Origin of the sequence: Limisphaera sp. 4302-co, from assembly GCF_049537155.1 — a bacterium.
Lineage (GTDB): Bacteria > Verrucomicrobiota > Verrucomicrobiia > Limisphaerales > Limisphaeraceae > Limisphaera.
Genome location: NZ_JBMVQZ010000004.1, coordinates 57,672 through 115,342, shown reverse-complemented (window position 1 = coordinate 115,342; position 57,671 = coordinate 57,672). Strand labels below are relative to the sequence as shown.

Below are 57,671 nucleotides of genomic sequence, written 5' to 3'. Positions count from 1 at the left end.
ACCAGCACGGCGTCGGCGGCGACGAAGGCGTTCATGGTGAGGAGGCCCAGGGAGGGCGGACAATCCACGAGGATGACGCCGTAACGATCCGAACGGCGGAGGGGCTCGAGCGCCGTACGCAACCGCCCCAGGTGCTGATCAGTCCGGGCCAGTTCGACCTCCGCACCGCAGAGGTCGAGTTCACTGGGGATAACCTCCAGCCCCGTGAAAGCCGTGGACTGGATGCGGTCCTCGAGCGGTGCGCCGGTCAGCAGGGCGTCGTAGACACTGCGGCCGGGAGCCTTTTCCAGGCCCAAGCCACTCGTGGCGTTGCCCTGCGGGTCCAGGTCCACCAGCAGCACGCGGGATCCCAACCGGCCCAGACAAGCCGAGAGGTTGATCGCAGTGGTGGTCTTGCCCACGCCGCCCTTCTGATTGGCCACCGCTATGACCGTGGTTGACACGGTCCCGGTGTATCGGATGCACGGCGCCCTTTCAAGCGGGAGCTGCCGCGGCGCACGCGGGCGGGCGCCGGCGTGGATGACGGCAGGCGCGTGGTGGGGACGCGGAGCCGGTTCACACGCGGCGATCCGGGGACCCACGCGGCTGTCCGGGGTGGGCTGCGGCAACGGAGGGCGCCACGGGTGCGGAGCGGCTCATGGACCGCCGCCGGGGCGTCGAACCGGAAAAGTCACTCCAGCTCGGGGATGCGGGTCCATTCCTCCCCGGTGCCGTTGGCGGTGTCCGGAGGGCGCGACGTGGCCGCGGAGACGGTGTTGGTCGTTGTCTGATCCGGTTCCGGCGCGGCCGGCTGGGACAACATTTCGGCGCGGGGCTTGAGGAGGTTGTCAAACGTCCAGGTGGACACCTTGTAGATCCAGCCTTCCAGTTTCTTTTCCTGGGCGAGTTTTTCGGCCAGTTTGTCCCGCTTTTCTTTGAACTCCTTGTCCAGTCGTTCCTTGTCTTCGGGTTTTTCGTTCTCCCCGGGGGTGCGTTGTTCAGGCAGGTTCGCGGAGACGGCCACGCGCAAGTGGTAAGCCTGATTGGTTTTTGTGCCCACGGTGAGGTCGTAGAAGAAATCGTCGAAGGTCTCGACATGGACCTTCACGGGCCGGTCCAGTCCGACCTGCTCGGGCGGGGTATCCGGCGGCAGGACATCCAGGAACGAGGGCCAGCTGAGCCCGCTGGTGGCGCTGGTGGCCTTGGAAGTGTCCAAGGTCTCGTCGGGCCGGGCATCAACGAATTGCCAGGGATCGGTTTCTTTTTCGCGACGGATGGCCCAGGAGTTGGTGACTTCCGGGAACTCCACTCGTATCAGCTTCGGCCGTTCCACCTTGAAGAAGTCCTTGTTGATCCACTGTTCGGGTCGGGCTTCGAGATTGGAGAGGGAATCGGCGATCATGACGGCCCGGTTGGTGGCTGCGAGGGTCATCACCCAACGGCCCACGGGAAAAGCATCGTCGGATCCTCCGCTGAGGCCGGTGGCGGGTGCGCGGTTCTGCGTCTTTCCGAGCAACAGGCCGCCCAGCCGTTTGCCGGACGCATCCAGAAACTCCACCAATGTGGCGGTGTTGGTTTCGGGCCCGGGCGGCAACAGGGACAGCCGGCCCAGCTGGGAGGGGCCGATCTCCTCCACCTGCACGGCTTTCAACTCGGATGCCTTTACGATCCAGTCGCTGATCTGGCGGAAGTTGGCGGGGTAATCCCCGCGTTCGCGGACGCGCCAGAGTCCGTCTTTCCGGACCAGGTTGAGCTCGTTGGTCGCCTGCCGGATGCGTACGTGTGCGACGTCGTTGACGGGCAGGTCCGGCAGCAGTCTGGCTTGTGTGGTGACACTGCTGCGCTGCCAGCTGCGTCCCTCCTGGCGGTACGACCACCAGGCCGCACCTCCCAGAACCACCACCAGGGCCAACAACCAAAGGAACTGTTTCCGGTTCATTGTGCCGAGGTTCGTTTGCGACGATACACCGCAATGGCCAGGCCGGAGAGCGACACCACCAGCGGCATGGCCAGGATGTTGGTCCACTGCACCCGGGTCTGCAGGGCGTCAATCTCCCGGCGGAATTCCTTGCGCACCCGCTTGAGCTCCTCGCGGGTGCGCGCCTCCTGTTGTCGGAACCGGGCGATCTCCTCCTGCTGTTCCGGGGAAAGGATGAATCGTTGGCCGGGTTCCTTCTGTTGCTGGAGTTCGTTCAGCCGCCTTTGTGTCTCGGCCAGGCTGTCCTCCAGTTTTTTGATTTCGGCCTGGTAGCGCTCCTGCGCGGCGGCCTGCATCTTCTGGATCCGGGTGAAGGGCCGGCTGGGAATGGCCCGGCTGCGGACCGCGATCAGGTCCATCTCCCCGGCCATTTGTTCAACCACATTTTGCAGGAAGGTCAGGTTGGCGTTGGCCGGCATGCGCAGGATGCCGAACGGGCTGTTGAGTTCGCGAATGGCAAACCGGTCGTACAGAAGGTCGGAATCACCCACCAGCACGACGGCGGTTTCCTTCTGGCTTTCCCTGAGGGATGCAACCTGGTTGGTGTCCCCGCCGGGAGGGCCGTCGGGGAAGGCGGTCTTGAATTTGCCTGTGAGACGGATTGCCAGTGCATGTTCCTTGCCCGAGGAGCGGAATTCCTTGAGGATGTTCTCCCCGTTCAGATGGGCCATGAAGGCCTCGACCAACTGGGATTCGGGCGAGCTCTTCAACAGGACGGTCTGTTTCAGTCCTTCGACAGGCGTCCCGCTAAAGGCCCCGCACAAGGGCAGCCACACGGGACCCAGCTCGCTGGTGACCGGGTCCTCGGGATTCATCCCTTGACGACTCAGATTCAGGAAGGCCGGGGCTTCCACCAACTGGTTCCGTTGCCCCACCAGCTGCATCTTGAAGTTCAGGTCCGCCACCACCTTGGTGGTGTCGAATTTCAGGCCCCACGCCGTCAGCAGTTTCTCGAGGTTGGAGGGTGCGCCCGGCACGGAAAATGGCAGGTTGCCCTGTTGCCGGCTGTCGGCCAGCGAGACCGGGTCGAGGAACGCCACCAGTTTCCCCCCGCGCATCAGGAACTGATCGATGGCGTACTGGGTTTTTTCGGAGATGTCGCGCGGATGGATCAGGATCAGGAGCTGGAGGTCGTCGTCGATCTTTTCCACGTTCATTTCGACGCGGCGCACGTCGAAATCGGTCTGCAGCTCCGTGACCGCGGCCCACGGTTCCTGGTTGCGCGGACCCATGGGCAACACGGGGGACGGTCCGCCGAAGACCGGCAAGGGGCTCATGATCCCCACGACGGGTTTCTCAGGTTTGATGACCCGGGTGATGGCCCGGACGATGTCGTACTCGAGCAACCGCTCGCGCGTGGGCGCCAGAAACGGAATTGCCGCGCGCGAGTCCAACAAACTTACGGTCAGTCCGAGATAGAACCGGTCACCCGTGGGCAGGACCTGTGCCTCGACGCCATCCAGGCGCGCCGAATCCTCGGCATCCGAATCCGGCTGGGGATCGAGCTTTTCGATGCGCAGTTTCCCGCCGGCCGCCTCGCGGAATTCCTCGAGCAAATCCTCCACCCGACGGGCGTAGTTTCGGAGGAAAACGGTCTCCGGCGTGGCCGTGTCGAGCCGGGAACAGTAAAAGCGGATGGTCACCGGCGTATCCAGTCGGGACAAAACCGCCCTGGTGCCGGGCGAAAGTGTGTACGCCTTGTCGGCGGTGAGGTCCACCCGTTGCTTGAAGCGTGCCAGGACCACGTTCAGCCCCAGCAGGATGACGAACATCGCCGCCACGCCGGCGGTCGAGAACAACCATGTCTCCCACGATCGTTTGTTCATGGCACCGATTCGATCCGGTTCAACCCGCACGCAGACTGCGGAGGATCACACTCGTCGTGAACAGGGCAAAAACGGTGACCGACAGGAAATAGAGAATGTCCCGCGTGTCCAACACGCCCTTCTGGAAGGCGTCAAAGTGGGTGATGAAACTGAACGAGGCCACGAGCTCCACCAAGGGCGCCGACCATTGCGCCAGCAGATTGGTGACCGGCGGGAACCCGGCCAGGATCAGGAACAGGCAGATCACCACCGAGAGAATGAAACTGATCACCTGGTTGCGAGTCAGGGCCGAGGTCATGCAGGTGATCGCCAGATAGGAACCGGCCATGAGAAAACTCCCGCAGTATGCGGCCAGGATCACACCATTGTCCGGGTCCCCGAGATAATTCACCGTGATCCAGAGCGGGAAGGTCAGTGCCAGTGCCAGTCCAAGGAACAACCAGGAGGCCAGAAACTTGCCCACGATGGCCTGCCATGCGGTGATGGGCATGGTCAGCAGAAGTTCCAGGGTTCCGACCCGGCGTTCCTCGGCCCAGAGGCGCATCCCCACCGCAGGCACCAGAAACAGGTAGAACCATGGATGCCACAGAAAGAACGCCGCCAGTGAAGCCTCGCCACGTTCGAAGAACCCGCCCACCATGAAGGTGAAGAAGCCGCTCAACAGCAGAAAAATCACGATGTACACATAGGCCACCGGCGAGGCGAAATAACCCGACAGCTCGCGCTTGGCAATGGCCCAGATGTTGTTCACCGAGTCTCTCATAGCTCAGCGTCCATCCTTGAGATTCCCGTGTGCAACCGGTCCGCCCCGGACGGCTCAGGCGGCCGCGCGGACCGTGTCCGGCATGGTGATGCTGCGGAAGACCTCGTCCAACCGGCCCTCTTCGACGCGCAGCTCCTCGAGAGCCCAGCCCCGCGCCGCCTCCGCAACCGCGCGGGTGAAGGCCCCGTCAATGCCGGGCTCTTTTGGAAAGACACGGACGCGGATCGCCTGGGCGGTTTCCTCCAGGACATTCACCCTCCTGGCGCCGGGCACCTGCGAGAGCCTGTCCACGACCTCCGCCCGTGTCGCGCGCGAGATCTGCAGGGTGACCGCACCGGCCAGTTCCGATCGCGCACGCAACTGGGCCGGGGTGCCGTTGGCGACGATCCGCCCGCGATCGATGATGATCGCCCGCGTGCATGCGGCGTCCACCTCCTCGAGAATGTGTGTGGAGAAGATGATCGCCTTCTTCTGGCCCATCCGGCGGATCAACGAACGCACCTCATGTTTCTGGTTCGGATCCAGGCCGTCGGTGGGCTCGTCCAGGATGAGCACCGGCGGGTCATGGAGAATGGCTTGTGCAAAGCAGGTGCGGTGGCGGTAGCCCTTGGAAAGCGTTTCCACGCTCTGATGAAGGACGCCCTCCAGAAAGCACATCTCCACCACGCGGTGCACGGCCTGCTTGCGCGCCTGCCCGTGCAGGCCGCGCAGTTCGGCGACGAAGTTCAGAAAACCGTACACGGTCATGTCCGTGTAGGCCGGCGCGTTCTCGGGCAGATAGCCGAGCAGCCGCTTGGCCGGGATCGGTTTCTCCCACATGTCGTGTCCTCCGATCCAGACCCGGCCGGCCGTCGGGGGAATGAAGCCGGTGATCATCCGCATGGTGGTGGATTTGCCGGCGCCGTTCGGTCCCAAAAAGCCGAGCACCTCCCCCGGCTCCACGGTGAACGACACGCCGTCCACCGCACGCTTGGCACCAAAGTTCTTCGTCAGTTGCTCCACACGGATCATGGTCAAGCTCCTTCAGGAAACCGATCGGACGGATCCCTGCGTATAATGCACCCTTCGGCCGCTGTCCATCCCGTTTTGGCCGGCAGAGGCGGCCTGCGCCGGCTCGAACCACGAAGCCGACGGACATCATCCAGCAGGAGACAGCCCCGGCCGGGTCCGTGTTCAATCTTTCCCGGGATCAGCCGGTTCCGGCCGGGGCCTCCGCCGGCACGGCCGTGTGCCACCGCCGTCCCAGCACGGCCGCCGTCCCCATCAGCAGAGCCGCGCACACCAGGTACGGCAACGGCGGGAGGTAATGAAGGGTGGTGTTGGCGAACACCGGGCCCAGGATCCGGGCCAGACTCCCCATGCTCTGGGCCACGCCGAAGGTGGCGCCGCGCTCGCTCTCGCGGGTGAGATTCGACAGCAGGCCGAACAAGGGCGGCCGGGTCAGACTCGACCCCAGCGAGAGCAGTCCCAGAGCGGCCAACAACGCCCACCAACCGCCTCCGTGCGGCCCCCACAAGGTGGGCCATGAGAGCAGGCCCTCCCCCCGGATGAAGGGCAGCACGGCCAGGCTGCAGCCCGTGCAGATCAGACTCCCCACGATCAGGCGCACCTCCCCCAGCCAGGCCACCAACCGCCCCACGGCCGTACCCTGCAGGAGCGCTCCCAGGATGCCGCAGTAGGCAAACAGGTAGACCACCGTGGCGGCGGCACGACCGTCATGGGTGAGGTCCAGCGCGAAATTGTCGCTCACCACCAGGGGCAGCGTGCTCTCGAAACAGCTGAAGGCGAAGGTGGCCAGGAAGAATACCATCACCAGCAGCCCCACGCGCGGCGTGCGCAGGGTGTGAAGGTACTGTGCCCAGTGGGGTCGGACCTCCACCGGCGCGGTCCCCGGCCGGCGGCTCTCGGCCAGGATGAACAGGGCCAGCAGGAAATTCAGGCTGCAGAGCGTGGCCGCCAGCCAGCCGGGTCCGCTCAAGCCCCACCATTTGAGGCTCACCCCCCCCAGCACGGGGCCGAAGATGAACCCCAGCCCGAATGCCATGCCGATCAAGCCCATCCGGCGCGAGCGTTGTTCGGGCGGTGTGATGTCGGCGATGTAGGCCTGGGCAACGGTGATGTTTCCGCCGCAGGCACCGGCAAAGGCCCGCGATGCGGCCAGCAACCAGAGGGCCGTGACGGGATCGGGCACCCGACTGCTCCACGCAAACAGGACGTAAGAAAGCGCGGCCCCGGCGGTGCTGATCAACAGAACGGGCCGCCGCCCCACGCGGTCCGACCATCGGCCCCAGAGAGGTGCGCAAAGGAACTGCAGGGCCGAAAAGGACGCAATGATCAACCCCAGCACGAACCCGTGCGCGCCCCACTCCCGTCCGTACAGCGGGACCAGGGGCACCACGATGCCGAAGCCCACCAGATCCAGAAAAACCGTCAGCCAGATGATGCCCAAAGCCGGCCGTCTCATGCACCACACCTCCGACTCCGACGCAGACGAGGCAAACCCGGGACGCCCAACATGGCGCGGAATCTAGCGCCGCGCGGTGGATCGTCAAGCTGCGCCCGGGATTCAGGCCGGCGCGCGCAGGCCCAGAACGTCGCGCATGTCGTACAGGCCGGGCGGCCGGTCCCGGACCCAGCGCGCGGCACGGAGGGCGCCATGGGCGAAGGTTTCGCGACTGGAAGCCCGATGTGTTAATTCCACGCGCTCTCCCGGCGCGGCAAAAATCACCGTGTGATCGCCCACCACGTCGCCGCCCCGGAGGGCGTGCACGCCGATTTCCCCGGGCCGGCGCGGGCCCACCAGTCCCTGCCGGCCAAACCGCACATCGCGCTCCCACAGGGCGTGCCGCACCGAGACGAGGATCTCCGCCAGCGTGCGTGCCGTGCCGCTGGGTGCGTCCTGTTTGTGGCGGTGATGCATCTCCACGATCTCGGCGTCGTAGTCGGGACCCAGGATCTGCGCCGCGCGCTCGGTCAGCCAGAACAACACATTGACCCCGGTGGAGAAATTCGAGGCCCACACGATGGGAATCACGCCTGCGGCTTCGCGGATCCTGCGCCGCACCTGCTCTTCATGGCCCGTGGTGCCGAGGACCACCGGCACGCGGCGGTCCACGCAAAGCGAGAGCATCCGCTCCGTTGCCTCGGGCACGCTGAAATCCACCAACACGTCGCCCTGTTGCAGCGCCCGGGCCAGGTCGTCACCCTGGTCAACCCGGGCAGTGACCTGGAGGCCCGGATGCTGATCCACCACGTTCAGGATGGCACGGCCCATCCGGCCGCGGGCCCCGTGCAACACGATGCGTACCGGCGTTTCCATGGTCCCGTGGCGAAACGAAAGGGTGGACGGGGACTCAGCTTCCGCGTCGTGCCGGAGCGCGCCGTGTGATCCGGCCACGGTCGGCGCGGCCAGGGTTCTTCAGAACCCCGCAACTCCGGAGCGTGGCCGCCAGGCGCTCGCGGTTTGCCGGGGCCATGGGCACCAGCGGCAGACGATATTCCTCCGCCACCAATCCCATCATGGCCAGGGCGGCCTTGACGGGAATCGGGTTGGTTTCGATGAACAGGTCCTTGAACAACGGGTAATAACGCGCGTGCAGGCGCTGGGCCTCCGCCGCTCGACCCTCCAAAAAGGCGCGAACCATGCGGGAGACCTCCCGGGGAATCACGTTGGAAGCCACGCTTACCACGCCCTCGGCCCCCACGGCCATGAAGGGCAGGGTCAACGAATCGTCGCCGCTCAGGATGGTGAAACGCGGTCCCAGGGCGGCGCGCAATTGACTGACCCGGTCGGCGTTGCCGCCGGCTTCCTTGATCCCCACGATGTTGGGGCACTCTTCGGCCAGGCGCCGCACCGTCTCCACGCCGATCTCCACCCCGCACCGGCTGGGGATGTTGTAGAGGATGATCGGCAGGCGGGTGGACCTGGCGACCTCACGGAAATGTTGGAAGAGTCCTTCCTGGGTCGGTTTGTTGTAGTAGGGGGTCACCTGCAGGGAGGCATCGGCGCCGACGGCCTCCGCGCGGCGTGTCAATTCGATGGCCTCCTGGGTGGAGTTGGCGCCGGTGCCGGCCATGACGCGCACGCGCCCGGCCGCCTGTTTCACAGTGATCTCGATGACGGCGATGTGCTCGTCGTAGTCGAGCGTGGCGGATTCGCCCGTGGTCCCCACCGGGACCACGCCGTCCACGCCCCCGCTGACCTGAAACTCGATCAATCGCGCCAGCGCCTCCGCGTCGATTTTTCCGTCCCGGAAAGGCGTGACCAGGGCCGTGTAGATTCCGCGCCAACTTGTCGTGCGTCCCATGCGCCCCAGCATGAACCAGGCCGGCCACGGCACGCCAGCCCAAACACGGGGTGGCGGCAGCGGCCGCGCGACGCACGGGCGGACGCGCGCGCCGCCACGGGCCGGATCACCAGAACTCCACCGGCCCGGCCGGGACGGGCACGGCACGGCCGGGCTCGATGGTTTCCTGAAAGGTCACCGTCAAAGGTGGCGGCTGATAGCGCGGCAGCAGGTTGCCCTGATCGTCGAGGAACTGTTGACGCCAGCGACGGTAGGCCTCCAGGATTTCCTCGAATTCCTCGCGCTTCTGCAAATGGACGATTCGGCGGTTGAACTCGTGATTGGGCCCGAACCGGCGGGCGTACCAGGGTGCGATCTTGCGAAACATCTTGCAGCCGGTCTCCTCTCCAAAGACCTCGACGAGCAGGTCCAGGTGGCGTCGCATGATCCGGACCCGTTCCTCGAATGTGGGTTCGGGCGGCACTTCGGGCAGCGTGGTCGGGTCGGCACCGGCCGCCTCCCGCCGTTTGCGCTCCAGGTAGGCCCGGGTGCGCTGGAAGATCCAGGGATCGTAGAACGCGCCCCGCCCGATGCTCACGCCGGCGCAACCGGTCTCCTGCAGCATGACCCGGGCGGCTTCCGGCGTGGTGACATCGCCGTTGCCGATCACCGGAATGCGCCGGACGGCTTCCACCACGCGGCGGATGCCCTCCAGGCTGACATGGCCGGAGAAGCCCTGTTCGCGCGTGCGCCCGTGGACGAAGACGGCCGCGATGCCCACGTCCTCCAGGGCGCGTGCGAGTTCGGGGGCCGTGATGTTCCGGTTGTCCCAGCCGAGGCGCATCTTGGCGGTGACGGGGATGCGCACGGCGTTGACCACGGCCCGGGCCACGGCCACGGCCTGGTCAATGTCGCGCATCATGGCGCTGCCCGCCCCCACCTTGCAGACCTTGCGCACGGGGCAGCCCATGTTGATGTCGATGCACGACACTCCCATGGCCTCCACCTTCTGCGCGGCGGCGGCCATTTCGTCCGGATGGGCCCCGAACAACTGGACGGCCAACGGACGGTCCTCCGGTCGGGTTTCCACCAGTTTGAGGGCCTTGGGACGGTTTTCCAGCAGCGAACGCGCATTGACCAGGTCCGTGGTGGCCAGGCCCAGGCCGCCGATCTCCCGCAGCACCAGCCGGAAGGGCAGGTTGGTGTAACCTGCCAGCGGCGAGAGACAAAGGTTCGTGGCCAGTTCGAGCGACCCGATTTTCACGGTTCCAACATGCGACAGGGGCCGGCGGCACTCAAGTCGGGCCCGTCCTGGTGAGGGGCCGGCCTGTTCACAGCAGGTTTGCCGCCAGCTCGGCCAGCTCGGATCGCTCCCCCTTTTGCAGCTCGATGTGGGCGGCGATCGGTTGTTCCCGAAACCGGCTGACGATGTAGTTGAAGCCGTTGGAGGAGGAGTCCACGTAGGGATTGTCGATCTGGTAGGGATCGCCCGTGAAGACGATCTTGGTGCCGGGGCCCACGCGGGTGACGATGGTTTTGACCTCGAGGGGTGTGAGGTTTTGTGCCTCGTCAATGATCATGAACTGGTTGGCGATGCTGCGGCCCCGGATGTAGCTGAGCGCCTCCACGACGATGCTGCCCGACCGGAGCAGGTCGGTGCTCCTGCGCTGGTCCTGACCCATGTTGAGGTCGCTCAACAGCTCCAAAGCGTCGTGGATGGGTTGCATCCAGGGCGCCAGTTTTTCCTCGAGCGTGCCCGGCAGAAAACCCAGTTCACGTCCCATGGAGACGGTGGGGCGCGCCACCACGACGCGGCGGAACTCGCGGTCCAGAACGGTCCGCTTCAGTCCCGCCGCCATGGCCAGCAGGGTCTTGCCCGTGCCGGCCTTGCCCATCAGGGTCACCAGTTTGATCCGGTCATCCAGCAGCGCGTCGAAGGCAAAGTGCTGCTCGCGGTTGCGCGGCTTGATCCCCCAGACACCTTCACGGGTGTCCAGGATGGGGATGAGGCGCGCGCCGTTCACGTCCACCCGGGCCAGCGCCGTGCGTTTGGGGTTGGTCTCGTCAATGAGGGTGCAGTACTCGTTGGGGTGCACGTGGAGGCCGTCCGGCACCTCGAGCTCCCCATTGGCCCGGAACCGCGCAATGTCCTGCGGACTGACCGTGCATTCGATCATGCCGGTGTAGAGGTCGGTGACAAAGACCCGGTCGCTCTCGTAATCCTCGGCCGCCAGTCCGTATGCATCGGCTTTCACCCGGAGGTTGATGTCTTTCGAAACCAGGATGGTCGGATGGCGCGGCGATTCCTTCTTGAGTTTCAGGCACAGAGACAGGATGCGGTCGTCCACAGAAGGCTCGCCCGCGCGGCCGTTTTTGCCGTTGCGGGAGGGTCTGGGCGGACAGATGACCCGCAACCGGCCGCCGTTGGGCAACGGCACCCCCTCGCTGAGCCGGCCCTGCGCGCGCAGGCCGTCCAGCAGGCGCGACACCGTGCGCGCGTTCTGCCCCAGCTCACTCGGCTCGCGTTTGAACCGGTCTATTTCCTCGATCACCTCGATGGGGATGACGACCTGGTTTTCCCGGAATTGCAGCAACGAATGTGGATCGTGCAGCAGGACGTTGGTGTCCAGGACGTAGGTCTTCACGGTTGAGACTCGGACAATCTCGCTTTTTCCATCCGGCCGTACCAATCCCGCAGACGCCGGCAACGGCCCGGCAGGCGGGTCCGGCCCGAGTAAAGATAATTGGCCAGCATCCCCCACAGATCAAAGTCCACGAACCGGGGCCGGTGATCCAGCAGCCAGGGGCGTGTCTCCAGCATGCGTTCAAACGGCAGCAGTCGTTCCACCAGCCGCCGCTCCCATTCCTTCCGTTCCCGCCGCCATTGGTCCAGGCAGCCCCGGCCGAACCGCCGCTCCTTGAACCGGAGGAAGTCCAGCTGCTCGGCCGGCGGGACGAATTCCCTCCAGTGGATGTCATTCAACCGGAATGTGCAGCCCTCCACCTCCGACTCGATGTAGCGCCACAGGATGGTCTGGATCCCTTCCCACTGCGGCGGGAACAGCCCCAGCTCGAGTTTCACATCCAGATACTTGGCGATCACCTGTGAATCGTCCGAAACCTCGAACACAACCGTTCGACCGTCCCGGACCACCGGCACCTGGTAGTACCGACCCCGCGTCAGGCGCCAGACCAACGAACGATCGTTGCTGGGGATGTTCACCAACTTGAAGGGGACCCCGGCAAACTCGAGGATCCGTCGCTGCACCAGACAGAACGGGCTCCACGGGAACTGGATCAGCTCAATCATGGCCCTGGCCATCCACTGTGCGCGCCAACACCCCGCAACTCTAGCCGCAGGCCGCTCCCCTCACAAGGTCGCGGTTCCCACAGGAATCCGCCGCGCCGCTTTTTCCGTTGCCCTCAGCCGGACCGCTCTCCTACGGTGAGGTCCGCCGCGGCCCCAGGGGCCCGGCGCTGCACCGGCAGCGAGCAGGCGACTCGGAATGGAAAGCATGGACCTGAAAAAACCTTCGTCACCGGAAACGGTCACGGAACTGGCCCAGGGGTTGAACCGTCTGGCCTACAACCTCTGGTGGACCTGGGACCAGGGTGCCCAGGACATTTTTGCCCAGCTCTCCCCGCGCGGCTGGCAGAACCTCTTCCACAACGCGGTAGCCGTGCTGCGCGAGGTCTCCGACTACGAACTGCGGGTCCGGCTGTTGGACCCCGATTTCGCCGCCCAGGTGCGGCAGGTGCTCGATGCCTTCGACGCCTACATGAAGCCGAGCAAGACCTGGGCAGCCAAACACGCCCCCGAGTTCAGCCGGCGACCGGTGGCCTATTTCTGCGCCGAGTTCGGCCTGCACGAGTGCCTGCCCATCGCCGCGGGCGGGCTGGGCGTGCTGGCCGGCGACCACCTCAAATCGGCCAGTGACCTGGGCCTGGGCCTGGTGGGCGTGAGCCTCTTCTATCGCGAGGGTTACTTTCAACAGGCCATCGACGCCAACAACTGGCAGACCGAGTACTACTCGCTCCTCAACCCGCGCCACCTGCCCATCGAACCGGTGCTGGATCCGAAGGGCGAGCCGGTCACCGTCACCGTGCGCATTGCCATGTCCGTGGCCCGCGTGCGCGCCTGGCGGGTGAACGTGGGCCGGGTCACGCTCTACCTGCTGGACACCAACCTGCCCGAGAACGAACCCTTCATTCGTGATCTGACCCGGCGGGTCTACGGCGGGGACAGTTCCGTCCGGATCATGCAGGAGATCCTGCTCGGCGTCGGCGGGGTGCGCATGCTTCGCGCCCTTGGCATCATGCCCTCGGTCTTTCACATGAACGAGGGGCATTCGGCCTTCCTGACCCTCGAGCTTGTGCGGGAGAAGCTGGCCGCCGGTCAGCCACTCGATCAGGCCGTGGCCCAAACCCGGGAAGAATGCGTGTTCACCACCCACACACCGGTCGAGGCCGGTCATGACCGTTTCTCCAAAGACCTGCTCTGTTACGCCGGGCATCTGTTCCTGGAGGAACTCCGGCTGGAGCCCGACCGGCTCATGAGTTTCGGGCGGGTCCGTCCCGAGGACCCCCATGAGCCGTTCTGCATGACGGTGCTGGCCCTGAAAATGTCGCGTGCCGCCAACGCCGTGAGCGAGCTGCACGGCCGGGTCACCCGCCACATGTGGCATGCCCTTTACCCGGACCTGCCCGTGGACAAGGTCCCCATCGGCCATATCACCAACGGCATCCATCTGATGGGCTGGATGAAGGGCACGCTGCGAACGTACTGGCGGCGGCGCCTTTCCGAGCATCATCATCACTGGGAGCACTACATCAATTCGCCGGAGTTCTGGGAGCGGATCCTCGATCCGTCCTTCATTTCCGACGAGGAACTCTGGGCCCTGCGCTACAAGCTGCGGCGCGAGCTGATCGAATTCACCCGGCGCCGGCTGCTGCTCCAGCAGCATCACGTCACCCAGAGCGATTTCATCACCTTCGACCACCTGCTCAACCCGGACGCCCTCACCATCGGGTTCGCCCGCCGTTTTGCCACCTACAAACGCGCCCCGCTGGTGTTCCAGAGGTTCGACGACATCGTCCGGCTCGTGAAAGACACGGCCCGTCCCGTGCAGTTCATCTTCGCCGGCAAGGCCCATCCGCGCGACGACGAGGGCAAACGGTTCATCCAGCACATCATCCACCTCAGCAAGTACAGTGAGCTGAAGGGGCACCTCGTCTTCATCGAGAACTATGACATCCACGTGGCGCGCCAGATGGTCTCCGGATGCGATGTCTGGCTCAACACGCCGCGCCGACCGCTCGAGGCCAGCGGCACAAGCGGGATGAAGGCCCTCTGCCACGGCGGTCTCAACCTCAGTATCATGGACGGCTGGTGGCGCGAGGCCTACGACGGCACCAACGGGTTCGCCATCGGCCCGGACGCACACCCGGATTCCGTGGAGGAACAGGATCGGGTGGACGCCGAAAATCTGTACCGGGTCCTTTCCGAGGAGGTCATTCCCCTGTTCTACCAGCGGGACGCCCAGGGCATCCCGCGCCAGTGGATCCAGCGCATGCGCCGATCCATGGCCACCGTGGCCCGGTTTACCACGGACCGGATGGTCCGGGAGTACGTCGAGCGGTACTACCGCCGGCCCGGGTCCTGCGCCCATCAGGCCGGACTGGACGAGTGACGCCTCGTCAATCCACGCGGACCACGCGGAAGAAGCGGGTCGGACCGTCGCCGTCCACGGCCGTCTCCAGGAGGCCGGGCCGGGAGCCCACCGTTTCCTCCAGCACCTGCCAGCCGGCCAGATCCGGGGAACCTTCCACACGAAAACGCTGACCGTTGGCGGCCCACCAGATCAGCCGCCACCCGTTCGTTGCGGTCCGGACCAGTTGCACCTGCGGGATCGCGCCGGGATTCGCAAACGCCGCCCAGACCGGCAGATGATCCGATGCCGCCGGGGAATCGCCTTCCAGGACCCCGGCGGGCCCACCGGGCGCCAGATCGGAACGGAACACGCCGCTTGCCACCACGTTCGACACCAACCACCCGCCGACGAACAGGTAATCGAACCGATACCGCAACGCCTCGTCGCGGATGGACCATGTGCGTTCGTCGCCTGTGACGGGGTTCACCGGCGTCAACCAGGTCAGGCCCGGCAGCGCATTGCCCAGGATCCGAATCGCGCCCTGCTCACCCGGCCGCGGCCGGGCCACATCCTCATTGCAGTCTCCCAGCAAAACCACTGCACGTCCCAGGGAACGCGCCGGCCAGGCCGTGGCGAAGAAGTTCGAGATCGCGCGCGCCTCGGCGGCGCGACGGGCCGTGCTGTCCGCATCCGTCCCCGCCTTCAGATGCACCACAAACATATGCAGGGGCTCGGCAAGACCCGGCACGCAAAGCTCCGCCTCCAGGAGCTCGCGCGTGAACACGCCGTCAGAACCCCAGGCAGCGAGTGGGACCCGGCGCAGCCAGGAGCGAACGGCTCGGACCGGCAGCCGCGTGGCCAGGGCCAGCCGCAACGCGCCGTCCGTGAACGAGCCCACTGCCACCGTCGCACCCGGCCACCAGGAAGCCACCCAGTTGGTCATCCCCGGTTCCCAGCCTTCCGGCAGCTCCTGAAACCCCACCACCTCCGGGGTCAACGTGCGCAAGACCCGGGCCGCGGCCGAGAGTTGCGAATGCCCCACATGCCAGTTGGTCATCCCAAAGCCGCTCAGATTCCACGTCACCACCCGCACCGTCTGAAGGGTGGGCGCGCCCACCACCCGCACATGGTCCAACCAGACCCCGGCCGAGGGATCGTATGGCGCCCGGTCGTCCGCCGCCACATAGGCCGCCGCACCCCGGCCCAGGGCCGACGCCTCGAACTCACTCACCCAACGTACCTCCAGCACATCCATGGCCGTGCACCACGGCGGGAAACAGACCCTCACCCCTGTCATCCATGCGCCGGGCTGCACCTGCAGGACCGGACCGTCCACCCATTCTCCGGTCGGACTCCGAAACTGGACCCGCCAGTGGCGGCTGGCCCCGGGCTCAACCCGCCAGTCCCAGACGACCGCCTCCGGATGCCAGCCGTAACCGTTCAGAGTCATTCCCCAGCCGTGCCCGCGGTTCCCCGTGCCCTGTGCCGGCCAGCCGCGCCACACGACCGCGCTGTCATCCCATTCGGCCGGGTCGGACGAACCGGCGCCCGAGCCGAACGTCCCGGTGACCTCGCCCGCCGGCCGGACCAGGCCCCAGCCGGATGCAGGCTCCCATCGCCCGGTGGTCACCTGCCCGTCGGGCGTCGGGCTGTTGAAATCCCAGACGGCCAGGTAAGGCCAGAACCCTGCACCCGGCGCCGCAACCGCCCCGAGCCAAACCGCTCCTGCAAAGGCGATCCATCCCGGCTGGCGAGGCCGACCGGCCGCCCATTGTGTTTCCGATCCTTTCATCACCAGGTTTCGAGTCCGATGGTTGCGCCCCGGGGTCGAACCGGTCCGGGGCATGCGACCGTTTCCCCCGGCCGCTTGCAACCCCGGCGCGCGGGGGCTCCCACGCGTCCGCCACGGACTCGTTTCCTACAGATTCGTTGACATGTCACGCTCCTTTGGTACAGTCCCGCTCAATCTTGCGGAGGAGTCCTGACGCAAGCAAAACTTGATCAGCGAATAGCAAGCATCGGGATCGATTTATGGCCAAAGCACCGAAATACGTGTACCTGTTCGGAAACGGCAAAGCCGATGGCGACGGCTCCATGAAAGCATTGCTCGGCGGCAAGGGCGCCAACCTCGCCGAGATGGCTCGCATCGGACTGCCGGTGCCGCCCGGCTTCACCATCACCACCGAGGTCTGCACCTACTACTACGCCCACAAAAAGACCTATCCCAAGGAGCTGGAGCCCCAGGTCAAGGCCGGCATGGCCCACATCGAAAAGATCATGGGCACCAGGTTCGGTGACACCAAGGCCCTGCCTCTACTGGTCAGCGTGCGCTCCGGCGCCCGGGACTCCATGCCCGGCATGATGGACACGATCCTCAACCTCGGCCTCAACGACCAGACCGTTCAGGCCCTGGCCCGGGCCACCAACAACGAACGCTTCGCCTGGGACTGCTACCGCCGTTTCGTCCAGATGTACGGCGACGTGGTCATGGGTGTCCAGAAGCGGTCCGGCGAGGACCATGAACCGTTCGAGCAGGTCATCCACCAGCTCAAACAGGAACGCTACGGGGAAGACATCGAGGACACGAAACTCACCGTGGACGATCTCAAGGAGCTGGTCAACCGCTTCAAGGCCCTCATCAAGGAACGCACCGGCGGCAAGGAGTTTCCCCAGGATCCGTGGAAGCAACTCTGGGGCGCCATCGGCGCCGTGTTCGGTTCCTGGATGAACGACCGCGCCATCGTCTACCGCCGCAAGTACAACATCCCGCACGACTGGGGCACGGCCGTCAACGTCCAGGCCATGGTCTACGGCAACACCGGCGAACGCTCCGGATCGGGCGTCGCTTTCACCCGCAACCCTGCCAATGGCGAGAAGGAGTTCTACGGTGAGTTCCTCATCAACGCGCAGGGCGAAGACGTTGTTGCGGGCATCCGCACGCCCCTGCCCGTGGCCGAGCTCAAGAAAGTCCTGCCCGAGGCCTACAAGGAACTCGAACGCATCCGCAACATCCTCGAAAAACACTTCAAGGACGTTCAGGACTTCGAGTTCACCATTCAGGACGGCAAGGTCTTCATGTTGCAGACCCGCAACGGCAAGCGCACCGCCCTGGCCGCCCTCAAATTCTCGATGGACATGGTGAAAGAAAAGCTGATCGACTGGAAAACGGCCATCCTGCGCAACCCGGCCGACCAGTTCGATCAATTGCTGGCCCCGGTCTTCGATGCCAGGGCCGAGAAGGCGGCCGAGGTCATCGCCACCGGCCTGCCGGCCGGTCCCGGTGCCGCCTCCGGCAGGATCTACCTCAGTTGGGAACGGGCCGTGGCGGCTGCCCAAAAGGGTGAAAAGGTGCTGCTGGTCCGCAACGAAACCACGCCGGAGGACCTCCGTGGCATGATTGCCGCCGAAGGCATCCTCACCGCCAAGGGCGGCGTCAGCTCGCACGCGGCACTGGTGGCCCGGCAGATGGGGAAGGTGTGTGTCTGCGGCGCCAGCGCCCTGCAGCTGGACTACGAGGCCCGCACCCTCACCGTGAACGGCCGTGTCTTCAAGGAGGGCGACTGGCTCTCCATCAACGGCACACTCGGCAACGTGTATGCCGGCCAGATCCCCACGGCGCCGTCGGAGATCGTCCAGGTCCTCATCCAGAAGAGTCTGGATCCCAAGGCCAGCAAGACCTACCAGATGTTCAAGACCCTCATGGACTGGTGCAAGAAGGTCACCCGTCTGGAGGTCCGCACCAACGCCGACACACCGGAACAGACGGAAAACGCGCTGGCCTTCGGCGCCACCGGCATCGGTCTGTGCCGGACCGAACACATGTTCTTTGAGGGCAACCGCATCGATGCCATGCGCGAGATGATCCTCGCCGACAACATCGAGGATCGGAAGAAGGCGCTGGCCAAGCTGCTGCCCTACCAGAAGCAGGACTTCATCGGCATCTTCAAGGCGCTGCGGGGTCATCCGGCCACCATCCGGTTCCTCGATCCGCCCCTGCACGAGTTCCTCCCGCACGAGGAATCCGCCCAGGAAGATCTGGCGGCCAAGATGGGCGTGCCGGTCGAGAAAATCCGCCAGCGCGTCCGGGAACTGCACGAGTTCAATCCGATGCTCGGCTTCCGCGGTTGCCGGCTGGGAATCGTGTATCCGGAAATCTCCGAGATGCAGGCCCGGGCGGTGTTCGAGGCCGCGGCCGAGGTGCAGAAACAGGGCATCAAGGTCCGGCCGGAAATCATGATCCCGCTGGTGGGCTTCAAGAAGGAACTCGATCTCCAGGTGGAGGTCGTGCACCGCGTCGCCCGCGAGGTCATGAAGGAACAGGGCGTCAAAATCCAGTATCTCGTGGGCACCATGATCGAGGTGCCGCGCGGTGCCCTCACGGCCGACGAAATCGCCCAAACGGCCCAGTTCTTCAGCTTCGGCACCAACGACCTCACCCAGACCTGCCTGGGCATGAGCCGGGACGACTCCGCTTCGTTCCTGCCCACCTACACCGAGCTGGAGATCGTCAAACGCAATCCGTTCGCCACGATCGACCAGGACGGTGTGGGCCAGCTCATCCAGATCGCCGTCGAAAAAGGCCGCAGGACCCGGCCGGACATCAAGCTGGGCATCTGCGGCGAACACGGCGGGGACCCGGACTCGGTGAAGTTCTGTCACCGGGTCGGCCTGACCTACGTGAGCTGCTCGCCGTTCCGCGTCCCGGTGGCGCGGTTGGCCGCCGCCCAGGCCGCGGTGGAGGAGGAACGGGCCGCCCAAGCTGCGTCCAAGCGGCCCGGGAAGAAGTGATTCACCAGCCGCTTCCCACACGGCCGGTTGCGAACCCATCCGCAACCGGCCTTTTCTATTTAACACGTTGAAAGTGTGGTTTTCCGACAGCCGCCCAAACAAATCCGCAGTCCTTCCGTAACCTTGCCCACCTGAACATTTGCAGGAGTGTCTCTTGTAGATGGACGTCGCACGGCGCAAAGTCGGCGCCGATGAGGACGAACCTCTGCATTCCCGGCGCGTCCATGACCCGGCGCTCCTTTCTCAAGGCATCGGCGGCGCTCTTCTATCTTGCCTGGCAAAAGACCGCCCACGCAGGCCCCGTCGTTCGCCGGCCCGCTCTGTCTGATTACCCTTTCCGCCTGGGCGTCGCATCCGGAGATCCCGACCATCACAGCGTCGTCCTGTGGACGCGGCTCGCACCCAGACCACTCGAAGGCGGTGGGATGCCACAGGAACCCGTTGAAGTGCGCTGGGAGGTGGCCAGCGACGAATCGTTCCGGCACATGGTCCGGAAGGGAACTGTGGTTGCCGACCCGGCCTGGGCACACAGCGCCCACGTCGAGGTCACCGGCCTGAAGCCGGACCGGTGGTACTGGTACCGCTTCATAGTCGGTCTGGATGCCAGCCCGGTCGGACGCACCCGGACCGCGCCCGCACCCACCCATGAGCCGCGACTCCTCCGGTTCGCCTTTGCCTCGTGCCAACACTACGAACAGGGACTCTACACGGCCTACGAACACATGGTCCGGGAGAACCTCGATTTCATCATCCATCTGGGAGATTACATCTACGAGGACGGCGTCAGTCGAAATGCCATCCGTCAACACGACGGTCCGGAGGTCTTCACACTCGGGCAGTACCGCAACCGTTACGCGCTTTACAAGTCCGACCCGGCCCTCCAGGCGGCCCATGCCGCCGCACCGTGGATCGTGACCTGGGACGATCACGAGGTGGACAACAATTACGCAGGCATGATTCCCGAAGGCCGCTCGGCTGCCATCCTGCCCTTCGCCGAGCGCCGCGCCCATGCCTACAAGGCCTACTTCGAACACATGCCCCTCAGGCCATCGGCCCGTCCGAATGGCCCCTGGCTGCCTCTGCATCGCCGGCTCTCCTTCGGACGCCTTCTCCAACTCTTCGTACTCGACACGCGTCAATACCGCACCGACCAGCCCTGCGGCGACGGGCGCAAGGCGCCCTGTCCCGAGGTTCTCGATCCCCGCGCCACCCTGCTCGGGTCCGCACAGAGACAGTGGCTCATGACCGCTCTCGAGCAGAGTCGCGCACGCTGGAACGCACTGGCCCAGCAGATCATGATGGCCCGCGTGGATCGAGAGCCCGGCCCCGGCGAGGCATACAGCATGGATCAATGGCCCGGGTACGAATTCGAGAGACGCACGTTACTGAACCACATCGCGCGCCTCAGCCGGATGAACACCGTCGTCCTCACCGGTGACATCCACTCCCACTGGGCCAACGAACTGCCCGCCTCCGAGGACACAGACGCCACGTGCGCGGCCGTGGAATTCGTCGGATCTTCCATTTCCTCGGGAGGAGACGGCACACCCCGTCCGTCCTATTTGGACGGCCTGCGCGCCGAAAACCCCTTCGTCAAGTTCCACAATGCCCAGCGCGGCTACGTCACCTGCGAGGTTTCCCCACAGGAATGGCGCACCCATTTTCGGGTGCTGGACTTCGTCACAAAACCCGGCTCCCGGTGTTCGACCGCGGCTTCCTTTGTGGTCCTGCGCGGCCAACCCCGGCTTCATCCGGCCTGAAAACCCCCACACACGATTCATCCGCGGCACACCCGTCGGATCGTGTCTCCCTCGCATTTTACCCGGTCGTAACCAATCCCACTCCGTGCCTTCACACTCCCCATGCATTCTTGGTGCCGCAAGCATATGCGTAAGTTCGAAGCTGATTCGATGCAGATGCCAGCAAGGGATCATATGAAAACCATTCACTCTTCAACCGCTCGACCGCCCCTGCCACCTCACCCGTGCAGGCGCTCCGTCTCCCGCAGGCAGGCGTTCACCCTCATCGAGCTGCTTGTGGTCACCGCCATTGTCGCGCTCCTGGCGGCACTTCTTTTGCCCGCACTCAACAAGGCCAAGGACCGCGCACGACGCATTGCCTGCCTCAGCAATCTCCGCCAGCTCGGTCTCGGAAGCACCCTCTACGCCATGGACAACGACGGCCACCTTTCCGGCACCACGTGGCGGCCCGATCTCGTTGCGCGCCTCCGCGGGTCGGGGTTCCTCCCCTGGTCCGATCGCGATGACACTGACGACGATCTCAACTGGCTCCACCCGACATACATCAATCAGCTGGAGACGTTCGTCTGCCCCCCGACAGGCAACAAGGTCACCCCGACGACCGTCACCCACGAGGGGCGGACCTACCTGCGCGACCTGACGGACAACGCGCAGGGCCGCGGCTTGTACGGCTCCAGTTATGAATGCTTTGGTGCCTGGAACAAACTGGTCGGCGGTACGCCTTACGGCAAAAAGACCGAAAAGTCCCTGCAGTCCTTCACGCTGACCGTGGACGCCCGCTACACCGGCTTGCCGCCCGGCACCAAGCCCGGGCCCGGTCGAATCTACCTCCTTTTCGATGCTGATGACCGCAATGGACGCGCCAACCGGATCGAGAACTTTCCGGATCCCACGGACAATCACGGACCCCACGGGGCCAACTTCACCTTCTGCGACGGTCATGCCGAATGGGTGCCACGCCACCGTTACGACTATGTCCGCAATATCAGCGGTAATGGCAGCGTGTTTTACAATCCGGATCTCGCGGCACGATAAGTCATGGCTTTCGCAGCATCCCTGATGCACCCCCTACGTGGATAGAAGGATTGCAAGCATCTCACACTGACACTTGAACGATCATGAACGAACCCATGAACAGGAACATCCTCTTCTCCTCCCTGGCACACGCCGGTCTGTTGGCTGCCGTCTGCCAGACCCTGACCACGCCGGCATACACCGCACCCGCGCCACCACACGACGTGGTTGCGGGGAACCTTCGCGTCGAGGTCCTGGACTTCGACAACACGTCCAATTCCGTCGCCCTCTCCTGGGAGACCCGCATCGGCGATATTCGCATCGTCCCCGACCTGTCCAACAACGGTGATTATGCGATTCAGATCGGCGCCACCCGGACAAATGATGTGCCGGACGGGGTGCTGCTCACGGCCGTTCGCCAGAACGGCCGCGACCTCGGACATCCTCTTTATCCCGGGCTGCAAGTGGCCACCGCTCACATCGACTACCACAAGCCCGGTACGACGAACGATGCGGGACAGTCCGTGGAGAATGGCTACTGGATCCCCGTGGCACTCACCAGGCCCAACAGCCTGGGCACAGCGGTCAGTGAGTGGGACATCGACATCGCGGTGGCATGGTTCCCCTACAACAGATACATTGGCGCCTTTGTTCGCAATGAATCCTTTGCCAATGGCGGCCCGCTCAACCTGCTCGACGGCTCCCCCGGGCTTGTGCCGGGCCGCCATTTTGTGGACCTGGGTTCCGGGCGGGCTCTCGTCGATCTTCGAGAGTTCGGCATCGATGCCCGAACCGATGGTGTCCTGCTCGCCGTGGGGGCCAAAAACGAGGACAACTACGCGCTGGTCCGTGTCAATGAAACCGACGGGACCTGGACCCTGTACTCCAAGGACAACGGCACGGACGGTTCCAGTACCGAACAGGATCCCTTTGCCTTTGTCTTCATCCCCCGCACGGATCCGCATCTTGTCGTAGGCCGGTTTCAGGGAGATGGCACGATTCTTCTCCATGGTGGAGACGTCGCGCCGTTCACGATCACACCCTTGGCGGAGGGCACATGGGAGCTGAGAATCCGCAATGCATCACCACGCTCCGGCGTGCTCCTGATCTGCCCCGAGGGGGGCCAGCCCGGCAATTCCGACAACATCGTCACATACGAAGCCAACAGCACGGGAGATGGTTGGATCATCCGGTCATGGGACCTCCCCTCGCCGGCCACCGATTCCGGGTTGCCACCCTTTACCGCACCGCCCCTGGAGACGCCCGGCAACGGCCGCGAACCGGTCGCGTCATTCGTCTTCATACCCGGTCCCACTGCAGGCATCGCCGTGGAACCCGATCAGGATCTGTATGTGACCGAAGGTGGAACATCGGCAAATTTGGTCGTGCACCTGGACGCGGCGCCACTGGCGGATGTGCATGTTCAGATCCTGGCGGACCAGCCCGGCGAGGTTTCCGTCGATCCCTCAACATTGGTTTTCACACCCGAGAACTGGGACGTCCCCCGCACCATCGTCATCACCGGTCAGGACGACATGGAAAGCGACGGACCGGCCACTGTTGCCATCCGGATCCAAATTGCCAGTACGGCCGATCCCGATTACGCCATGCTCGATCCCCGCACAGTCACGGTGGTCAACCTCGACGATGAAAGCCCGGCCACGGTCTGGCCCCAGGCGGGCTTGAGAACCCACGAATCCGGCACAAGCGCCACATTCCGCGTGGCCTTGAACCGCCCTCCACGCGCGCCTGTCACCATTCCGCTGAGCACGGACTCTCCGGCCGAGGTTTCTTTGAATCCACGAAGCATTCAGTTCACACCGGAAGACTGGCAGCAGCCCCGGGTCGTCCATGTCACCGGTCTTGATGATTATGTTCAGGACGGAGATCGCAGCTACACGGTGATCCTTCAACCCGCTCAAAGCACGGACCCCGCCTTCGACGGCCTGGATCTCCCCGATGTCTCCGGCCTGAATCTTGATGACGATCGGGCCCGGCTGGTCTGGCAGAACCTGCCCCAGTTCGGAATCGCCCTGCCGGAAGGCGCGAACGAACTCTACCGGGTGTCTCTGGGCAGCCAGCCCACAAGCAGTGTGCTCGTGCGTTTGCAGGTCACCAACCAATCGCCGGCCGCGCTTGTCAACCCGGCAACCCTGACCTTCACGCCCGAATCCTGGTCCGACCCCACGGCGGTTCACATAACGGCTCTCGACGACCTGGACGCCAACCCGGATCGCCCATGGACTCTGCTCGTGACCGTGGAGTCGGAGGACACAGATTATGCCGCCCTGCCCGCCTTGGTCATCAGCGGCACCACGATCGACAACGAGCCGAAACTGGCTGTTCCCACAGACACTGTTTTCTATGGAATCGGCATGCCACCGCTGAGTGTGGCGCCTCGCGCAATCTGGGAAGATCCGTACCTGCCCACGCTCGAAGGCGTTCGCATCACTGCGGAGCTCCTCCAGCCCGGCCCCGGTGACCGCCTTCTTTTGCGGAGCCATCCAACGGCGGACGGCGGACTTCGCGTCTCTGGTCATGAGATCCTGTGGAACTCGACCTCCGTGGGGCAGTTGTCAGGCCAGGATGAAGGCCGGTCGCTCGTCATCACCTTGAACGCCGCCACCTCGCCGTCGGTGGTGCACACGATTCTCCGCAGCATCGCGTTCCAGAACACCCTCTCGGAACCGGAGCGCCGGAACCGCACCGTCCAACTGGCCGTCATCCATCCCGACGGGGGCCGGGCCGTTGTGCAAGTCCCTGTGCGTGTGAGCTGGGTCCGTCTGGCCGACTTCCAGGAAGGAGTGGACGGGGGATACGGCGTTTACACCGGACAGCACGACGCCGAGATCTTCGAGCAGATGGCCGACATCAGCTTTCCAGCGGGTCATTCCGGCACGGCGGATGAACCACGCATGTGGGTGGACGCCCGCGCCGCCTTTACCACCGAAGAAGCACAGGCGTTGATCCGATTCGACAACATCATCGGCGAGCAGCCCGGTCAAATCCCGCCGGGAGCAACCATCGTGGCCGCCGAACTGCACCTGACAGTGGTGGATTCAGGCGATGGAAGCCCGATGTTCCGGATGCTGCAGCCTTGGGACGAGCAGTCGGTAACCTGGGTTACCTTCGGCTATGGAATTGTACCGGATGCTGTGGTCGCCCGTGACCAGTATGAGTCGCAAATCGGCGTTGCTCAAGTGGCCGGGTCAACCGGCGTGGGCACGATCTGGGTTTCTGTCACACCCGACGTGCAAGCCTGGGTCTCCGGCGAAGCGAATTACGGCTGGGTTCTGACGTCCTGGGACGCAGACATCAACCCGGCCTGGTCCCGCGGAACCGACGGCATGGCATTCCTGCCGTCCGAAGCACCCAACCCCTTCTTGCGCCCCCGACTGCGCGTGTGGTGGGTTCCGCCGGAAATCCCCCGGGCAGTGTTCCAACAAGATGTCAACGGCTATGCCGGGACAAAAGACACGCGGATCCGTGCCCGGGCGACCAACGGGGATTCCGACGCCGACAACTCGACCCTGCCGACGGCCTTCGTGGACTGGGAGGTAACCGGAGGGTTCCAGAATGAGGAGCAAGTCCTGCTCCGCTTCGATGACATCATCGGGGCCCAAGAAGGCCGGATCCCACCCGGGGCCGTGATTGAGATGGCCGTGCTCCGGCTGGCTTCCACAGCAAACAACGGCTACGGCGACGGAGGGCGCTTCCATGCACTCCTGCGTCCATGGCAGGACACCGACACCTGGAACACTCTCGACGGTGGCATCCAGGCAGACGACGTGAAGGCAATTGCCACACCGACAGCCGTCGCGGGTTCGCCTTCGTTGGAACCCAACGTCCCGGGCGGTTACTTTGATTTCGATGTCACCGCCGACGTTCAAGCCTGGGCCACAGGCACGCGGCCCAACCATGGCTGGGCCATTCTACCCTGGCCCGGAGGTGGGGACGGATGGGCCATCGAGCTCTCTGAGAGTCCCACGGTACGCGACCGCCCGAAACTCGCAGTCTGGTACACATCGCCCCAACCATCTCTTCAATTGCTGCCTCCCCGGGTGCAATCCGGAGAGATCCGTCTCCGCTTCACCGGGCCACCCAACACGACCGTGACCGTGGAGGCTGCAGATGTAATCGCCGGTCCCTGGGGACCCGTGGGAACGGTCACGATTGATACAAACGGCGCGGGAACATACGTGGACACACCCGGAAACCACGGATCAAGGTTCTACCGACTTCGCCACTCTCCTGCCCGCGGCTTTCCCAGCCGCTGAGAATCCCCGCCGAAAGGCGCAAATCCTCCATTCCAACGCGGGCCCGCACCCTTGTTGCCCAGGGTGCGGGCCCTTTCGCTTGCCCATTCAACAGTCTGCTGCTGCACGCACGTGCCGCAGCTCCTGGTCACCTCGGCCTGCACACTTCAAACGCCATGCACATCCGGCGGTCTTTCCCGTGTCTTACCGCCGGTTGACCAATACGGCCAACGGTATCCGGCAACCTCACAACAAGCGCCTGGATGCGAGCGGGCGCCCGGAGAGGAGAGAGCGATCTCGGTTGCCTGCACCGGTGTTGTCGTTGAATCACGTGGCAGGATGAGATCGCGCGCGTCCCCTGCCCTCCGACGGCTGGCTGCAAACACAGGCATCTGTACGCCAAAGTTGATGTTCCGTCATGCCGGAGGAATGCTGAAAGCTGAATACCCGAATCAACAACTTACAGACCGCGGCGGCGGGCGCGTTCGCGCGCCTCGCGCAACGCGTCGTAAGTGCCCGAGCCGGCACGGGGGCCGCCCGCACCCGTGGACACGCCCGACGCCTCTGGTTTCCCAGCCGATGCCGGCGCGGCGCCCTCCCGCTGCGGAACGGTGCCGGCCCCTGTCCGGTGACCGCGAGTCCGGATGAGATCCCACCACCGGCGCCGTACCGGCATGGTCGCGGGGCCCTCTTCCTGGGCAGGTCCGGTGGCTTCCAGCTCGGCCCCGGGCTGTTCCCTGAGGCGCCGGCCCGCCAGCGCACCAATCCACCCGGTGTACCGCTCCCAAATCTCCGCCAGGAACAGGACCGCCGCCACCAGGAACAGCCACGGCGCCAGCGAGAGGTAACGGCGGCGTGCGGGCAATTCGGACCAGATCCGCGACAGCTCGCCACGTTCGCGCCCGCCGGTGAACGCAGCCAGGGTGGCCAGCGTCTCGGCCCCGCGTCTCTGTGCCCCGGGAGCCGCTTCAGGGGAGTAAGGCAAACAGACCGGTGGCAGTGTGAGGGGGTCGCGCCCGGGGACTTCCACCACTTGAATGCGCGTTTCGGTACTCTCCAATGGCACCACCGCCTGGAGCAGATCAGCCGAACGCCACTCGAACGACAGCTCCTCCCGCCGCGGCGGCAAACCCGCACGAGCCGAGAGCGAGATCACCCTGGGCGTCCCCGGGAAGGGTTCCTCCTTTCTCTGCGGATCCAGATGGATCTGCACGTAACCGGCGCCGTCGCGGATTTCCTGCGTCACGAGCAGGTCGGGCTCGTTCGCTCGTCCGGGGCCCATCGTCCAGCGAGCCAGTGTCGCATAAAAGTCGCCCACCCGCGGCCAGGAGGCCAGAGGTCCGGCGTGTTGTCCGTCGGCCTCCCCGCAGAAGGCCAGGACCCGTCCCAGGCCCGCGTTCCAGAACGCCACGACAGGCGTCGCGTTTTCGTCCGCGGTCACGACCGCCTGCCGGGCCCCCGGACGCAGGAAACACAGGTTGTACCCGCCGATCGGCGGCGGTTCTTCCGCAAGGGTCAGGCCCAACATTCCCCGTTCCGGAGTGAACCGGATCGGGGTGAGCTCCTCCACAAAAGCCAGGCGCGCCACCACAAAGGTGTCCTGGGCGAACAAGCGCGGGATCTCGTGCGCATCGGCTGTGAAATAGCATTCACCTCCTCCCCGTGCGGCGATGTCTTTCAACAAGTCGGCGTCCTGGTCAGCCTCCGTACCCAGTCCAATGACGCTCACCGTGATCCCCGCCTCGCGGCACTTCTCCAAAAGCTCCCGGTAGGCTCCCGGCTCCTCGGAATCCGCCGCGTCGGCAAACAGGATGACGTGCCTCCGCTGGGCGCGGGATTCGACGATCATCCTCACCGCAGCCGACAGCGCCTCGTAGATGAAAATCCCGCCGCCCGCCGATTCGATCGAAAGGATGCGACTGCGCTCGGCAGCGTTCTGCGACACGAGCCCCAAGGGCACGATGACGTGCGGGGAACTGTCCACCGCGATCACGCCGAGCTCGTCCTGCGGCCCGAGCATGTCCAGTACCTGCACGGTCCCCAGGTTGGCCAGATCCATTTTCGTCCGGCCATCCCCCACCGGCATGGCCATGCTGCCCGACCGGTCCAGCGCCACCACGATGGCCACGGACATCTTCAGATGTTCCCGCGGCGATTCCAGGGACACGGGCAACACCCTTTCCAACGGGGAGAGGAAATAACCCCCGGCACCATAACCCTTCGGCCCGCCCGTGAGCATCAGGCCGCGCCCGGTCACTTCCACCCATGTGGCCAGTGTTTCCAATCCCGCCCCACCCACGGCACTTGCCGGCACCTGTTCCAGCAACACGGCGTCGTACCCCATCAAGGCATCCGCCGACCAGTGCACCTGCCCGGGAAACCGCGCCACCACACGAATCCCGCCCGATTGCAGCAGCCGGGTCAGTCCGGATCTCTCCCCCGCTTCGGAGGCAAGAAGCAGTGTCGGTTCGCCACGGACCGTCAGCAATGCGCGCGCCCGATTGTTCTCCGGCACGGGATCGTCCGCCGCCCCCTCGACCTCCAGCAGGTACTCCGTCACACCGTGCCCGGGTGCGAGGTCACGGAACATCAAGCGTGTCAACCCACCCTCCACCTCGCGTCGGCCCGAGGCAACCACCCGTTCCCCGCGCAACAACCGGTAACGAATCTCCTGCGCCCGCGGCGCCGATACCCAGGCCGTCATCAAAACACCCTCTCCAGGAGCCGCGCTTTGGGGCACGTCGAAACTTTGAATGGCCAGATCGCCCGCCTGCGGACGGCTCAACAGCCGGTAATCCACCGCGACACCACGTGCCGCTGCACGAGCCGCCGCGCCCATCGGATCCCGGCCCGTCCACTTTCCGTCGGACAGAACGAGGATCCGGCCGCCCGCATTCGCCGGGATCAACGTCAGGGCCAGTTCCAAGGCATCGGCCAACGCAGACTGGTCGGGTCCCACCTCCGCGCGGAATCCGGGGAAGTTGCCTCTCTGGGGAACACTCTCCACCACCGCGTGTCGCCCGAAGGAGATCACCCCGAGCTCGTCCCGCGGCCTCCGGCTCCGCTCCAGCAAGCGGATGATCTCCTCCTGCGCCGTGGCCGCCTGGGGTGGCATGGAAGAGCTGCGGTCGGCCACCACGATCACAACCCCGCTGCGGTCCGGCAGGCGCAGTGCCAGGCGTGCCAGACCCAGCACCACCAGCAAGAGCGCGGTGGTGCGCAACACGGTTTGCAGTCGCCCCGGCAACGGCCAAAGCCACAGCGCCGCCGCCACCGGCAGCACCAGGATCAGCCAGACCGGCTCCTCGAAAGTGATCATCCGACACTCCTCCGCTCCGCCGTCACCAGATAGAGATGGGCCAACAAGGCCGCACAGGCGGCCAGCCCCAGCCAGGTGGGCCACGGCGAGTGTACCTCCGCCGCCGCCTCCGAACGCCACGCGCCCCACGTCCCCTCGGTGCACGCAGAAAGATCCGTTTCGCCATCGGCCATCAGATTCACGGCCAGCCACTCGGTCCGCGCCCCGGACGTCACCTCATACAACCCGCTCCGCGGGGGCTCGAACACGACCGGGTCCGCGGCAGTTTCCATCGTTCGTTCCCATCCGGCCGGGCCGCGGACGCGGACTCCGGCGCCCTCGTGCCGCACGACGACTTCTGCGCCCACACGCACGGTGGGTTCGCGCAGTCCGGGCAACCACTCGGCCCGCCAGTTCAACAGGTTCCAGAAGAGCACGGGCCAGTCGGGACTTTCGTGCAACGTCGAATGTGCCGGCTCGTAGAACAGCTCGAGATGGCGCGTGCCCTCCGGGGAAACCGATTCTGTGAGCAACGGTGTGTTGCCCGCCAGAACGACAGGCACGCCGCCCGCGTCCGCGGCTGATGTCGGCCCGGCCCACAGGGTGCCCTCCAACGACAATCCCTGTGCCAGCGGATGCGCCCGATCCAGGAGAAAGGGCCCGGTGAATAACGCCGGTTGGCCGGGCTCCACCCACCGCAATGTCCACGTGCGTGCCGGCCAGGGGCGGGGTTCGCCCTGGAAGATGACCAGGTCCGGTGTGTTGGTCGTGGTTTGAGAGAGGCCGGTGGCCTTCAGCGTGCGCTCGATCAGGGGGATCCATTCCTGGTTCGTGAGCACGACCGCAACGTTGACCTTGCGACGCGGCGGCGGTGCCAGCCAGAGCAGGTTGTCCTCATCGAGTGCGTCAGGCCCCAGCTCAGCCCTCAGGACCGGCGCCCCGGCCGGTACCTCGAACACCAGTCGATGCCTCTCACCCGGGGCCAGCGCAAGGGATTTCCGATCCCAAACCTCCTGACCGAGCCGGATGATCAGTTCGGTCCGGTGAGCGCCTGCTGCGCCGTTCAGAATCTCCACGAAGCAGCGGTCCCGGTCCCCGGCCGCTGTGCGGGCCGCCCCCACAAATCCGGCGTTCACACGGCGCTGGCCAACCGCGTACCACAAAACGCCCCCCCCCGGCTTCATCCCGTCGGGCGGGGCATGATCCGTAAGCACCACGACGTCCGCACGGTTGCGTGCCCACTCGGCCGCCCATCCAATCGCCCGCTCCAGGTCGGCCGCCGGCGCGGCACACGACCATCCCTCGAGCCGGCTGCGAATGTCCCGCAGCCGGGCGCCGGTCCCCTCCAGCATGCGGGGGGTCACGCCCGCCAGAATAAACCGCACCAGGGAAGGTTTTTGTTCCCGGAGCTGTGCTTCCAAAAGTGCAACCGCCCGGTCACGGGCCGTCCCGTGGTCCGACCGCGCCCGCATGGAGACGGAATCGTCCAACACCACCACCCAGGGCCGGCCGCCTTGCCCGATGCCCGCCTCGGGTCCGGCCGCCGCCAGTACCAGCAGCACCAACGCCAGCAGCTCCAGCCAGAACAACCAGGGCAGGCGCAGTTTCTCCCGTCGTGCTCCGACACTGCGGGGCTGAACCGGCAGGCGCCAGAGCATCAGGCTGCTGACGGTGCGCGGCCGGAACCGGTTTCGCAGAACATACACCAGCACCAGCAGCGGCACCGTGGCCAGTCCGATCAACGCCAGCGGATGAAGCAACAGCAGCATGATGATGGTTCAAAAAACCCGTTCGATCGGGGCCCTGTCACGGGCGCGGCGTGCCCGGCTCAACCGGCCTTTCATGAGTCTTTTCCCGCACCGCATCCGGCCCTCCGCCCTATGGCTCCCGGCGGTCAGCCGGGCACCAACAGGCCGGCTCGATCCAGTCCATGCCGCCCTTCCACGACCTCCTCGGCCACGACCGTCGTCATGAGGGCCGCGCAGGAACGGCACGCATCGGCCCAGGTCTGTTGCCACCGTGCCAGGGCCGTCCGATAGAGCCGCACCACCGACTCGTCCACATGCATGTCCAACGTCTCGCCCGTTTCACTGTCCGTCAACCGTACGCCGCCGCAGGGAGGCGGATCCAACTCCTCACGCGTCAGAACCTGGATCACCACCAGACCGGCGCCGCCCACCATCCAGCGCCGGACCAGCCGTGCCGGATCACCCGGCCACAGGAGATCACTCAAGAACACCCGCATGCTCATGCGCCGCAGTTGTGGCGGCAACCAGTCGCAGGCCTGCTCCGGGGTGTGCGTGCTGTCGAAAACGGGGCCGTCCCAGGCCGAGGGCGGGAGCGCATCGTTGCGCAACCGCTGGTATCCCTCGCCCGAGATCCAAACCGCACGCGTGCACCGGCTCCGCGCCGCCGCCGCGGCCAACAAACCGGCCAGAAAGGCCGTCGCCGGCCCTTTCACCGTCCCTTCCAGATCCATCGAGCGCGAGCCGTCCACGATCAGATCCAGGTGCGGCGTCACCTCCTCCCGAAACAGTTTCACGGCCATGCGATCCGTGCGTGCATAGACGGCCCAATCCACGAAGCGAAGGTCGTCGCCGGGTTGGTATTCCCGGTAGTCCTGGAAATCAATCGAAGTCCCGGTGCGCCGGCCGAGTCGCGCCCCCATGGCTCCGGACGGCCCGTGGGGCGGCCATTCCAAGCGGTAGGCCGCGCCCTGCCGTTCGCCCGCGCACAAGGCATCGCGGATCGCACTTTTCAGCGTCATGGTTTGCCGGGCATTCCATCAATCGGCGCGCCCACCCATTCCTCGCAGCCCGGCGTCCATCGGCGTGCACCGTGCTGGAGGCTTGCGTGGTCGGCGCCGTTCCGCCGTCAGCTTCCATGCCCGCTCAAGTGGCAGGCGACAACACCGGTGGGACCGCTTCCGGATGGGCCGACTCCTCCGGTCCATCGGGCCGGAACGACCGGATCTGCCGGATCCAGCAGCCCAGGTTCAGCAGCATTGAGACTGCCCACCAGGCACCGGCCACCCACAAATGTGCCCGCACCTCCTGCCACTTGGAAACCACCAGGGCATTGAAGACACTCCCGGCCTGGAAAGACATGGCCCGCTCGAGCTTCAACTCCCCGGTCAACGTCAGCCAGATGTAGGGGGCCGCGCTGGCCAGTCCCGCGACCAACGTGACCGTCAGCACGTTCAATCTCCCACTGCCGAGGGGCGCAAACCGGCGTCGCAACGCCAGGCCTGTCCCCGTGTAGGCCGACAGGTACAGCGCCACCACCGTCAGGCGCAGCGCGCTCGTGGCGCCGTCGCCGGCCGTGTCGGAACCCAGCGAAACGGGCCCTTCCCATTTCCAAACGGCCCACCATGTCGTGGCCAGCGTGACCGCCAGCAACAGGGTCGCCCAGGTCAGCCCGCCGGCTCGACCGTTGTAAAGCAAGAACGCCAGTGCCCGTGCCGGCCACCGGCGGGGAATGGCACGGCACACGCGGCGACTGGGTGGCGCACGCTGAGCCACCAAAATCAACGATCCTGGAAGCATCAGCCCGCAGCTCACGAAGGCCCATTTGAGCACCTGCGCCACATCCCCGGTCGTCCACGCGCAGGCCACACTCAACCCTCCCAAGACCACCCAACAGCCTGTCGTCCACAGCCTGAGCGGCAGGGCGCGGTTGGCGGAGGTGGGCGACAACAAAGCCACCGAGGCGGCGTAGGCAAGGACGCACCAGGTCAGGCTCCAAGCCAGGCCCAGGACCTGCTCCAACGTGAAGGGCATGGTTCCCGACCCGGCCAGGGCGATCACTGCCATTCCCCCGCCGGACAACACCGAGGCCACAGTCGCGATCCCCATGCCCGCCTGCACGAGAAACATACCGGCCATGAACAGCGTGTACTTCGCGAACCGGGGCAACGGGGTGCAACCCACCACGAGAGCCAGGCACCCGAACCACGTCGCACTCCACCACGCCGCCCCGGCCATGCCCAGGACCGTGCGCAGGTCCACGCCTCCCAACAGGGTCGTCAGGGCGAGCAGCGGCAATGCCGCACACACGAACAGGAAAGCCAGATACGCAACCGCATACAGCTTGCCGCGCACGATCTGGCCCGGGGTCAACCGGGTCGCAAACAACAGCTCGTTCCCGGACTCGTCCGATTCCTGGCTGGTGCGCGTCAGCAGGTGCATCAGCACGGCAGACAGGGTGACACACGCCATCCAGACGAACATGCTGGTTGCCACGGCCCCACCGTGTGCCTCCTCGCCGATCGAACTCATCCCCAGGGCCGCGCCGCCGAACCCGACCATGCCCAGCCACAGCAAAAGCAGGATGACCGTCAGCGATCGGCTGCGCAGGGCCTGCCGCATCTCCTTCACAAAAACGGGATTCCAGTCCCAGCGCCGGCCTTTTTCCCGACACGCCTGCCACCAACGGACCGGATTCATCCAAGCCAGAGCGCCCGCCTCGGCGTTCATGAGACCTCACCTCTCGTCACACGCAGGAACACGTCCTCCAAATCCGCCCGGGTTTGACGGAATTCCAACACGCGGAACCCATCGGCCATGAGCTGCTCCAGGATGTCGCAGGCCACACTGCCGTCGCCGGCCACCTCGAAATGCACTTCCTGGGGCTGGACCTGGACGCGTTCGACCCTCGGCATCTGCAGCAACGCACGAACCAGCCGCTCGTACTCATCATGCGGCGGCCTTTGCAACAGCCTGACCGCGAACCTTCGGTGCTGCGTGGTGGCTCGCAACACCTGCTCGATCGGACCCTGGGTCACCACGCGACCGCGTTCGAGGATGACCACGGAGCTGCAGATCTCGGTCAGCTCCGCCAGGATGTGCGAGCTGATGAAGATCGCCTTGCCCTTGCCCGCCAGACTCAGGAGCAGTTCCCGCAGCTCCACCCGCGCGCGCGGATCCAGCCCCGCCGCGGGTTCGTCCAGGATCAACACGCCGGGATCGTGGATCAGCGCCCGGGCGAGGCTCACGCGCTGTTTCATCCCCTTGGACAACGCCTTGAGCGTTTTTTCACGCAGGGCGGTCAGTCCGGTGAACTCTTCCACCGCATTCAACACCTCCGCACGCACGGAACGGTCCAGCCGGTGCGCGCGCGCGAAGAAATCCAGATACTCGTGCACGCTGATGTCCCCGTGTCCCGGCAAACTGTCGGGGACAAACCCCACACACCGCCGCCCCACTTCCGGGTAGTCACACACCGACACCCCGTCAATGAGCACGTCCCCGGAGGTCTGTTCCTCCACCGTGGCCATGATTCGCATCGTGGTGGTCTTGCCGGCGCCGTTCGGGCCCACGAACCCCACGACCTGGCCCGATTCAAAAGAGAACGAGACCCCGGCCACGGCCACCGTGCGCCCGAACACCTTCCGCAGATTCCTGACCTCGACCCGCATTGCGTTGCTTTCCGTCCGGACCCCTCCACGGCCGGCGCCGGGTGTCACGGCCCCGCCGTCCGGGTCCCACCCCGCTCTTCCAGTATCCCGTAAACCACACAGCTGCCCGGCATGGGCCGGACGCGTGTCCCCGGGGCCAACCCGGTCTCCAGAAACGGATTCCCCTCCAGCTCGGCCAGATAGGTGCCCGCCCGCAGCAGCCCTTCCCCCCGTTGGATCGCCCACGAGGCAAACCGGCCATAGGCAGCCCGTTTCCAAAAATCTTCCAGAGACGGCGGCGTCTCATCACGAACCGCCAGCCGGCCCGTCGGCTCCAACGTGACACGTGCGCCCGGAGCGATGTCGGTTCCCTCCCACACACAACCCCCGTGGTCCGCCAGCCACAGGCGCGTCACCCGGGCCCCCAAACCGTTGACCACGGTGAGCCCCTCGTCGGTTTGTTCCCATTGGAGACGTTCGCGCCGGTTCTCGGATTTGCGCACCATGAACATCGCCGGCACCCGCGGCTGCACCCACCCCTCCACCAAATGTTGGCCGCGCGTCCAATCCAGCAGGCGCACTCCGGACCGCGCGACTCTCGGGTCCACCACCACCAGCGGGGTCAACTCGGTTTGCTCATCAAACAGCAGCCCCTGCCCGGGTGCCAGCACCGAGTAATAGCCCAGGCCGGCCAACGTGGCCGCCCTGTGCCCCACCTGATCCAACACCGTCACACTGTCCATCCGCACTCGCGTGGCGAAGCCCTCGCGGAGAATCGGAAACAGCAAGACCCCCACCGTGGCCAGGAGCGAGGAGACCGGCAGGGTCCACAACATCCAGTAACGGCGCCGGAACCGCCACAGCACCCACCACTGCAAAGGACCCACCACGAGAAAACAGCCGATCCCCAACAGGAGAAACCATCGCAAGGACAGGCCGCCCTCATTCAGCAGGGGCAGAGAGGCATGCGCAACCCCGCCCCGCGGCAGCGACCGCCAGAAACGAACACTTCCATCTGCAAGCTCGTGCAGCCAGACCTCCAGATCGGGATCCCCCTGCTTCAGCACGCTCTCCGGCAGCACAACGCAGCGGCCCCACCCTACCGAGTACACCCGGGCACCGAGTTTGTTGGTCCGGCACCACCGTGCCCACGGGTCGGGCACGGTGAGTTCGCCAAACGCAATCAGTTGCCCCCCGCATTCCGCGTATCGCCAGAGGGCATCCGCCACCGCGGTCGGCATCGCCCGCACATCGCCCGGTCCCAACACAACCGCGTCGTACGGCGTATAACTCAACCAGTGCCTGCTCCACGCGCCCACCCCGAACCCGGCCCGCAGGCCGCTCCGCTGCACGGACACAGAAGGCCGGGTACCCATCATGGAGGGCTCACTGCTGGCCCGCGCATGAACAGGCCAGGCTCTCCCGTCCGGTCCCACCAGTTCCACCGTGTCCACAGCGATCTCGTGGGCGGGCGTGGAGATGAATTCCAACCGCACGGTCTTGATCGGTTCGTCCAGCTGGCCCAACGCCACTTCGCGCGCCACGGAAGGTCCCGTCGGGGAGCGTCGCCCCGTGGAGGGTGGAACCGTCACATCGGCGAGGGTCCGGCCCGAGGTCCCCACCACCGCCACTCTGGGTTCGCCGCGCGAGCCCGAGATTGCCCAGGCATCGTACACACGCAGGCGTTCCGCCCGAACCGGGTGAAAATGAAGCTCCAACCAGTGCGGACCCGGAGCCTTCTCGTCCGGCATCCAAGCCTTGGGAGGTCGCACGCCCCGGGCATCGGGCTCCCCCGTGGCCATCATCGCGCCGCCCGCCACGTACTTCTTGGAAAACATCGCTTCGGCCACCCCCACGTCCACTCCCTGGCCAATCAAAAAGGTCGGAACCTCCGCCGAGGGGGAGTCCCACATCGTCCAAACAGGTGAGTGGGACGCCAGGTCAGGGAGGTCCAAAGTCTCCCCTCGGTGACCGTCCACCTCCACCAGCAAACGGTTGTCGCCGCTCTTGTCCAACGGTGGTTGCCAGAGTGAAACCTCCATTCGGCCCCCCGGCGGTATCACCACCGTTCGACTGATTTGCCCAAGGTTCCCGCCCCAAAACGTGGCGGGGAAGCTCAGGCGCACCTCGCGGGTGCGGCGTTCGGACCGGTTCTCCAGCCACACGCGCAGCTCCAGGTACCCATGCCACGTCCGCCCATGGTGCAACACGGCCGCGGTCACCGCGACATCCCCGAAAGTGGCCTGCTGGGCCCGCATCAGGCCGGTCCCGAATGCAAGGAACGCCGCACACAGGCAGGCGACCATCCTTGCAAACCGACGGGCCCGAACCACGGGCGTTCGAGCCCTCCTATTGCCTCGCCAACTCCACATCACGTGGCAACTGCAGCTCCGTTTCGCGGATCGCATCCAGGACCGACCGGACCAGGGAGGAGGTCGTCACCCGGTCGAACCGGGCCTGGTAATTCAGAATGATGCGATGATTCAGCGCCGGCTCCGCCACGGCCCGCACGTCTTCGAAGCCCACGCTGGGGCGTCCCTCCAGCAGCGCGTGTGCACGGGCCGCCTCGCTGATGGCAATGGCTGCCCGGGGCGAAGCCCCGTGGGCCACGTAACGCCGGACGCTCTCCGGTGCCTCCGGCGACCCCGGGTGCGTGGCCGCCACCAGCCGGGCAATGTAACGCGACACCGCCCGCGGCAGATAGATCCGGTCCATCACCTCGAACAACCGGTCCAGTTCACCGGCGGTCATCTGCCAGGACGGCTCCGGAAGTTCACCCCGGCGACGCTCGTAGAGGATCTGCTCCAGCACATCGGTCTCCAACAGATCGAAAAAGACACGGAACAGGAACCGGTCCAACTGCGCCTCCGGCAGAGGGTACGTCCCCTCCATCTCGATGGGGTTCTGCGTCGCCAGAACAAAAAACGGCCTGGGAACCGGCCGGGTAACCCCCAGCAACGTCACGCAGTTCTCCTGCATCGTCTCCAGCAGGGCCGACTGGGTCTTGGGCGAGGCGCGATTGATCTCGTCGGCCAGCAGGATGTTGGTGAAAACCGGTCCCGGTTGAAACACCAGCTCCCGCCGGCCGGAATCGGTCTGCTGCAGGATGTGCGTGCCCAGCACGTCCCCGGGCATGAGGTCCGGCGTGAACTGAACCCGCCGGAACTCCAGCCGCAGCACCCGTCCCAAGGTCCGCACCAACGCCGTCTTGCCCAGCCCCGGCACACCCTCCAGCAGGATGTGCCCGCGACTCAGGAGCCCGATCCACACCAGCCGGTGCAGCCGCCTGCGCCCCAGCAGAATGCGGTCCAGCTCGGCCAACACGCGGTTGGCCAGTTCCACCGCCGGTTCCAGCTCGGCCGGCTGCACCAAGGGGTTGTTCATGGCCTCCTCTCCCTGGGGAGTCCGGACCGCGCACCCTCCTTCAAGGCCCGGAACCGCCACCGCCGGGCACATCCCGGCGGAAATACCGTTGCACCACCTCGCGATGCCGCGGCAAAACCACCTGCGCACGGGTCACGCCCGAACCGGCAGGAGCGCCGGAGAGTGCACCGTGAGCGACCGGCAAGTCTGCAGGTGCCTCTTCCGGTGCGCCCCAACTCAGGCCGACCCGCTGCAAATCCGCCGGCCCGGCCCCCGGCGGCAGGACCCGTTCCTGAAACCGCGCCCCGTCCTCTTCCGTGGCCTCCTTCCAAATCATGGGCGCGTCCGCCCGGCCGCGGCTCACCCCGCCGCGCCCCGGCAAACCGCACGTCAGGTTCTCTCCTGCCCCGTTGGTCCCGCCATTCCTGCAAAGCGCAGCCACCAGCGCCGCGAGATTCGTCGACTGGCAAAGCCCCTGGCATGCCGAGAGATAGCGGCCGTCCACCAACCGAAGCTTACACAATCGCGCCACCCGGTTGCTCAGCCCGCCCTTGCACTGACCCAACACACCCAGCAGCTTCTCCAGGTCGGCGCGATTGGTAAGGTTCCACCCTTGGTTCAACTCCACCGGCGGCAGTCCGCCCGCCTCCGACAGCGTGCTCTTCAGGGCCCGCAACAATCCGCTCAGTTCCCGGCCTGCGGAAGCGAGTTCCTCCCCGCTCAGGCCCGACTCCACGGCCCCCTGTATCGCCCCCGCCAGTGACTCCGCCTGACGCAGTTCCTCCAGCGCACGCAAGGCTTGTTCGGCTGCCTCACGGGCACGATCCCGATTGGCCTGCTGCAAGTGATCCAACGCCTCCCACGCACGGGCCGGTTCGCGTCCCGACGCGCCCCTCTGCAGCCGTTCCAATTCCTCCTGCCATCGCCGGGCCTCTTCGGCCTCGAGAATCTGTTCCTCGGCCAGTGCCTGTGTTTGGGCCTGCAACTCCGCCACCCACGAGCCCAACTCGAGGCGGGGATCCTGCAGCGACCGCACCACACGATCCGGAATCCAGTGAGTCAGCCCCAGGAAGACCCAACCCGCCAGGCAGGCCCCGGCGGCCCGTCGCCAACGCCAACGCAACTTCGGCACCCGCGCCTCCGGAAGGCGATCGTACCACGCCCGCATATCGGCGCGTTCCTCGCTCATCAGAATGCCGCCACACCGCCGGAGGGCATCGTAAGCAGCCCGCACCAGTGCGAGAGACGGAAGCCGCCGCCATTCCCACCAAGCCGCCCCAACCATCACGGGCAGGCAACCGGCCGCGCCGTAGGCCATCCAGATCCCCCGCGGAACCCCGGCCATGCGCAGGACCAGCACCGCCGCACCCCAGACGAACGCCCACAAGGCCAGAGCGAACAGCACCCGCCGGAGCAGAAAGACCGCCGCCAGTCTGCGGTGAAACGCTCGCAACGTCCTGGCATGATCGCTCTGCATGATCGGCACCGTAACCCTTCCCCGGCACGATCCCCGGCGTTTCCCCCTCATCCCGGCTTTCTGCGGTACGTCTAACCCGGACAAGCGCTCATGTCACGCAGAATAATCAGGGCAGCGTTCAAATGCTGAAGCCGGGTCGGAATCCGCCCGCCGCGCACCCGGCCGATCACCGGCGGGCCCTCACAGGCCCCGTTCGTTGCCCGGAGACCTCGGGAGTTCGACGCAGGCGGGACCGGCGGCGGCCCAGGAACGGAGAGGATCGGGCCCGCGGGACAAGTCCCGGCATGCAGCGGTCAGACCGACGCGATCGCCGGGTCGCGCGAATGCAACGGCGCGCGGACAATCCGTGCTCCCCGGACACCTTCGGGTCTCACAGGCCCGCCGGCACCGGCGCACGGTTCTGGCGCGGATCCCAGCCGTCCGCACCCTGCAAAACACGCTCCGGCGTGAACGATGCCGCTTCACTCTCGGTCAGTTGCCTGGCCCACGGCACCCGGGCCGCCGGGTCCGCACCAGGTCCGTGGCTTCCGTACTCCGTGTACCGCACCGTCTTTTCGCGGGCCGGATCGCCCCAGTTGTGCCAGCCCTCGGGCCGCACCACCTCACTCATGAAGGTGCGGAGAAACACGGTCATGGCATGGGGCCGCCAGGGCCGTCCCAGGTACGTTTTCACGCCGGACTCGCCCGTGATCCGACACCGGTGGAACACGAATCCATACGGCTGGTCGGCCGGGGTGGAGGCAGCCGTGATGTAGCCGTCGCGCAGGCAGTGGATGCGACAGTTTTCGAACCAGGCCGTGGCACCCCCGAAGATGAAGTCCACGTGACCCTCGATGTAACAGTCCTCGAAGTATTGGCGTCCCCGGTTCAGCAGGATGGTGTCCTGCCATCCGAGAAACCTGCACCGCCGGAAGCGCACCCGGTCGCCGTCCACACGCAGCGCCAGCGCCTGCCCCACCGGCCCGGCTGCGTTTGCCACGGTCAGGTTCTCCATCTCAAAGCCGTCGCCGTCCACCTGCAGGGTGGCCGTGCGGAAGGTCCCCAGACGCCGGCCGTCCGGGCCCGTCAGGTTGGCATGGATCTCGTGCGTGAGGATCGTCGTGGAGGCGTCGTCGCCCACCAACCGGATGTACCCCCGTTCGCGCTGCACATACACACGTTCCTTGTAGGTGCCGGGTTTGACACGGATCACCCAGACCTGGCCGGGCGGCCTGTAGGGCGCGGCATAGACGGCCTCCTCGATGCTGCGATAATCGCCGGAGCCGTCCTGGGCGACCACGGCATCGGAATGAGCCGCGGCAGGCGGAGCCGCACCCATGACAATGCCCCCGCAAAGGCAGGATGTGCATGCCAGCCACGAAACGATCCGCGCACGCCGGGCATGGTTCACATTCATAAGGTTCCCTCCTGATGATTCCCACTCCTCACAAGCCGGACACCGGATCCTGCTTCGCCCAGGCGCCGCCGGTCGGACCTGCGCCGTCTGATCGGACCCGGGCGACGGCAGCAGCCGGATCGCTCAGCGGGGCCCGGCCGATGCTGCGGCCGGCAGCAACCGGCCTCCGACGACCTTGAATGCGTAGGCGTACCGGCAGGGGGCTTCCTCCGGACCGAGCGCCGGTGTCTCGATCACGAGGTTCCTGCCTTCCCGCGTCGTCCGGAGCCGTCCCGGCACACCGAGCATGGTCACCTCCACGTCCGCGGGTGTCTCCACGTCGCGGATCACCAGACGCCGGCCGGGCCAGCCCGCGGTGATGGCGTACAAGGTGTCACCCTTGCGTGTGAAAAACACCTGTTTGACTGCCTGTCCGTCCGGACGGGGCTGTTGGCCGACCTGTTCGAGCAGTTTGTACTCGACGTTGTAATCTCCGTACTTCTGTTCGGGAATCCGGCCTTCCGTCCACTGGGCCGCGCGGCCGGCGAATCGGGTTCCGTAGATGGCCTCGCCGTTGACCCGCAGCCACTCGCCGATCTCCAGGAGCCGGTGCTGCATGATCACCGGGATCCGCCCGTCGCCGGTGGGACCCACATTGAGCAACAGGTTCCCACCCCGACTGACGGTGTCGCACAGCAGCAGGATCAGTTCCCGGGCCGAGCGGTAGTCGTCGGCCGTCTCGATCCGGTTCCATCCATAGGAATAGGCCATGCCGCGGTTCTCTTCCCAGGGATGGTCCGCGCTCGGCAGACCGGCGGCGTATTCGGTCGTGTAATATCCGCCGTGTTTGTGCCGGGTCTCCTTGCCCCACCGATCGTTCACCGCCACTTCCTCGCGCACCGGCGACTCGTTGAACAGCCAGGCCAGGAACTCTTCCGATTGCCATTCCTTCGAAGTCATCTCCCATTCGCCGTCGCTGAAAATGATCGAGGGCTGGTACCGGAGCACCACGTCCTTGAGCTGGGGCATCATGTGCTCCTGCACGTACCGTTGCCGATCGCTGCGCCAAAGGGGATTGAACCACTCGAAGAGCGAGTAGTAGAACCCGAACTTCAGGCCGCGCTTCCGCACCGCCTGCGCCAGATCCCCCAGCAGATCCCGGCGCGGTCCCGTGTCCACGGCGTTCCACGGGCGGCCCCACGTCCGGTTCGCCTCTGCACTGGGCCAGAGACAAAAGCCGTCATGATGCTTCGAAGTCGGCACCACGTAGCGCGCCCCGGAACGCTGGAAAAAGTCCGCCCACTCATCCGGATCGAAATGCTGACACCGGAACAGCGGGGCGAACCCCGCGTAATCGAAATCCTCTCCCCAGACACGCTTGTGATACTCCCACCACGGGTTGTTGTCGCCCTTCTTGGCGATCCGGTGCCAGTACCACTCCGCGTACTGGCCTTTGACACCCCAACCGGACACCGAATAGATCCCCCAGTGGATGAAGATCCCGAACTTTGCGTCCCGGAACCATTCGGGCGTCGGCCGCCGGTCCAGCGATTCCCACCGGGGTTCGTATCGAACCTCGGCAGCTCCCGACGAAAGGCAACCAACCCACGCCATGCACCCGCACAACAGGGCCAACGTGCCCAACGACCATTCGCGCTTCATGAGGCCCTTCTATCTGCCGTGATCCTCGCGGTCGAGCCGAAACGGCCTCCGTCACAGCCGTTCATGCCCGCGCGGCGCCCGGATCCCCTGCAACCTTCGGGCGCAAAACCCCAATGGTCGCCAAACGAAACCACACCGCCCGGCCGACCGCTACCCCGGGCCGGGTGCGGCCCCTGTTGCGGTGGTGCCGGCCCTTCGGCGGACCCTCGCAGGCCGTCCCGGCAAATGGCCCGGCCCCACCGATCGCTCCCCGAGAAGCGACGTCCCAAACCGGCCGTTCGACGCCATCCCAAGCTTGACCCGGAGGAGCCAACCGCGTACTGTGCGCGTTGATCAGAGCGGTGGTCGTAGCTCAGCCTGGTTAGAGCCCCAGATTGTGGATCTGGTTGTCGCGGGTTCAAATCCCGTCGACCACCCCATTTTCCTTTGCCGGTCCGTGACGGACCGGCTCCGCGCATCCGTAGCTCAATTGGATAGAGCTTCTGACTTCGGATCAGAAGGTTGCAGGTTCGAGTCCTGCCGGATGCGCCATTTTGCTTCCAGCGAGCCACGCCGCAACCTGACCAAAACCTCCACCGCCCTGGCCAGACCCACCCATCCCGGAAAGCGTGCGCAGCAACGAAACCGCGCGCCCCGGGCGGCACGACGGAGCCCATGCGTTGCGTACCTCGGAGGCCGGCCCGGCGTAAAGAGACCTCCGGGCAGGGTGCGGTCTCTCGAGCCGGCCGCCCTTCCTTTTCTCGCGGTGGCCACGACAGAACGGCGGCGCACCCGGCGACACAAAAGGGAAACGTGACTGTGGTCTTGCGCGACGGAGCGGAGTGATTATGCTACCAGTGAAGCTGAGAGGCGGGGTAGCCAAGTGGTAAGGCAGGGCTCTGCAAAAGCCCCATACGTCGGTTCGATTCCGACCCTCGCCTCCAATTCTTCTTGTCCACAAGAGCTTTCGCCTCGCGCCGCCGGCTCCCGGCGACCCGTTCCTGCCGGATCCAACCCCGGAGAAACGAGAAACCGCCCTTCTCCTTCCCATGCCGGTCCCCCCGATCCCGCCGGCAGGATGCGCCCGACCGCCCGGGGCGCGCCAGCAGTTGCATCAGAACGCCTTCGCCGCGCCAGCCGGCCTCGCAGGCCGGGATTCACGGACCCGGTGCTGAAAGGCCCTCAAAGAGGGCTTCAAGTCCCGGCCGGTGGCAACCGATAGAAACCGATGGACACAGGAGAGGTTTCGCTCCGGCTTTCAATTGGAAGGCCGCCGTGAGGATTTGAACGGCAACCGCCTCCGGGGCCCACGAAAAAGAATTGTCACGGCCGTCTCATTGAAGCATGGTGAATGTGGCGCGGCCGTGGCGGGTGTGTGACAATTCGGTCACCACCCGTGCCGACGGCGCTACAGGAGAAGGGGGCTGCCGGCGGAATCCGGCTCGCAGGGTCCGGCAAGCGATTTCCCGGAACGCACCTGTGGAAGACAAGGTCCAGCTACAGCGTTTTGAACTGAAATATCGCGTGGACGAACCCACGGCGCAGGCCATCCGTGAATTCGTCAGCGGCTACCTGGAGCCGGACGAGTACAGCCTGGGCAAGCCGAACCTCTCCTATCGCATCCACAGCCTGTATCTGGACTCCGACGATCTCCGCTGCTTCTGGGACGTCTTCAACAGCAACAAGAACCGTTTCAAACTGCGCATTCGGTACTACGACGATCGCCCGGACACACCGGCCTTTTGCGAGATCAAGCGGCGGGTGAACGAGGCCATTTTGAAACAGCGGTGCGCCATCCGGAAGGAGGTGGTGCCCCAGTTGCTGTCCGGGCAATTGCCGGATCCGTCGTTTCTGCTCTCACAAAAGCCCCAGCAACTGGAAGCGCTTCAGGAGTTCTGCCGGCGCATCAGCGATCTGAATGCCAAACCCCGCACCCACGTCAGCTACCTGCGCGAGGCCTGGGTCAGCCCCGGCAGCAACGCGGTCCGGATCTGTATGGACCGGCAGGTCTGCAGCGAGCCACAGTCCGAGCCCGAGCTGAAGACCGAAATGGAAAACCCGGTCATGCCGTTCGAACCGGAGGTCATTTTGGAGCTCAAATTCACCGGGCGTTTCCCGAACTGGATGGGTGAGCTGGTGCGGACGTTCAACCTGCGGCAGGTCAGTTCGGCCAAGTACGCCGACGGCGTGGCATTGCTGGGCGAACGCCGTCTGGCACCCGAGTCACTCACGCTGATGCGTGAGGACCTGCTGGAACGGCTGCTCCAGCGGCACCAGGTACCCGCAGCACTGCGCAAAGGAACCTAACGACGAGAAAGGAGGAAAACCGTGGAGCAACTGCCGGCCATGAACGACTTTCTGAGCCTGTTCTTCGGCGCGGATTTTTCGCTCCAGCCGGTGAACGTGCCGGCGCTGATGCTGGGTTTGTGCCTGGCCTTTCTGGCGGGATTGACGATTTCGTGGACTTACATGACCACCCACGCGGGACTGTCGTATTCCCGCTCCTTTGTCAATTCGCTGGTGGTGATCCCGCTGATTGTCACGGTGGTGATGCAGGTGCTGAACAACAACCTGGTGACGGCCTTCGGGTTGATGGCGGTCTTTGCCATCGTGCGTTTCCGGAACGTGCTGCGGGACACGCTGGACACCAGCTACATCCTCAGCGTCATCGCCGTGGGGATGGCCTGTGGCACACAGCGGTTTTCGCTGGCGGTGATCGCCACATTGACGCTGGTGGCCGTGATGTTTTTCCTCTGGTACACCTCCTATGGAACGCGACACCGCTACGATCTGATCGTGAACCTCCACTGGGGCCGGCCCGCCTCGGACCTCCCCCACCTGCAGCGCGTGCTGGAACGGCACAGCCGCTCGGTCCATTGCGCCACCCGCCGCTCGGATGAGCGCCAACAGGGCCTGGACCTCTCCTACCGGCTGCTGCTGCGCGATCCCTCCCGTGTGGAGGATCTGCTCAACGAGCTCAGGGCCTTGGAAGGGGTGTCCCGGCTGACCAGTCTGCAGGCACAGGAAGAATCGGAATTGTGAACCCATGAAACCGGAACCTCTGCCTCCCATTCCCAGTCCGCCGGCCCAATGGTGGCGGCTGATCCGTATGAATGTACTGCCCGCACTGGTCTTCGTGACCGTGCTGGGTGCCGCGGTACAACTCTGGAAACTGAACATGGCCAACCCGCTGCTGGTGGGGACGGCCTCGGGCCCGCGCGCGGACATCATCAGTCCGCGGCCGGGGCGGCTGGCGGAGGTGCGCGTGGGACTCTACCAACCGGTCCGCGCCGGACAGCCGGTGGCCGTCGTCGAAGCGGTGGACCCGGCGGTCTTGAGCAACACCGTCCGGGTCATTCGCGCAGAGATGGAGGCCGTGCTGGCTGACATGGCCTACCCCATCGACGACCGCATCCGCTACGCCCAGTACCAACTGGACTGGTTGCGCGAGCGGGCCGACCTGCTCACCGCGAAGGCCCAGCTCGGTTATGCCGAACGCGAGTACCAGCGCGTCCGCAAACTGGTGGAGGAACAGGTCGCCAGCCAGGACGCGCTGGACATCGCCCTGCGTGATCTGGAGCAGGCACGGCAACTGGTGGCCGAAAAACAGGCCGCGGTGGACACGGCCGCCCGACTGCTCGAAGAGCTCGATCCGGAAAAGCGTACGCCGGAATCCCCGCAGGTCCGCGCCGCACTCGCCCTGGCCGAGGAACGCCTCCGACTGGCCGAGGCGGAGCTGCAACCCATCGTGCTCACCTCTCCCATCGACGGCGTGGTGACCTCCGTGGACAAGTACCCGGGAAGCATGGTCGCCACGGCCGAGCCCATCCTCCGCATCGCCAGTTCCCACGTGGACTACATCGTCGGGTTCGTCCCCCAGCCGGTGCGGGTGGAGCCGGTCGAGGGGATGGAAGTCGAGGTCCGCAGCCGGGGCGTCCACCGCGCGGTCGGTTACGGCCGGGTCCTTCACGTGGGCACACGAATCGAACTGTTCGACGCGCCGCTGCGGATTCGCGGACTGGGCAACGCCCAGCAACGCGGTCTGCCCATCATCGTCAGTGTGCCACCGAACCTGAAGCTGCGCCCCGGCGAGTTGGTCGACCTGGCCCTGGGCCCGGCCCCCGCCTCGGCCTCGGCAACCCCGTAACCCCCGTCGCGGGCCCGCCCGGTCCGCCCGGAAGAAAACTGCGGGTGTCGTGCACCGCCCCGGCCGCCGCCGCGCAAGCGCTCACCGCCGGCCCGGAGGCGGCAGCGTCTCCAGGGCACGGACCAGCGCCCGGACCCGGCGAACGTCCACGGGCTGATCCACCTGCCCGTTCTCTTTCAGGGAGGTGCCCACCAAAAACCCATCCGCCGCGCCGTATCTGGCCAGGTTCTCCGGCGTCACCCCGCTGCCGATGAGGATGCGCGCACCGGGACAGGCCGTGCGCAGTCGCTCCAGATCCGCCGGGTCGGCCGGTTGACCGGTGGCCACACCGGAGAGGATCAACGCATCGGCCAGGCCGCGTTTCCAGGTATCCCACGCGGCGACCTCCAGCTTCCAATCGCCCAGGGGCACGGCATGTTTGACCAGCACATCGGCCCAGATGGCCACCCCGGGGGCCACCGCACGGCGGTACCGCAGGGTCTCGTGTGCACGGCCCTCAATCAGGCCCTGATCGGTCAGCATGGCCCCCACGTGCACGTTCACGCGGACAAAGCTGCCCCCGCAGGCGGCGCACAGTGCCAGGGCCGCGCGTGCATCGTTGCGCAGCACGTTGAATCCCACGGGCACGGAGACCGCCCGGCGCACCGCCACAGCCACCACCGCCATGGCCGCAACGGTTTCAGGTCCCACGGAACCGCTGCCGAACGGAATGTCTCCGAAGTTCTCGATGCAGATGGCGTGAACGCCGCCGCGTGCGTAGGCACGCGCATCCGCCACGGCCGCCTCGATGACCTCGTCCATGCTACCGTTCCAACGTGGCGAGCCCGGCAGGGGACGCAGGTGCAGCACACCCACCAGCAAACGTGGGGCCCGCTGGAACAGGTCCGTCGTTGGAGAAAGGGCGTGGGCGCCGACAGGGTCCGGCGCGAAGACCTTGCGAGAGCGGGACTTCATGATGATGAGGACGCGGATGGGGTTGAATGCTCGGATGGCGGCGTCGGTGCCGGCACTCCTCGGTTGCGGCTCCTGCGAGTCCGTTTGCCGGGGGGCGGGACCGGGGAAGCCGCGGCTGACCCAGGCGGAGGCGATTGCAGCCTGCGCAGCGCCTCCAGCGCCGCTTCGGTCTCGGCCGCCTTTTTGCTGGGCCCTTTGCCCCGGCCCAGTTCCTGTCCCTCATGCCAGACCGCACACTCGAAAACGCGGGCGTGATCGGGGCCGCTGACGCCCACCAGCCGGTATTCGGGCGGGTGGGAAGAGCCCGCCTGCAACAACTCCTGTAATTCGCCCTTGGGATTGTCCGGCCAGGGAAGGCTTTCGAGCTGCGCCAGCAACGGACCGAACTCACGCAGAATGAACGCCCGCGTCACCTCCAGCCCCGCGTCGAGATACAGGGCACCGAGCACGGCCTCGTAAGCGTCGGCCAGAGCGGAAACCCGCTGGCGTCCTCCGAGACGCTCCTCACCGGCGCTCAGCACCAGGTGTGTGCCGAGGTCCAACGCGCGCGCGCGTTCGGCCAGGGTCCGGCGGTTGACCAGCCGGGCACGGGCCTTGGTGAGCCGGCCCTCCTCATAGGCGGGATACCGCTCGTATAGCACCTGGCTGAGGATCAGCCCCAGCACCGCGTCGCCCAGGAATTCCAGTCGTTGATTGGTGGGCGGCGCGGTTTCCGCATCGGCCGCCACGCTGGGATGCGTCAGCGCAGTCCGCAGCAGGGTCCGATCTCGAAACCGCCACCCCAGACGCGTCTCCAGTTCTTTCAGTTCTGTTGCCGACCCCATCTGCCGTTCAGGAGGCAGCCGATCCGCTCGAGGCTGCCGATGGCTCGCACCCGCCCGGCGCGTCAGTTGTGGCCTGCCCCATCATCGCAGCCTCCACCGGAGGCAGACCGTGCTCCAACAGTTCGGACACCTGCCGTTGAACGGCGGCCAGTTCCGAGAGTTTGAGCGCAGGATCCGGCACCGTAAAAACGTCTCCGGTTCGCGTATGTTCGTAGACAAAGATGCGCCGGCCTTCCCGCCAGAACTGCTCCTTCACTCGCAGCAGCCGTTTGCGCTCCATCATGACGGCCAGGATGTACACGGCCGAACCATACTGTGGATCGCCCCGTTCACAAAGCTGCCGGAGCAGCTGTTCCGCCGCGTCGCGGCGGATGGGTTCCTGCGGGGGAGGCGGTGCCTCGTAAACGCCGCGCCAAAACGACAACACCTCGGGCCGCGACCGGGCCTGCTGCCGGAAGCGGCCTTCCCAACATTCCGGGCACACGTCCTGCCGGCGATAGCGACCCGGCTCCGCCCACAACAACGAGTGGTAAGGCTGCTGATCGGCGAACTTCCGGCCGCATCCCTGACACTCCGAGGCCCGGCTCTGAATCTGCCAGTCGTTCATGGAGCGCCTCAGAAAAAGGAAAAAAGCTGGCTGTCCGGCATGGATTCGAACCATGACAAAGGGCTCCAAAGACCCTTGTGCTACCGTTACACCACCGGACAGGCACCCCAAACATATCCATCGCCGGGTTGCTGGAAAAGGGGAAAAATCGGGTCCGGCCGGGCGCAAAAGCCAAGGCCGCCGTTCCGTGCACGCCCCGATTCCCGCGGATCACCCGGCGGCGTCCCCACGAAAAGCGGCGAACGCCCCCTGGGCTTCGGCATTGCCACCGGCGGCGCCCCGCGGGAGGATGAGAACGATGCAACTAATCCGCATACTCCTGACACGCCGACGTCCGGCCCTGGTTTTGAGCCTGTTGATGCCTGCCTTCCTGCTCTGCCATGCGGACGAACAGACGACCGCGGCACCGGACCGCAAGGAAACCCTTTGCGTCATGACCTACAACCTGCGATACGCCAGCCCGAGCGGACCGCATGCCTGGCCCCGGCGGCGCCCCTTGGTCGTGGAGACCATCCGGCGGACCGACCCCGACGTGCTCGGCACCCAGGAGGGCCTGTATCCGCAACTCAAGGAGCTGGCGTCCGACCTGCCGGAATACGAGTGGATCGGGCTGGGACGCGACGGCGGCAGCCGCGGCGAGTTCATGGCGGTTTTCTACCGGAGGTCCCGATTTGAACCGCTGGCCTTCGATCACTTCTGGCTTTCGGACGCGCCGGACCGGATCGCGTCGGCCACCTGGGGCAACCGAAACCGCCGGATGGTGACCTGGGTTCAGTTCCTCGACCGCTTCACAGGGCGCAAGTTCTACTTCTGGAACACGCACCTCGACCATGAGGTACAGGCCGCTCGCGAAAAAGGCGCCGCCCTGATCCGGGAACGCGTGGCCGCCCTGCCGGAACCGCTGCCCGTGCTGCTGGTGGGCGACTTCAACGCGGCTGCCGGCGACAACCCGGCCTACGACATCCTCACCCGGGACGGTTTCTTCACCGATGCCTGGGCAGTGGCCCGGCTGCGCGAGGGCGAGGGACTGGGCACCTTCAACGGATTCGAACGCGTGCCCGAAGGCGGGCCGAGGATCGATTGGATCCTCGTGCGAGGGGCGGTGCTGGTGGAGCGGATTCGGATCGATCCCTGGCAAAAGGACGGCCGGTTTCCCAGCGATCATTTCCCGGTGGCGGCATGGTTGCGATGGGGTCCGGAACCCTAGCGGGCGCACTTGACTCCCCCGGACCGGACGGCATAAGGATGGAAGCGGGCATCAGCCTGCCAGCTTTTCATCCGGGAGCCAGTTTAGCTCAGTGGTAGAGCATCCGATTTGTAATCGGACGGTCGTCGGTTCGAATCCGACAACTGGCTCCAGCCTTTTCAGCAACCCCCCGATGTGAACCGCTCTTTCGCACGCCGGGCTGACGGACCAGGCCCGTTGCCCGCGGCCGGGACGAACTCGCTCCGCGGAGGGACCGTTCCCAATCGAATGCGGCGTTTGCCGGCGCGGAGGGGGCAGAGTGCCTGCTGCAAGCAACCGGACGGGCACGGACCAGTGTCCCGGTGGAACTCGAATCCCGCGACCGGGCGGGCTGCACCACGGTGCTCCCGTGCGAAGGCGCGGGTTGCCGGATGTGTCGCGCCGATGCGGGCGGACCGGTCCGGCGATGGAGCGGCTTCCGACGGCCCGGGCACAGCCGTCCGAACGCCTCAGCTTTTTCGCCGGAACAACGTTTCGCTGTCCAGCAGGTTCAGTTCGGCAAGGTCGAGTCCGGCGCCGGGGTTGCGTTCGCGGGCGATGCGGAGCTGGGCGGCCAGCCGTTCACAGGCAGTATTCGCGTAGTATTTGACGGCGCCCACGCTCCCTTTGGCCGGGAAGATCACCAGCAGCATGCAACCGCTGTCCACACAGCGCATGAACAGGCTGAAGTGCTCGCCCTGCTGGTAGGTGCTGGAGAAGTTGGACTCCTGAAGGAGATGGGCGATGCTCTGGCTGGCCATGAACGCGCCGGCTGCCAGGGCGGCCATGCTGGTGAGGTCGAACTGCCGGTCGTCGCCCTGGTGCGTGATGAGGAATCCGGCCTGATCGGTCAGCAGGACCGTGGTCGCCTCGCACTGCGCCAGCAGCTCGCGCAGCACGGCGTCGAGGACCTGCACGTCGGATTCGAGCAACTGGGGCAAGGGGGCCATGTCATGCGTACTGCGGGATGCTCTGGTGGATGAACTTGTGCAGCAACAACCGCGTGATCATGTTGAGGGTTTCGAACACGCCCTCACACCGGTTGGCGCACGCGGTGAACGACGGCACCCGGACATCCCGGTTGTTCAACACGAACTCCAGATACTCCACCGGCGCCGCGTTGGGCAAATCCCGTTTGTTGTACTGCAACACGTAGGGAATCTCGTCCAGGTCCATCTTCAGCGACCGGAGATTGTCCTGGAGGTTTTGGAAACTCTCCACGTTCTCGGCCATTTTTTCGTACTGCGAATCGGCCACGAACACGATGCCGTCCACGCCACGCAAGACCAACTGGCGGGTGGTGTTGTAGATCACCTGCCCGGGCACCGTGTAGAGCTGGAACTTTGTCCGGAACCCCCGGATTGAGACCGCCTCGATCGGCAGAAAGTCGAAAAACAGGGTACGATCCGAGCTGGTGGCCAGGGAGACGAGCTTGCCTTTGTTGCCCGCCGCCGTCTGAACGTGGTCATGGATCTGGACCAGATTGGTGGTTTTCCCGCCCATGGCGGGCCCGTAATACACGATTTTAACCTGCAGTTCTCGGGTTGCCTGGTTGATGATGGCCATGGGAATTCAAGCGGTTCGGGGTTTGCGATCCAGTTCCGCCGCCAGGGCAGCCAGTTGAGCCGTGGGCATCGGTTCGCCGGCCCGACCGAACGCGGCGAAAAAGATGTTGTTCACCCGGAAGATCTTCCAAGGTACCGTCCCCACGGTGAAACTGAGGTTGTTGAGCGCGCCCATTCGCAACTCCTGGGTGCACTGACTGACCTTCGCGTAGATCTGGGGCAGGAAAGCTGCCAGCGTCTCGCTGTTGTACTGGGGCGGCACGTGCGAGGCCACACCGAGCCCGTCCGGCAACGCCACCAGTGCACCGGCCACGCCGGGCAGCGCAACGGCACGCTCCACCACCTCCCGCGGTGTCGGCGAGCGCCGCACCCATTCGGTGGTCCCGCCACTGCCCGAGCCCCGGGCCGGGGCACCGGAAGCATGGGTTGCGGCAGTGTCCGACAAATCCAGAGGAGAATAAAAGTTGGTGTCGGCAGGGGCCGCCGCGTGGCCGGGCGCTGCCGCCGGCAACGGTGCCGGACCCGGCCCGGGCTCCATCCCCCCCGCCGGACCCTGCGCCACCACCGGATCGCCCTTGCCACCGAACAGATTCGGTATGCTCGCATCGGCGGTCAGTTCCCTCCGGGCATGGCTGACCGGTTTGCGCTGCTGCAGAAACGCAGGCGCCACCACGGCCAGAGGCAACGACAGAGGCATCGCGTCATGTGGCGACGCGTAGGTGGCCACCGCCGGGCGGATCCAGGCACGAATCAATCGCCAGGGAAACTCCACGCGGCCCTGCCGCAGTCCCTTTTCCAAAATCGAGGCCGGAATCACCAGCCGCGCGTTCTGCAAGTTCAACCGGGCCAGTTCTTCCACCACAGGATCGGGCCATCCCCCGGATACATCCGCCAACGCCAGCTGAACCGTGCCGGGCAGCGTTTCGCCGCCGGACGTCGAAGAGGGCGCCGCATGCGGGGACATGGGAGGAGAACTCACACCCGAGGCGACCGCCGGCCCGCGTTTGTAGCCCTGACCATTGGCACCCGACCCGGCGGCCGGTGGCGAAACCGGGGCCGCCGGGGGCACCATGGTTGCAGGTGGCACACCCGCCGCGCGGGCAAAAAACGTGGTGGAACCCGACCCGCCTGCTGCCGGGGCCGGAATCGGGCCCGATCGCACGACGGGAGCAGCCGGGCTACGGTAAAACGCCGTCTCATGGGAACGAATTGCGCCGGGCACGCCGTCGCCTCCCCGATGCGCGGGTGCAACCGAGTGGGTCCCGGCCTTGCCATTGCCGCCGGCCCTCTCCACGGGGACCGACGCAGCCCGATCCGGACCCGCCGGCTCGGCAAGGATCCGGCCCCCCGGACCAAACGGGCCCACAACGTCCTCTGGCACCGTCACGACCTTCTGGTCCCGCCGCCGCGGCAGGCGGTCCACCCCAACCCGCGGCAGGATCAGTTCCAAAGGCAGCAATACCGGCGTCGAATCAACCTCCGGCCCGCCGATCAGGGTCCCGGGAGCCGCCTGGCGGAGCTCGCCGAAGGTAATCCGCACCTGACCTTGGGCCAGCTGCGCCACAATGGGGGCAACCGGCAGACTGATTTCGAGGTCCCCAGGCACCGAGCCCCGCACGCGGGTCTTCAATTCGGACGGCAACGCCTCGAGGATCGGCTGCAGGGGTAGGAAGATCCTTTCGCCGGGATCACCGGCGCCGGCTGTTCTTGTGCCCGGACCTGCACTGACACGTGGTTGTGCGGATTTCAACCCGGCGGGTGATCCGGCAGGAGCGGCTGCCGCGCTTTTTGACTGGATGGATGGAGCGGCTGAACCGCCGGCAAATCGTGCCGCGGCGCCCGCGGTTGACGCACCCGACGTGACGGGACGAGCCCAGCTTGCCGACGCGGCGGAACCGGCCCCGCTTCCGTTCGAGCCAGGTTTGGTCCGGTCCCCGGATTCGTCCCGGAACCAACGAAGCGCGTTTTTGAACCAGCTCATCATCTTCGGTCAACCTTTCAACCCGTCCCCACTGCTCGGCGGAAACCCCGGTTTGTCTCCCCCGGATGCGCCATTTTCCGCATCCCCACGCCGGCACAAACCGCCCACCGGACCATCCACTACCGGAAACCGAACCAGCACCGCGCATGCCAACTTGAACCAAATCCGCCCTCCTCGCGCCGCACAGAACCCATCAGGCCATCGGAGCAGGCCCACCAGCCGCCAGGCCACTCCATCACAACAGATGCCCGGCAAGGGCACTGCCCGGCACGGCAGCGTAATGAAAGCCAGGCACCGGGCAGGTACGAGACACCTGCTGTCCCGTCTTGAGACTTCCCCCGTGGCCCGCTGCGCCGCACGGAGCGGAGCGTGCCACCGCCTGCCTGCCCGGCACCATCGCAATTGAACCGCTTGGAACTTGTTCCGCCCCGTCTCCCGGTGGAAACCTCGCAAGCCCCCTGCCGGTCGACGCGAGACTTAAGTACCGACTCGAACTGTCCGATGCCCAAACAGGCACGGCGCCCCGGGCTTGCCGTGGCGATGACACCCCGGGTCGGACCGGGGCGCGACGGGAACGGAACGGGCCTTGCTTCCGTTCCGGGGGTCGGCGCCGGCCCACCAAGGGATCCCGGGCACAGGGCTGTCTCAGCGTGCCCGCGGGTGTCGAAGCCCACCCGCGGAAGAAGCCGCACAAGCGGGGGAAACCAACCGAATGGGCCCCGGCAGCCGCAGATCCCGTGAACGCGGGAAGGTCCCGGGCCAGAAGGAAAAGACCGGACAAACCAGATGGAGACACGGCCGAGAGTCCTGTTGGCGGACGATGACCCGGAGCTGCTGGAGCTGTACCGGGAGCTGTTGTCCCGGTTGCCCAGCGCGCCGGAGATCCGCGTCGCCAACAGCGGGCTCAAGGCACTGGCCTTGCTGCAGGAGGAACCGTTCCACCTGTTCCTGTGCGACCTGCGGATGCCCAGGATGGACGGCCTGCAGGTCCTGACCGTGGTGCGCCGAAAGTATCCTCAACTGCGCACCGTGGCCCTCACGGCGCTGAAGGACGAATCCCTTCGGTCGCGCGTGTATGCGCTGGGGGTGGATCTGTACTGGCAAAAACCCGCCAACGACCGCGAGGTGCAACTGTTTCTCGACTCGCTCGAGTCCCTGTTGAGCCGCGATGCCTCCGGCGGCTTTCGCGGAATTCAAAGCAAGAGCCTGGTCGACATCCTCCAATTGGAATGCCTTTCGCAGAACTCAACCGTCCTGCGCATCACCCACGGACCGTGGGTGGGACGGATCTGGATCCTGGGCGGGGAGCTGATCGACGCCGAGACGGACGAGCTCGTCGGTGAGGAAGCCTTCGCACGCATCCTCAGTTGGAAAAGCGGCACGTTCGAGCAGTTGCCGCCCGAGCCTGACCGGCCCCGGCGCATTTTCAAGTCCTGCAACGCGCTCCTCTTGGAGACGGCCCAAGCCATTGATGAATCCGGTTCGGAGAACGAACCCGCGGTGGAGTCCGAGATCCCGGTGCCGCCGCCCCCGCTGGAGCAAATCGCGCGGATGGAACGCGTCAGCTCCGTCCTTCGATTCGGCCAGCGCGCCCAGGATCCGTGGGAAAGCCGCGGTGTCGAATGTCCCGAGGAGGTCCGGCGTTGGGCCCGACACGCACTGGAACGGTTCCGGCGTCTGGAGGAAAAACTGGCCGCCGGACCGCTCGAACATGTCCAGGGCACGGGTTGGCAACAGCAGATCGGACTGGCGCCCTTGACCGATGGCGGCCTTTTGATCGAATGGCACGGACGCCTGGAACCGGAACGAGCAGCAGAACAACTTCGAAAGGCCGTCACCCTGCTGGAGTCATGAAATGGATTCGAAACACAAACACGGCCACGCCGCTGCGACCCCTGCCGGCCGGCAGCTTCACGGTGGATCGCAACGGCCATCTGCTGGCGTCCACCCTGCCCTCGGAATTTCCCGTGAGCCTGTTGCGGGAGATTGCCCAGCCGTTTTTGACCACTTTCCGCGAAGCCCGCGAAGCAGGTCTGGAGCTGACCGATCTCATGGCCTGTTACCGTGGACTCAAGATCACGGCACGGGAACTGCGGGGCGGCGCCCTGATCTTCGTCTTCCCGCAAACCCCCTTCGCCACCCCAACGTGAAACCGGAGTGACCTATGGCCAGCAAACAATTGGACCAGCTCATCCAGGAAATGGAGAACTACTGCGAGTGCTGGAAGCAGTTCCATCACTTCGTCAACCTCGCACGGGAAAAGAAGTTTGGCGCCGAGGACGAGGCCCAGTTCCTCGAGGTCAAAACCATCATCGTGCAGGAGCTCGAACTGATCCTGGCCTCGGTGGAGGTGACCTCTCCCACCAAGGAAGAAGTGCACAACGTATTGAACCTGGCCCCCTCCCTGCGTTACCTCAGCGAGCTCAACGACGCCGCCCTGCGCAACATCGAAAACCAGTGGCACAAGATCTACATCGGACTGCACGCCATCCTCGGCCAGTTGAAGGTCCGCCAACGTCAGGAAGAGGGTCGTTCCTTCTTGTCCTTCCGCAAAAACAAGGAATCATGACCCGCCCCGACACGCCGGCTGGCTGCGTGCCCCGGCCCGGGGAGGGAGTGCATCATGAACGATTGGCTGGCGGCCCTGCTCCTCGGCCTGGTGGAGGGGCTCACAGAGTTTATCCCGGTCTCGTCCACCGGACATCTGCTCCTGGTCGAGCAACTGGGCGGCGTGGGCCAACGGAGCGACCTGTTCAACATCCTCATCCAGTGCGGCGCCGTGCTGGCCGTGCTGCCCCTGTTCCCCGAACGGCTGCGCCAGCTCCGCCACGCCCTCACCGATCCACAGGGACGCGATTACGGACTCAAACTCGCTGCCGCGTTCGCGCTGACCGGCGCAGGGGGGCTGGTGTTGGAATCGCGCGGATTTGAACTCCCTGAGACGCCGCTGCCGGTGGCCCTGGCACTGCTGCTCGGAGGCGTGGCCTTCCTCGCAGTGGAGGCGCGACTCCGCCGGCACCCGCCCACGGGGGGGATTACCTGGCCGGTGGCGGTGGCCATCGGGTTGGGCCAGTTGGTGGCCGCGGTCTTCCCCGGAACGTCGCGTTCCGGCGCCACAATCCTGCTGGCCCTCCTGTTGGGGACCGGCCGGCCCCAAGCCACCGAGTTCTCTTTTCTCGTGGGCATCCCCACCATCCTGACCGCCGGCGGCCTGAAGCTCTTCAAGGCCTGGCAGAACGGCACCGCCCCCGCCGAGTCGTGGGGCGTGATCGCCCTGGCCACGCTGACCTCGGCCATCGTCTCGTTCAGTGCCGTCAAATGGATGCTCCGATACGTGCAGACCCACACCTTTGTCTTGTTCGGCTGGTACCGCATCGCCATCGGGACCGTGATCCTGTTGCTGGCCCTCACCAGCTCCTGACCCTTTCACCACGCGCCGTGCCGCCGGCACCCGATCCCGCATGCGCAGTTGCCAGCCTCTGCCCGGGGACGCACCCTGCCAGGCACGAGCATGATCA

Annotated in this window: 42 protein-coding genes and 5 tRNA genes (2 of these 47 cut by a window edge); 18 read left to right on the top strand and 29 right to left on the bottom strand. The window is 65.7% G+C overall.

Annotated elements, in window-relative coordinates; genetic code table 11:
• The 11 genes from ACPDIX_RS05900 to ACPDIX_RS05850 form a co-directional block, all read right to left on the bottom strand.
• On the bottom strand, nucleotides 1–443 hold the 5' portion of the coding sequence (locus ACPDIX_RS05900; protein ID WP_423430851.1) for a ParA family protein. The gene continues 403 nt to the left of window position 1, outside the view; only the first 443 of its 846 coding nucleotides appear in the window; its start codon is at nucleotides 441–443; the stop codon falls past the left edge of the window.
• 227 nt (nucleotides 444–670) lie between these two features.
• The gene (locus ACPDIX_RS05895; protein WP_423430850.1) at nucleotides 671–1,918 is read right to left on the bottom strand and encodes a DUF4340 domain-containing protein; all 1,248 of its coding nucleotides are present in this window, start codon (nucleotides 1,916–1,918) and stop codon (nucleotides 671–673) included.
• Nucleotides 1,915–3,783 carry a Gldg family protein gene (locus ACPDIX_RS05890; RefSeq protein WP_423430849.1) on the bottom strand — a complete coding sequence of 623 codons (1,869 nt, stop codon included), beginning with the start codon at nucleotides 3,781–3,783 and terminating at the stop codon, nucleotides 1,915–1,917. Before ACPDIX_RS05890 ends, ACPDIX_RS05895 begins: the two co-directional genes overlap by 4 nt.
• Before the next feature lie 19 nt (nucleotides 3,784–3,802).
• Complete coding sequence (locus ACPDIX_RS05885) at nucleotides 3,803–4,546, bottom strand: ABC transporter permease (RefSeq protein ID WP_423430848.1); 744 nt, start codon at nucleotides 4,544–4,546, stop codon at nucleotides 3,803–3,805.
• A gap of 54 nt (nucleotides 4,547–4,600) precedes the next feature.
• On the bottom strand, nucleotides 4,601–5,557 hold the full coding sequence (locus ACPDIX_RS05880) for an ABC transporter ATP-binding protein (RefSeq protein ID WP_423430847.1): 957 nt from the start codon (nucleotides 5,555–5,557) through the stop codon (nucleotides 4,601–4,603).
• A 178-nt stretch (nucleotides 5,558–5,735) separates the two neighbouring features.
• Nucleotides 5,736–7,010: an MFS transporter gene (locus ACPDIX_RS05875; RefSeq protein ID WP_423430846.1), complete on the bottom strand. Its 1,275-nt coding sequence runs from the start codon at nucleotides 7,008–7,010 to the stop codon at nucleotides 5,736–5,738.
• Between the two features lie 102 nt (nucleotides 7,011–7,112).
• A complete protein-coding gene (gene dapB / locus ACPDIX_RS05870) occupies nucleotides 7,113–7,865 on the bottom strand; it encodes a 4-hydroxy-tetrahydrodipicolinate reductase (RefSeq protein WP_423430845.1) in 753 nt (250 codons plus the stop codon).
• A gap of 34 nt (nucleotides 7,866–7,899) precedes the next feature.
• Complete coding sequence (gene dapA, locus ACPDIX_RS05865; RefSeq protein ID WP_423430844.1) at nucleotides 7,900–8,853, bottom strand: 4-hydroxy-tetrahydrodipicolinate synthase; 954 nt, start codon at nucleotides 8,851–8,853, stop codon at nucleotides 7,900–7,902.
• 106 nt (nucleotides 8,854–8,959) lie between these two features.
• On the bottom strand, nucleotides 8,960–10,096 hold the full coding sequence (gene dusB, locus ACPDIX_RS05860) for a tRNA dihydrouridine synthase DusB (RefSeq protein ID WP_423430843.1): 1,137 nt from the start codon (nucleotides 10,094–10,096) through the stop codon (nucleotides 8,960–8,962).
• 67 nt (nucleotides 10,097–10,163) lie between these two features.
• On the bottom strand, nucleotides 10,164–11,477 hold the full coding sequence (locus ACPDIX_RS05855; protein WP_423430842.1) for a PhoH family protein: 1,314 nt from the start codon (nucleotides 11,475–11,477) through the stop codon (nucleotides 10,164–10,166).
• Nucleotides 11,474–12,142 (bottom strand): glutathione S-transferase N-terminal domain-containing protein, encoded by a 669-nt coding sequence (locus ACPDIX_RS05850; RefSeq protein ID WP_423430841.1) that lies wholly within the window; start codon nucleotides 12,140–12,142, stop codon nucleotides 11,474–11,476. The genes ACPDIX_RS05855 and ACPDIX_RS05850 overlap by 4 nt, the downstream gene beginning before the upstream one ends.
• 205 nt (nucleotides 12,143–12,347) lie before the next feature.
• On the opposite strand from ACPDIX_RS05850, the gene glgP reads away from it, so the two are divergent.
• Entirely contained in the window at nucleotides 12,348–14,522 is a 2,175-nt protein-coding gene (gene glgP, locus ACPDIX_RS05845) for an alpha-glucan family phosphorylase (protein ID WP_423430840.1), read from the top strand.
• 7 nt (nucleotides 14,523–14,529) lie between these two features.
• Here the strand turns inward: glgP and ACPDIX_RS05840 are convergent, their stop codons facing one another.
• Nucleotides 14,530–16,275, bottom strand: coding sequence for an endonuclease/exonuclease/phosphatase family protein (locus ACPDIX_RS05840; protein ID WP_423430839.1), 1,746 nt, complete (start codon nucleotides 16,273–16,275; stop codon nucleotides 14,530–14,532).
• A 239-nt stretch (nucleotides 16,276–16,514) separates the two neighbouring features.
• On the opposite strand from ACPDIX_RS05840, the gene ppdK reads away from it, so the two are divergent.
• The 4 genes from ppdK to ACPDIX_RS05820 all read left to right on the top strand — a co-directional run bounded on the left by ppdK (nucleotide 16,515) and on the right by ACPDIX_RS05820 (nucleotide 26,322).
• Nucleotides 16,515–19,271, top strand: coding sequence for a pyruvate, phosphate dikinase (gene ppdK, locus ACPDIX_RS05835; RefSeq protein WP_423430838.1), 2,757 nt, complete (start codon nucleotides 16,515–16,517; stop codon nucleotides 19,269–19,271).
• A gap of 191 nt (nucleotides 19,272–19,462) precedes the next feature.
• Nucleotides 19,463–21,031, top strand: coding sequence for an alkaline phosphatase D family protein (locus tag ACPDIX_RS05830; protein WP_423430837.1), 1,569 nt, complete (start codon nucleotides 19,463–19,465; stop codon nucleotides 21,029–21,031).
• A 174-nt stretch (nucleotides 21,032–21,205) separates the two neighbouring features.
• The gene (locus tag ACPDIX_RS05825; RefSeq protein ID WP_423430836.1) at nucleotides 21,206–22,066 is read left to right on the top strand and encodes a type II secretion system protein; all 861 of its coding nucleotides are present in this window, start codon (nucleotides 21,206–21,208) and stop codon (nucleotides 22,064–22,066) included.
• A gap of 83 nt (nucleotides 22,067–22,149) precedes the next feature.
• Nucleotides 22,150–26,322, top strand: a complete 4,173-nt coding sequence (locus ACPDIX_RS05820; protein ID WP_423430835.1) for a DNRLRE domain-containing protein — start codon at nucleotides 22,150–22,152, stop codon at nucleotides 26,320–26,322.
• Nucleotides 26,323–26,761: 439 nt separating this feature from the next.
• Here ACPDIX_RS05820 and ACPDIX_RS05815 read toward each other — a convergent pair whose 3' ends face one another.
• The 10 genes from ACPDIX_RS05815 to ACPDIX_RS05770 form a co-directional block, all read right to left on the bottom strand.
• Nucleotides 26,762–29,620, bottom strand: a complete 2,859-nt coding sequence (locus ACPDIX_RS05815) for a VWA domain-containing protein (protein WP_423430834.1) — start codon at nucleotides 29,618–29,620, stop codon at nucleotides 26,762–26,764.
• On the bottom strand, nucleotides 29,617–31,368 hold the full coding sequence (locus ACPDIX_RS05810; RefSeq protein ID WP_423430833.1) for a vWA domain-containing protein: 1,752 nt from the start codon (nucleotides 31,366–31,368) through the stop codon (nucleotides 29,617–29,619). The genes ACPDIX_RS05815 and ACPDIX_RS05810 overlap by 4 nt, the downstream gene beginning before the upstream one ends.
• Before the next feature lie 125 nt (nucleotides 31,369–31,493).
• A complete protein-coding gene (locus ACPDIX_RS05805; RefSeq protein WP_423430832.1) occupies nucleotides 31,494–32,366 on the bottom strand; it encodes a DUF58 domain-containing protein in 873 nt (290 codons plus the stop codon).
• Nucleotides 32,367–32,490: 124 nt separating this feature from the next.
• Nucleotides 32,491–34,074 (bottom strand): hypothetical protein, encoded by a 1,584-nt coding sequence (locus ACPDIX_RS05800; protein WP_423430831.1) that lies wholly within the window; start codon nucleotides 34,072–34,074, stop codon nucleotides 32,491–32,493.
• Nucleotides 34,071–34,985 (bottom strand): ATP-binding cassette domain-containing protein, encoded by a 915-nt coding sequence (locus ACPDIX_RS05795; RefSeq protein ID WP_423430830.1) that lies wholly within the window; start codon nucleotides 34,983–34,985, stop codon nucleotides 34,071–34,073. Before ACPDIX_RS05795 ends, ACPDIX_RS05800 begins: the two co-directional genes overlap by 4 nt.
• 74 nt (nucleotides 34,986–35,059) lie before the next feature.
• Nucleotides 35,060–37,300: a hypothetical protein gene (locus ACPDIX_RS05790; protein ID WP_423430829.1), complete on the bottom strand. Its 2,241-nt coding sequence runs from the start codon at nucleotides 37,298–37,300 to the stop codon at nucleotides 35,060–35,062.
• Between the two features lie 43 nt (nucleotides 37,301–37,343).
• Nucleotides 37,344–38,378: an AAA family ATPase gene (locus ACPDIX_RS05785; RefSeq protein ID WP_423430828.1), complete on the bottom strand. Its 1,035-nt coding sequence runs from the start codon at nucleotides 38,376–38,378 to the stop codon at nucleotides 37,344–37,346.
• 40 nt (nucleotides 38,379–38,418) lie between these two features.
• Nucleotides 38,419–39,834, bottom strand: a complete 1,416-nt coding sequence (locus tag ACPDIX_RS05780) for a hypothetical protein (protein WP_423430827.1) — start codon at nucleotides 39,832–39,834, stop codon at nucleotides 38,419–38,421.
• 370 nt (nucleotides 39,835–40,204) lie between these two features.
• A complete protein-coding gene (locus ACPDIX_RS05775) occupies nucleotides 40,205–41,230 on the bottom strand; it encodes a pectinesterase family protein (protein WP_423430826.1) in 1,026 nt (341 codons plus the stop codon).
• A 123-nt stretch (nucleotides 41,231–41,353) separates the two neighbouring features.
• Nucleotides 41,354–42,871 (bottom strand): alpha-L-fucosidase, encoded by a 1,518-nt coding sequence (locus ACPDIX_RS05770; protein ID WP_423430825.1) that lies wholly within the window; start codon nucleotides 42,869–42,871, stop codon nucleotides 41,354–41,356.
• 341 nt (nucleotides 42,872–43,212) lie between these two features.
• Here ACPDIX_RS05770 and ACPDIX_RS05765 point away from each other — a divergent pair.
• From ACPDIX_RS05765 to ACPDIX_RS05740, 6 genes are all read left to right on the top strand, one after another.
• Nucleotides 43,213–43,290 (top strand) — tRNA-His (locus ACPDIX_RS05765).
• Between the two features lie 35 nt (nucleotides 43,291–43,325).
• A tRNA-Arg gene (locus ACPDIX_RS05760) sits at nucleotides 43,326–43,402 on the top strand.
• Nucleotides 43,403–43,719: 317 nt separating this feature from the next.
• Nucleotides 43,720–43,794 (top strand) — tRNA-Cys (locus tag ACPDIX_RS05755).
• A 535-nt stretch (nucleotides 43,795–44,329) separates the two neighbouring features.
• Nucleotides 44,330–45,157: a VTC domain-containing protein gene (locus ACPDIX_RS05750; protein WP_423430824.1), complete on the top strand. Its 828-nt coding sequence runs from the start codon at nucleotides 44,330–44,332 to the stop codon at nucleotides 45,155–45,157.
• A 21-nt stretch (nucleotides 45,158–45,178) separates the two neighbouring features.
• A complete protein-coding gene (locus ACPDIX_RS05745) occupies nucleotides 45,179–45,892 on the top strand; it encodes a DUF4956 domain-containing protein (protein WP_423430823.1) in 714 nt (237 codons plus the stop codon).
• Nucleotides 45,893–45,896: 4 nt separating this feature from the next.
• Nucleotides 45,897–46,997, top strand: coding sequence for an HlyD family secretion protein (locus ACPDIX_RS05740; RefSeq protein ID WP_423430822.1), 1,101 nt, complete (start codon nucleotides 45,897–45,899; stop codon nucleotides 46,995–46,997).
• A gap of 81 nt (nucleotides 46,998–47,078) precedes the next feature.
• On the opposite strand, the gene ACPDIX_RS05735 is transcribed toward ACPDIX_RS05740, so the two are convergent.
• From ACPDIX_RS05735 to ACPDIX_RS05720, 4 genes are all read right to left on the bottom strand, one after another.
• Nucleotides 47,079–47,951 (bottom strand): BtpA/SgcQ family protein, encoded by an 873-nt coding sequence (locus ACPDIX_RS05735; protein WP_423430821.1) that lies wholly within the window; start codon nucleotides 47,949–47,951, stop codon nucleotides 47,079–47,081.
• A complete protein-coding gene (rnc, locus tag ACPDIX_RS05730; RefSeq protein ID WP_423430820.1) occupies nucleotides 47,948–48,775 on the bottom strand; it encodes a ribonuclease III in 828 nt (275 codons plus the stop codon). Before rnc ends, ACPDIX_RS05735 begins: the two co-directional genes overlap by 4 nt.
• A 7-nt stretch (nucleotides 48,776–48,782) precedes the next feature.
• Nucleotides 48,783–49,382 (bottom strand): hypothetical protein, encoded by a 600-nt coding sequence (locus ACPDIX_RS05725; protein WP_423430819.1) that lies wholly within the window; start codon nucleotides 49,380–49,382, stop codon nucleotides 48,783–48,785.
• A 27-nt stretch (nucleotides 49,383–49,409) separates the two neighbouring features.
• A tRNA-Gln gene (locus ACPDIX_RS05720) sits at nucleotides 49,410–49,483 on the bottom strand.
• A gap of 197 nt (nucleotides 49,484–49,680) precedes the next feature.
• Here ACPDIX_RS05720 and ACPDIX_RS05715 point away from each other — a divergent pair.
• Nucleotides 49,681–50,589: an endonuclease/exonuclease/phosphatase family protein gene (locus tag ACPDIX_RS05715; protein ID WP_423430818.1), complete on the top strand. Its 909-nt coding sequence runs from the start codon at nucleotides 49,681–49,683 to the stop codon at nucleotides 50,587–50,589.
• A gap of 77 nt (nucleotides 50,590–50,666) precedes the next feature.
• A tRNA-Thr gene (locus ACPDIX_RS05710) sits at nucleotides 50,667–50,741 on the top strand.
• A gap of 336 nt (nucleotides 50,742–51,077) precedes the next feature.
• Here the strand turns inward: ACPDIX_RS05710 and ACPDIX_RS05705 are convergent.
• From ACPDIX_RS05705 to ACPDIX_RS05695, 3 genes are read right to left on the bottom strand one after another with little or no spacing between them, the layout of a single operon-like run.
• Entirely contained in the window at nucleotides 51,078–51,557 is a 480-nt protein-coding gene (locus ACPDIX_RS05705) for a roadblock/LC7 domain-containing protein (protein WP_423430817.1), read from the bottom strand.
• A gap of 1 nt (nucleotide 51,558) precedes the next feature.
• Nucleotides 51,559–52,173, bottom strand: coding sequence for a GTP-binding protein (locus ACPDIX_RS05700; protein ID WP_423430816.1), 615 nt, complete (start codon nucleotides 52,171–52,173; stop codon nucleotides 51,559–51,561).
• A 6-nt stretch (nucleotides 52,174–52,179) separates the two neighbouring features.
• Nucleotides 52,180–53,802 carry a roadblock/LC7 domain-containing protein gene (locus ACPDIX_RS05695; RefSeq protein WP_423430815.1) on the bottom strand — a complete coding sequence of 541 codons (1,623 nt, stop codon included), beginning with the start codon at nucleotides 53,800–53,802 and terminating at the stop codon, nucleotides 52,180–52,182.
• Between the two features lie 1,137 nt (nucleotides 53,803–54,939).
• Between ACPDIX_RS05695 and ACPDIX_RS05690 the strand changes: the two genes are divergently transcribed.
• The 5 genes from ACPDIX_RS05690 to ACPDIX_RS05670 form a co-directional block, all read left to right on the top strand.
• Nucleotides 54,940–56,007, top strand: coding sequence for a response regulator (locus ACPDIX_RS05690; RefSeq protein ID WP_423430814.1), 1,068 nt, complete (start codon nucleotides 54,940–54,942; stop codon nucleotides 56,005–56,007).
• The gene (locus tag ACPDIX_RS05685) at nucleotides 56,004–56,303 is read left to right on the top strand and encodes a hypothetical protein (RefSeq protein ID WP_423430813.1); all 300 of its coding nucleotides are present in this window, start codon (nucleotides 56,004–56,006) and stop codon (nucleotides 56,301–56,303) included. Before ACPDIX_RS05690 ends, ACPDIX_RS05685 begins: the two co-directional genes overlap by 4 nt.
• Nucleotides 56,304–56,317: 14 nt before the next feature.
• A complete protein-coding gene (locus tag ACPDIX_RS05680) occupies nucleotides 56,318–56,722 on the top strand; it encodes a hypothetical protein (protein WP_423430812.1) in 405 nt (134 codons plus the stop codon).
• A gap of 54 nt (nucleotides 56,723–56,776) precedes the next feature.
• Complete coding sequence (locus tag ACPDIX_RS05675) at nucleotides 56,777–57,574, top strand: undecaprenyl-diphosphate phosphatase (RefSeq protein ID WP_423430811.1); 798 nt, start codon at nucleotides 56,777–56,779, stop codon at nucleotides 57,572–57,574.
• Between the two features lie 90 nt (nucleotides 57,575–57,664).
• A protein-coding gene (locus tag ACPDIX_RS05670) for a DUF5696 domain-containing protein (RefSeq protein ID WP_423430810.1) crosses the window boundary here: on the top strand, nucleotides 57,665–57,671 show its beginning. 2,711 nt of this gene lie beyond the right edge of the window; 7 of the gene's 2,718 nt are visible here — the first part of the coding sequence; it begins with the start codon at nucleotides 57,665–57,667; its stop codon lies off the right edge, out of view.

Coding starts and splice junctions, on each gene's coding strand:
- ACPDIX_RS05805 (WP_423430832.1), bottom strand. CDS start 32,366: ATGACGCTGAAAAGTGCGATCCGCGATGCCTTGTGCGCGGGCGAACGG.
- ACPDIX_RS05820 (WP_423430835.1), top strand. CDS start 22,150: ATGAACGAACCCATGAACAGGAACATCCTCTTCTCCTCCCTGGCACAC.
- ppdK (WP_423430838.1), top strand. CDS start 16,515: ATGGCCAAAGCACCGAAATACGTGTACCTGTTCGGAAACGGCAAAGCC.
- ACPDIX_RS05700 (WP_423430816.1), bottom strand. CDS start 52,173: ATGGCCATCATCAACCAGGCAACCCGAGAACTGCAGGTTAAAATCGTG.
- ACPDIX_RS05735 (WP_423430821.1), bottom strand. CDS start 47,951: ATGAAGTCCCGCTCTCGCAAGGTCTTCGCGCCGGACCCTGTCGGCGCC.
- ACPDIX_RS05785 (WP_423430828.1), bottom strand. CDS start 38,378: ATGAACAACCCCTTGGTGCAGCCGGCCGAGCTGGAACCGGCGGTGGAA.
- ACPDIX_RS05775 (WP_423430826.1), bottom strand. CDS start 41,230: ATGAATGTGAACCATGCCCGGCGTGCGCGGATCGTTTCGTGGCTGGCA.
- ACPDIX_RS05830 (WP_423430837.1), top strand. CDS start 19,463: ATGAGGACGAACCTCTGCATTCCCGGCGCGTCCATGACCCGGCGCTCC.
- ACPDIX_RS05690 (WP_423430814.1), top strand. CDS start 54,940: ATGGAGACACGGCCGAGAGTCCTGTTGGCGGACGATGACCCGGAGCTG.
- ACPDIX_RS05685 (WP_423430813.1), top strand. CDS start 56,004: ATGAAATGGATTCGAAACACAAACACGGCCACGCCGCTGCGACCCCTG.
- ACPDIX_RS05800 (WP_423430831.1), bottom strand. CDS start 34,074: ATGAACGCCGAGGCGGGCGCTCTGGCTTGGATGAATCCGGTCCGTTGG.
- rnc (WP_423430820.1), bottom strand. CDS start 48,775: ATGGGGTCGGCAACAGAACTGAAAGAACTGGAGACGCGTCTGGGGTGG.
- ACPDIX_RS05890 (WP_423430849.1), bottom strand. CDS start 3,783: ATGAACAAACGATCGTGGGAGACATGGTTGTTCTCGACCGCCGGCGTG.
- ACPDIX_RS05895 (WP_423430850.1), bottom strand. CDS start 1,918: ATGAACCGGAAACAGTTCCTTTGGTTGTTGGCCCTGGTGGTGGTTCTG.
- ACPDIX_RS05850 (WP_423430841.1), bottom strand. CDS start 12,142: ATGATTGAGCTGATCCAGTTCCCGTGGAGCCCGTTCTGTCTGGTGCAG.
- ACPDIX_RS05705 (WP_423430817.1), bottom strand. CDS start 51,557: ATGGCCCCCTTGCCCCAGTTGCTCGAATCCGACGTGCAGGTCCTCGAC.
- ACPDIX_RS05715 (WP_423430818.1), top strand. CDS start 49,681: ATGCAACTAATCCGCATACTCCTGACACGCCGACGTCCGGCCCTGGTT.
- ACPDIX_RS05815 (WP_423430834.1), bottom strand. CDS start 29,620: ATGATCACTTTCGAGGAGCCGGTCTGGCTGATCCTGGTGCTGCCGGTG.
- ACPDIX_RS05675 (WP_423430811.1), top strand. CDS start 56,777: ATGAACGATTGGCTGGCGGCCCTGCTCCTCGGCCTGGTGGAGGGGCTC.
- ACPDIX_RS05875 (WP_423430846.1), bottom strand. CDS start 7,010: ATGAGACGGCCGGCTTTGGGCATCATCTGGCTGACGGTTTTTCTGGAT.
- dapB (WP_423430845.1), bottom strand. CDS start 7,865: ATGGAAACGCCGGTACGCATCGTGTTGCACGGGGCCCGCGGCCGGATG.
- ACPDIX_RS05780 (WP_423430827.1), bottom strand. CDS start 39,834: ATGCAGAGCGATCATGCCAGGACGTTGCGAGCGTTTCACCGCAGACTG.
- ACPDIX_RS05825 (WP_423430836.1), top strand. CDS start 21,206: ATGAAAACCATTCACTCTTCAACCGCTCGACCGCCCCTGCCACCTCAC.
- ACPDIX_RS05725 (WP_423430819.1), bottom strand. CDS start 49,382: ATGAACGACTGGCAGATTCAGAGCCGGGCCTCGGAGTGTCAGGGATGC.
- ACPDIX_RS05840 (WP_423430839.1), bottom strand. CDS start 16,275: ATGAAAGGATCGGAAACACAATGGGCGGCCGGTCGGCCTCGCCAGCCG.
- ACPDIX_RS05810 (WP_423430833.1), bottom strand. CDS start 31,368: ATGCTGCTGTTGCTTCATCCGCTGGCGTTGATCGGACTGGCCACGGTG.
- glgP (WP_423430840.1), top strand. CDS start 12,348: ATGGACCTGAAAAAACCTTCGTCACCGGAAACGGTCACGGAACTGGCC.
- ACPDIX_RS05790 (WP_423430829.1), bottom strand. CDS start 37,300: ATGGTCGCCTGCCTGTGTGCGGCGTTCCTTGCATTCGGGACCGGCCTG.
- ACPDIX_RS05770 (WP_423430825.1), bottom strand. CDS start 42,871: ATGAAGCGCGAATGGTCGTTGGGCACGTTGGCCCTGTTGTGCGGGTGC.
- ACPDIX_RS05880 (WP_423430847.1), bottom strand. CDS start 5,557: ATGATCCGTGTGGAGCAACTGACGAAGAACTTTGGTGCCAAGCGTGCG.
- dapA (WP_423430844.1), bottom strand. CDS start 8,853: ATGGGACGCACGACAAGTTGGCGCGGAATCTACACGGCCCTGGTCACG.
- ACPDIX_RS05885 (WP_423430848.1), bottom strand. CDS start 4,546: ATGAGAGACTCGGTGAACAACATCTGGGCCATTGCCAAGCGCGAGCTG.
- ACPDIX_RS05680 (WP_423430812.1), top strand. CDS start 56,318: ATGGCCAGCAAACAATTGGACCAGCTCATCCAGGAAATGGAGAACTAC.
- ACPDIX_RS05740 (WP_423430822.1), top strand. CDS start 45,897: ATGAAACCGGAACCTCTGCCTCCCATTCCCAGTCCGCCGGCCCAATGG.